We start from the raw sequence: 56269 nt of genomic DNA, 5'->3' as shown, positions 1-56269 counted from the left end.
AATTCGCGCGTCTTGGCGGGATCCACCGCAACACCTTCTTGAATTCTCCGACGTTGCTGGACGATCAGATGCGCCTGCGCTCAAAACCGCACCTGCGCTTTGCAGGCCAGATCACGGGCGTTGAGGGCTATGTCGAAAGTGCCGCAATGGGTCTTTTGGCCGGGCGCATGGCCGCGGCCGACATCTTGGGCCACCCCATCAAAGACGTGCCACAAGAAACGGCTATGGGGGCGTTGATCAAACATATCACTGGTGGCGCAGAGGCCAAAACCTTCCAACCGATGAACGTCAACTTCGGCTTGTTCCCCCCTGTCGAAGGGCTCAAAGGTGGCCGTCGCGGGCGCAAAGACCGCTACAAAGCATATACTGATCGTGCCAAAGCCCTCTGGACCGACTGGCTTGGGCAATCGCAACTGGACGCCGCCGAATAGTCCGCGCTAGGCTTTCGGCATGACCATCACGGCCACAGCTACCACGGCGCAGGAATGTCGCCACGGCCCGCATTTAGGTGAAATCGCAAAGGGATCGGATATGATCGTCCTGCGTCGTCCATGATAACGCGGTTTGCACCATCGCCCACGGGGCCGCTTCATCTGGGGCATGCCTATTCGGCGATCCTTGCCCATGACATGGCGGTTGCCGCGGGTGGCACATTCCTTTTGCGTATCGAAGATATTGATCAATCCCGTGCGCGTGCGCATTGGGAACAACAGATTTACGATGATCTGGACTGGCTTGGTTTGACATGGGAAACGCCTGTTTTGCGCCAGTCCGACAACTTTCACGTCTATGCACAAGCACTTGATACACTTTGGGAACAGGGGGTTTTGTATCCCTGCACCTGCACGCGCAAAGATATTCAAGACGCGCTATCGGCACCACAAGAAGGTGTGTCGCAAATTGGTCCTGACGGGCCGATCTATCCTGGCACCTGCCGACCCAGTGGCCGCCCGTCAGGACAGCGCCCCAACGCGCAAACCCTGCGCCTGAAGATGGATACGCTGGCTGCACAGGCCCCTAAAAGCGCGGTGTCATTTGAAGAAACAGGGCTTGGACCAAATGGCGAAACGGGTGTGAACGCCACAAACGTGGCTACCCTTGCGGCGACCATCGGGGATATTGTTTTGGCCCGCAAAGACATGGGCACGTCCTATCATCTTTCGGTGGTGCTGGACGACGCTGCACAGGGTGTGACCCACGTTGTGCGCGGTCAGGATCTGTTTGACGCAACCACCATTCATGTGTGTTTGCAGCACCTGCTTGGCCTGCCAAGGCCGATCTATCATCACCACAAACTGATCCGCGATAGCGCAGGTAAACGCCTTGCCAAACGCGACGACGCCCGTGCCATTGCCAAATACCGCACTGACGGCGCAAGCCCTGCCGATATTCGCAAAATGGTGGGGCTTTAGTCCATTGGCGACATAAGCTCGGTCATATCTCCATCGGTCACATCTGTATAAAAACAGCTGCGCCGCCCGGTGTGGCAGGCCGCGCCCACCTGATTGACCAGCACCAAAAGGCAATCGCGGTCACAATCCATGCGCATCGCGACCAGCTCTTGAGTATGACCCGACGTGGCCCCTTTGACCCAAAAAGATGCGCGCGACCGTGACCAATAGGTGACCTGACCACTGTCCAATGTCCGCGCCACAGCCTCGGCATTCATCCACGCCAGCATCAGAACCTCGCGGCTGCTTGCGTCTTGTGCAATGACAGGCAAAAGCCCTGCTTCGTTGAATTTGAGTAGGCTTGGATCGAAAGACATGCTGGAAACCTTTTGCATTTTGGTGCCTTGGTATTATCTAGGATCATAGCCAAAGGAAACCGTGCCGCGCATGTCCAGTGATACTGATCTGATCAAGCTTTATTCCGCCCGCATTCTTGCGCTGGCCGCCGATATGCCTGCGGCAGAGAGGCTGGCGGCACCCGATGTATCGGCCAAGCGGCGGTCGCCGCTGTGCGGCTCTGCGGTGACGGTCGATCTGGCTTTGAATGACGGCGTGGTCAGCGGCTATGGACAGGACGTCAAAGCCTGCGCCCTTGGTCAGGCGGCGGCTTCGGTTGTCGGCTCTGCCATCGTGGGCTGCACAAGCGATCAAATCCGCCGCGCACGGGACGAGTTGAAGGCGATGCTGAAATCAGACGGCCCCATCCCAACCGCCCCTTTTGACGGGCTGGAAGTTCTGATCCCTGCACGCGATTACAAAAACCGCCATGCCTCGATCATGCTGGCGCTTGATGCGGCCTGTGATGCGTTGGATGAAACCCAGGCCAGTCAAAACGCATAAAAAAACCGCCGCATATCCGAATGGATAGCGGCGGCAAGGTAACGATCGGGGACATCCCTGAAAACACAAGAGCGGCGAAAGGCAGAACGCGGCTCAGATAAGACGAGGCAGTCGTCACAGCATCAAAGTGGGGACAGGATGCTGGAAGCTTTCAGGGTGATCGTAGGCAGTAACTCAGAAAAAATTAGGCAAGCAAAGCGCAACCGAAAAGATCACTGTCAGCGCAGCAGCACCTGCCAGATCCGTCAGCAAAGTGCCCGATGACCGTTCGATGATTTGTTTGACGTCTGCGATCATGGCGTGTGTTCCTTTGAGTAGCGTCTTGTTGCCGCTTTGTTCTCATTTTATTAACCATCTGTAAAGAACTTTTTGAGAACATTTGCGAACAAAATGTTCCGAACCCCGCTAACCCACTGAAATCAAACGAATTGCCTTGTCCTGCTCCATCAGCCACAGCAGGGTCCGTGCGGCCTGCCCGCGCGCCGTTTCCAACGACGGATCATCGCCCAACAGCTTTCGTGCATCACTTTGGGCCAGTTTCATCAATCCGGCGTCTCGCTCCAGATCGGCGATGCGAAACCGCGGCAGCCCTGATTGTGCGGCACCAATCATGTCACCTGCACCGCGAATGGCCAAATCCTCTTCGGCGATCCGAAAGCCGTCTTCGCTCTCGCGCAGAATTTCAAGGCGGCGGCGGGCCGTATCGGACAACGCCTTGCCAAACATCAGAAGGCAGGTCGATGCAGCGTCCCCCCGCCCCACGCGACCGCGCAGCTGATGCAGCTGTGCCAGCCCGAAACTTTCGGCCCGTTCGATCACCATGATCGTGGCATTTGGCACATTCACCCCCACCTCGATCACGGATGTCGCCACCAGAACCGAGGTTTCACCTGCCACAAACCTTGCCATGGCCGCATCCTTGTCGGCAGGCGGCATCTGCCCGTGGACCAACCCGACACGATCATCGCCCAACTGGGCGCGCAACCGTTTGAACCGTTCTTCGGCCGCAGTCATATCGACCACTTCGCTTTCTTCCACGAGCGGGCAAACCCAATAGGCCTGCGTCCCCTTGGCGATTGTTGCGCGCAGTTTTTCAACCACCTCGTCCAATCGGTCGGTCGAGACCAGAGCCGTCTGGATCGGTTTGCGCCCCGGTGGTTTTTCGTCCAGCACCGACACATCCATATCCCCGTATTGCGCAAGCGACAGGGTCCGCGGGATGGGGGTTGCGGTCATCACCAACATGTCGACCGCGCGTCCCTTTGCCCCCAATTCCATCCGTTGTATGACGCCAAAGCGATGCTGCTCGTCCACAACGGCAAGTCGCAAATCGTCAAATTGCACATCCGCCTGAAACACCGCATGCGTGCCCACAAGGATCTGGATGTCACCGCGTGCCAAAGCCTCAAGCTTGCGAGCCCTTTCACGGCCCTTGTCACGGCCCGTCAAAAGCTCAAGCACAACGCCCGCGCTTTCTGCCAAAGGTTGCAGCCCTTCCAGATGCTGCCGTGCCAGGATTTCGGTGGGGGCCATCATCACACCCTGCCCGCCTGCTTCTACGGCGACCAACAGGGCTTGCATCGCAACCAGCGTTTTGCCCGATCCCACATCGCCCTGTAGCAATCGGTTCATGCGCACAGGCAACGCCATATCCGCCGTGATGTCGGCAATTGCGCGCGATTGTGCGCCTGTCGGCGTGTAGGGCAAAGCGTTCAAAACCTTGCGCTGCAAGACACCGCTTGCATTTGAAATGACCCCTTTGGTTTTACGGGCCACCGTGCGGGCCAAGGCAAGCGTCACCTGATGCGCCATCACCTCGTCATAGGCCAAACGCTGGCGCGCAGCGGGCTGTTGATGCAGGTTTTCTTCGGACGGACGATGCACCAATTGGACGGCGTGGTGCCAATCTGGCCACCTCTCGCGCTGCTTGAGGGCAGGATCAATCCATTCGGCCAGCTCTGGCATCCGCACCAAGGCAGATCCGCTGGCTTTAAGCATCGTCTTTTGGGTCACGCCTGCCGTCAACGGATAGATTGGCTCGAAAAGCGGAATGGTATGGGCCTGCTCAACCGGCAAAATATGGTCGGGGTGAACCATCTGGGCCACCCCGTCAAAATGTTCCAGCTTGCCCGAAACCACCCGCTTTTGACCTGTCGGCAATTGGGCCGTCAGGTATTTTTCATTAGCATGAAAGAACACCAGATCAAAGGCCGTTTGCGCATCTGTGACACTTACGCGGTAGGGCCCGCCTTTTCGGGCGGCGGGTCTATGGGCCCCCACCGTGACCTCAACCGTCACGGTATCTGGGACAGGCACACCCAAAACACTGGCCTTGCGGCGGCGGTCAACGGTCCCACTGGGCAGCGTGAACAACACGTCTTTTGGCGTGGCAATCCCAACACCATCCAGCAGCTTGGCCGATTTCGGACCGATGCCTTCCAGCGTTTCAGTGCTGGCAAAAAGCGGAAACAGAATTTCAGGGCGGCTGCTCATACGCGCAACTTAGCCCTGCCCGATCAAAGAAAGCCAGCCATCCTCATCAATCGTTTCAATTCCGAGGTCCGCAGCCTTTTTCGCTTTTGATCCTGCACCTGGTCCCGCCACCAGCAGATCCGTCTTTGCAGAGACCGAACCCGAGACTTTCGCCCCAAGGGTTTCGGCCTGCGCTTTGGCCTCTGCGCGTGTCAGTTTTTCCAGCGTTCCGGTAAAAACTACTGTCTTTCCCGCCACGGGGCTGTCGGTTGCGCGTTTCTCTGCGTCCAGCACCGTCAGCTGCGCGACCAGCCGATCAATACTTGCGCGCTCCTGCGGGTTGGCAAAAGCGGCAATCAGAGAGCTGGCCATCACCGCACCGATCCCGTCGATGTTGAGCAGGTCTGTATATGCATCACTGGTTTCGTCCTGCGCAGCAGTGGCCGCCGCTTCGAATTGCGCCCAAGAGCCATAGGTCTGGGCAAGCAATCCAGCCGCCGCTTCGCCCACATGGCGAATGCCCAGGCCAAAGATCAGGCGGCGCAGCGCCATTTCGCGCTTGTCTTCGATGGCCTGAAACAGGGCGCTTGCGGATTTTTCGCCCCATCCTTCGCGGTTTTTGAGTTGCTGAAGCCCGCGGCCATAGCGGTCTTGTAGTTGGTAAATATCAGCGGGTTCTTTGATCCAGCCGTCTTGGTAGAATTGCTCGACCTGCTTTGCGCCAAGTCCATCAATGTCAAAGGCGGCACGACTGACCAAATGCTTGAGCTTTTCAACCGCCTGCGCGGGACAGATCATCCCGCCTGTGCAACGACGCACCGCATCGCCCTCTTCGCGCACGGCAGATGACGCACACTCGGGGCATGTGGTCGGAAACCTGAACGTTTCCGAATCCTTGGGCCGTTTGCTGAGATCAACATCCTTAATCTTTGGAATAACATCGCCCGCGCGGTACACCTGAACAAAATCGCCCACACGGATATCGCGGCCTTCACGGATGGGCGCACCTTTGCTGTCGCGCCCTGCGATATAATCCTCGTTGTGCAAGGTCGCGTTTGACACCACGACCCCGCCAACAGTGACAGGCGTCAGACGCGCGACAGGTGACAGCGCCCCTGTTCGCCCCACTTGGATGTCGATCGCTTCCAGATGGGTCCATGCAAGTTCTGCAGGAAACTTATGGGCAATTGCCCACCGCGGCGTGGTCGAGCGAAACCCAAGGCGCCGCTGATAGTCCAGATTATCGACCTTATAAACCACACCGTCGATATCATATCCCAGATCGGCACGCTGCGTTTCGATACTGTGGTAATGGGCGATCATCTCTTGTGCTGTTTCAAACCTGAGCGTGAGCGGATTGGTCTGAAACCCAAGCTGCGCAAGCCGGTCGATCGCGCCTGATTGCGTATCACTCAAAGGGGCGCTGATCGCCCCCCAGGCATAGGCGAAAAAGCGCAAAGGACGGGCGCGGGTGATCTCGGCATCCAGTTGACGCAAAGACCCGGCGGCCGCATTGCGTGGATTGGCAAAGGTTTTTCCACCTGCCGCCGTTTGTCTTTGATTAAGCGCCTCGAAATCCGCATGGCTCATGTAGACCTCGCCGCGGACTTCCAAAATATCGGGCGCCCCTTCAATGGTGGCGGGAATGTCGGAAATGGTGCGTGCATTGACGGTGACATTTTCGCCGGTTTCGCCGTCGCCGCGCGTGGCGGCCTGGACCAAAACGCCGTTTTCATACCGCAAGGACAACGAAAGCCCGTCAATTTTAGGCTCGGCTGTCAGGGCAAGTGGGGCATCATCACCTAACCCAAGATACTTACGAATGCCTTTTACGAAATCCTCTACATCCCTGTCTTCAAACGCGTTGGAGAGTGACAGCATCCGCACCTCGTGACGCACTTTGCCAAACCCATCCGCGACAGGCGCACCCACCTGATGGGTTGGGCTGTCAGCGCGCATAAGGTTGGGGAACGCCGCCTCGATATCCGCGTTGCGGCGCTTGAGGGTGTCATAATCTGCATCCGACAAATCGGGCGCATCTTTGGTATGATAGTCTGCATTGGCCTGCGCCAGAACATCCGCGAGGTAAGCCAACTCTTGCTGCGCCTGGGCCTGCGAAAGGGCATCGACCGCAATGTGATGATGGGGAGACTGTTTGACCATGACGCGCCTCGCTCGGGGTAAGTGTGCAGACCACCGTTATAGGCGTGGCGCGTGTGGCGTCTAGTATGACTTGTCAAAGGCCAGCCGCAAAAAGGGGCCTGATCCTAGCCCCTTTTCGAATTCACAGACCTATGGTTTAGGCACCCAGAGCCAGGCGCTCCATTTCATTGCCGACAGGTTCGGGATCCCGCAGGACATAGCCGCGTCCCCAGACCGTTTCGATATAATTCGCGCCATCTGTGGCATTGGCCAGTTTTTTGCGCAATTTGCAGATGAATACATCGATGATCTTAAGCTCTGGTTCATCCATGCCGCCATAAAGATGGTTCAGGAACATCTCCTTTGTCAGGGTCGTCCCTTTCCGCAGGCTGAGAAGTTCAAGCATTTGATATTCCTTGCCGGTCAAATGCACCGTTTTTCCGCCAACTGAAACGGTCTTGGCATCAAGATTTACCGAGATGCGGCCCGTATCGATAACCGATTGTGAGTGCCCCTTTGATCGACGGATGATGGCATGAATGCGTGCAATCAGTTCCTCGCGCATAAACGGTTTGGTCATGTAGTCGTCGGCGCCAAAACCGAAGCCCTTGATCTTGTCATCCACTTCCGCAGAGCCCGACAGAATAAGGATCGGCGTTTCAATCTTGGACAGGCGAAGCTGGCGTAGCACCTCATGCCCATTCATATCGGGCAGGCCCAGATCAAGCAGGATCAGATCGTAATCATAAAGCTTTGCCAGATCGATGCCTTCTTCCCCCAGATCGGTGGAATAGACATTCAAATTGGCATGCGAGAGCATCATTTCGATGCTTTTTGATGTGGTCGGGTCATCTTCGACAAGTAGTATGCGCATAAGCGATCTCCAAAGTGGCAGTTCGTTGGGCGTTTCTGGTGACCACCATTGCCAAAAATCGTTAACAACCCCTGAACGTCTCGTAAAAAACGTCTTAGGGATACACGCACAACCTACGGTTGTCGATAGTCTTGAAGTTTGGTCGCCTTTAGAGCGGCAGTGCCATGATCAACGATCGCGGCACACCACCCATCAAACTCTTCTTCCGACAGGGCATACTTCTTCAACGCCTCATCCTTGGCAATCAATCCATACAACACGCCCATAACCACTGCGGCCTTGCGCGATGCCACCCACCGCCGCGTATCGGCCGCTGGCAAATCTGCGTGGGTCAGAATTGTCCCATCAGGAAGTGTGACCGAGCGCGGCCCATCCACCTTTTTCAAAAACATATTACAACCTTTCTTCGTTCAACCTTTGGGCCATATTGCCCAAACAGTCTTAAGGAGCGGTGAAACTGCGCCTTGTTAGTCTGTCGAATTTTATTATATGTCTGCCAATCCCGTTCCGTTTTGCTTTGGAAAGCTGCTGACATGGCCCTTGATAAGACGTCAGATCTGAATTCGCTTGGCTTTGCCAAACCGCCATCTGAAACCCGCGTTGTCGTTGCAATGTCAGGCGGTGTGGATAGTTCGGTTGTGGCGGCGCAACTGGCCGAAGAAGGCTATGATGTGGTTGGTGTTACGCTACAGCTTTATGATCATGGTGCCGCGTTGGCCAAAAAGGGCGCGTGCTGCGCAGGCCGCGACATTCATGATGCGCGTCGCGTGGCAGAAGACATGAACTTCCCCCATTATGTGCTTGATTATGAAAACATTTTCAAAGACGCCGTGATGGATGAATTTGCCGAAAGCTATCTTGGTGGCGCGACGCCGGTGCCGTGTATCAGGTGCAATGAACGGGTGAAATTCAAGGATCTGCTGGAAACGGCCAAGGACCTTGATGCTGATTGCATGGCAACAGGGCATTATATTCAGCGCAAGATGGGCGCGCATGGCCCCGAGCTTCATTGCGCCGAAGATGCCACAAAAGACCAGTCATATTTCCTGTTCTCGACCACGCCCGAGCAACTGGATTATCTGCGCTTTCCGTTGGGCCATCTGCCCAACAAAGACGCAACCCGCGCCTTGGCCGAAAAATACGGGCTGGCCGTCGCAGACAAACCCGACAGTCAGGATATTTGTTTTGTGCCCGATGGGGACTACGCAAAAGTGATCGAAAAACTGCGGCCGGGTGCTGCAGAACCGGGTGACATTGTGGATACCGACGGCACAGTGCTTGGCCGTCATCACGGGGTGATTCACTACACGATTGGTCAGCGCCGCGGGCTTGGCATTGGCGGTTTGGCAGAACCTCTCTATGTGGTGAAGCTGGACGTTGATGCAAAACAGGTCGTAGTTGGCCCCAAGGATATGCTGGCCACGCGCACTATTCCCGTCAAAGAAGTGAATTGGCTTGGCGATGGGCCGTTCGAGGGCACAGCAGAACGCGAGATTCTGGTAAAGGTGCGTTCAACACGTCCGCCGCGCCCTGCGATTTTGCGCAGCAAACCAGATGGATTTGCCGAGGTAGAGCTTTTGACCGCGGAAGAAGGTGTATCACCGGGGCAAGCCTGTGTGTTTTACGAAGACGACAGCAGCCGCATCTTGGGCGGTGGCTGGATCTGGCGCGGCGCCTAAACCGCGTTCAACAACGCTTGTGCCGCACGCACGCCAGGTGCTTGCCCGCCCCGCCCCAACGCTTTCATCGTTTTGGCCATCGCATCATGTTGCGCTGTAGGATCTGCCAGAACCCGAAGAGCCGCCGCCGAAATTTGCGCGGGTTGGCAATCGGGGCCGATGTATTCGGGAACAGCGCGGGTTTCGGACACCAGATTGACCAGCGTCACCGTATCGACCAGCAACATTCGCCCAATGATCTGACGGCTGATCCAATTCATGTCATATGCAATAACCATAGGTGTATCTGCCGCCGCCAATTCAAGCGACACCGTGCCAGATGCGGCAAGGGCCACATCCGCTGCACCGAAGGCGGCTCTTTTCATCGCTGCATCGGCGCTATCCACGACACAAACGGGCGCGGACCATGTTTGGGTCACCTCTTGAACAAGTGCCGCAACAGACGGCGCGGCAGGCACGATGACCTGTGCGTTTGGGTGGGCGTCCAGAATATCGCGGCAGGCTTGCCCGAAAATCGGCGCAAGGCGGCTGACCTCGGACCGCCGTGACCCCGGCAGCGCCAGAACCAAAGGCGCATCGGGGGAAAGGTTCAGCGATGCGCGAAACGACTGCACCTGCTCAGGGGTTGCTACGGGTTGGGCCACAACGGGATGCCCGACGAAATCACACCCCATCCCTTCGGCCTGCATCAACGGCGGCTCAAAGGGAAAAAGCGCCAGAACATGATCTATGACGCCTGCCATTTTCGCCGCCCGTTTGGGCCGCCACGCCCACACGGTTGGCGCAACGTAATGCACTGTGCGAATAGTGCTTTGGGCTTTGACGGCCTTGGCAACGCGCAAGCAAAAATCAGGGCTGTCGATTGTCAGCAAGACGTCAGGTTGCGCTGCCAGCACCGCATCAACAGTCTCGCGAATACGGCGTTTAAGGTGCATATATTTGGGCAGTATTTCAGCGATCCCCATCAAGGAAAGCTCTGACATGGGGAACTGACTGGTAAGACCTTGCGCCTGCATCAACGGACCACCAATGCCTTGGTAGTCCACCTGCTGCCCAAGCGTTGCAAGCCCGTCCATCAACGCAGCACCAAGCGCATCGCCAGAGGGTTCGCCCGCGATGACAAATACCTTCATGGGATAACCGTAACAAACAACCCTGTTTCATCGGCTGCGGCGATCACGCGGTCCAGCTCGATCACTTGGGTGTTTGCCCCAAGGGCGATGCCGTTCAGGCCCAGATGTGCAGCCCGATCAATCGTTGCCGGACCGATCGTGGGCAGATCAATCCGCATGTCCTGGGCGGGTTTTGGAGCCTTGAACAGCACGCCACCCGTAGGAAGGCTTGGGTCACGTTGGGCGGCGGCAACAGGTGCGACCACAGGCCCGCCCATGACGTCCGCCGCAAAGCCAAGCGGATCGGAAAACAGATCGCCCGTGCTGGCTGCATTTGTTGGCGCGGGCTGGACCATCAGCGATTGCATCATCCAGTCGGTGCCTTTGATCGCTTCGACGGCCAGCACTTGACCATGGGCCACGATACAGGCCTGACCCACATCTGCTGCAGCCAGTGCCGCATGCACATCCTGTGCGCGTGTGATGTCCTTTAGATCACGTTCGGACGGACGAACGGCCCCAAGCACACCTGCGCTTGGTAACAGATCGGGCAAAATAGCAGGTGCGCCAATCACGTCAAAACCGGCGTCTTCAAAAAGGCCAATGGCCACACGCAGCGTGCCATCATCCCCCCCCGCCATGGCCGCGGCGATCTTGGGAACAAGCGGCAAGGTCGCGCCATCAATCGCGGACATATCGATCTGGGGCCGCGTGACAGCACCCGCAAAACAGACCTGAGTGACCCCTTGCGCACCAAGCTCGGCCAGCAGCGTGCCAAGCTGTTCCAAGCGAAAGGTTTTGATCCCGTCCAAATCGGGGGCCTGTCCTTGCAGCGCATAGATCACATGCGCTTGACCCTGCGCCTGCATCGCAACGCTCAGATGTGCAGGCAATGCACCCTGCCCTGCGATCAGGGCAATCATTTTGGCGTCAGGAAGTGGCGGTCGGTCGCGGCCGTTATAAACCGCACCATATCGGCCACATAAGCGCTATCACTGTCTTGGGTCAGCCGTTCGGCCCGTTCTGCAAAACTACCCTCGCCTTGGCGCAGGGTTTGAAAGGCAACGCGCAGAGCGGTGATATCGGCGCGGTCCACGCCTTTGCGTTTCAGGCCCACAAGGTTCAGCCCATCAAGCTCGCCACGCGGGCCTTGCACCAGACCATGCGGGATTACATCATTCGTCACCATCGACAAAGCGCCGATGATGGCACCCCGACCGATACGCACGAATTGGTGGATGCCGCACAGCCCACCGATGATCACATCGTCTTCGACAATGCAGTGCCCTGCAATGGCGGTCTGGTTAACGATCACAACGCGGTCACCAATCTGGGCATCATGTGCCACGTGGCACCCTGCCATAAAGAGCCCGTCATCGCCGACCTTTGTCAGACCACCCCCACCATGGGTGCCCGTGTTCATGGTGACATGCTCACGAATGCGGTTGCGTGCACCAATGACAAGTTTGGTTTCTTCGCCTTTGAATTTCAGGTCCTGCGGAATTTCACCGATGCTGGAGAACGGGAAAACGACTGTGTCCTGTCCAATTTGGGTATCGCCTGTGACAACCACATGGGACTTGAGCACGACACCTGCGTGCAGACGCACCTTGGGGCCAACCACGCAGAACGGGCCGATCACGCAGCCGTCGGCAATCTCTGCGCCGTCTTCAATCACGGCTGAGGGATGAATATCGCGGGCCATCTATTTGGGCAGGTCCATCATGGCGGTAAAATCACATTCTGCGGCCATTTCGCCATCGACCGTTGCAACGCCGCGGAACTTCCAGACCTTGCCGCCGGGTTTACCGCGTGTCGTCTCAACCTCCATCCGAAGCACATCGCCTGGCGTGACCATGCGGCGGAATTTACAGTTGTCGATGCCCATAAAGTAGACCAGCAAATCCTTGTCGACCATATCCATCGCCACACCGACCATCACGGCCGATGTCTGCGCCATAGCTTCGATAATCGTGACCCCTGGCATAATCGGCTTTGAGGGGAAATGCCCCTGAAAATGCGGCTCGTTCATCGTCACATTCTTGATGCCAACGGCGGATGCGTAGCCATCAATGTCGACCACCTTATCGACAAGAAGAAAGGGATAACGGTGCGGGATGATCCGTTGGATCAGGCCAATATCTGCAGATTTCAGATCGTCGCTCATTAGGTTTTGAATCCCTTATCATTCTGGATCGTGAGTGTTTACAATCTGACTAACAAGATGTGCCCTTTGGGGCAAGGAAGCCAAGGGCTATTGCGTGGGGCTATTGCGTGCCATCGCCAAAAGCTGCGTCAACCGCTTCGATGGCGGCGTCGGTGATATCGATATTGTCAGCCGATAGAAAAACTGTTGAGCGTTCAAGAATGGCAAGCGCGCCGCTGTCGGCAACCAACTGCGCCAAAACCGGCAGGGAGCGTTGGAAAAATTGCTGACGGGCCGTTTCTTCCTGGCGGCTTAATGCGCGGGACGTGAGGGTTTGGGCGCGGCGTGCTTCTTGCACGCGGGCATCAAAAGCGTCGGCCATTTTGGCGAAGTCTTCTGGTGCGGTGGTGTCACGCAGGGTTACCAAACGGGCTTCTTCGGCCTCCAGCTCGGCTTCCACCTGCTCTTTGGCGGCTAGAAGTCTGGTGCGTTCCGCCTCCAGTTCCGCCGCGATCCTGCGGCCAAATGCGCTTTGCAGATAGAACCGGTCGCTGTCCAGAATAAGCAGCGTATTCTGCGGCACCACGGTGAACGGGATTTGGGGCGCAAGTTCTCTGGATGCAGGCGGTTGGCTTGCCTCTTGGGCCGTGACGGGCGTGCAGACCGCGGCTATCACCGCGGCCCAGATTGCCAGCGTTTTGCCAGCGCCGCGCATCAGAAAGAGGTCGAAACCGTCAGATCAAAGGTTTGCGTTTTATCATAGTCCTCAAACTCGAGCGGCTTTGAGAAGTTAAAACGCAAAGGCCCAAGTGCTGTGTCCCAAAACAGTGAGACCCCCACCGAGGACCGCCAGATCAGGCTGTCATCAATCGCGCCGTTCAGATCATTATCCAGCCCCCAGACCGAGCCGATATCAAAATAGACACCACCGTTGATGCCGTATTCTTCTGGCAACCCAAGCGGGAAGTCGGCTTCAAACCGCGCCAGCGCAAAGTAATTCCCGCGCAAAGCGTCTTCGTTCGGGGCATTCAAATCACGAGGACCGATACCATTGGGTTCAAACCCGCGCATCGTGCCATTGACCGAAAAGCGGTCAATGATCGAACTGTCGGTGTCGCCAAGTGAATTCAGCACCCCACCTTCGAAAATCGCACGCAAGGTGACTTCTTCATTCAGAACTTGTGTTTCAGCGCCCAAGAACAGCGATGTCTTGATATATTCCTTGTCACCCGCCAGCGCGAAGTCCTGTCCAAACCGGAACAGCACGCCCGCATTGGGGTTCAGCCCCGATGTGCGGTTGTCGAAGGAATAGGTATAGCCGACAGAAAGATAATCGCGGCGCCCCAAGTCCTGTTCGGCCACCAGCAAATCCGACGAGGCTGGAATAACCGTGATGCCGTCATTTTCAAAATTCGAGCCATCCTGCACTTCCAACACTTCGTCAAATCCAAGCGTGGTGCGCACAGACAGGCGACCGTTTTCGCTGACCGGGAAGGTCAAAGACGGGGAAAGGCTGGCACGTTCGGTATTATAGGCCGCAAATTCGCTGTCAGTTGTGCCGTAAAATCCGCGCAGGCCAAACGAGAGATCCCGATCCAGAACGGCGGGTTCAACGAAGTTAAAGTCTACAGACTCGCTTCCATCGGCGGTATTGAAACCGAATGAGAACAGCTGCCCGCGGCCCAGAAAGTTACGTTCCTGAAACTGGATGGCAACGCCAAAGCCGTCGTTCGTGCCATAGCTTGCGCCAAAGGTCAGCGACCCCGTTGGCTGTTCTTCGACGTCCACATCGACGATCACCTGTTCGGGCGACGAGCCTTCGCGCGCCGACACATCCGCGTTCGAGAAGAACCCAAGCGCACGGATACGTTCGGCGGACTGACGGATTTCGCGTGGGTTGAACGGATCCCCTTCGACAATCTTGAACTGGCGACGGATCACACGGTCAAGCGTTGTGTTGTTGCCTTCGATATCGATCCGTTCGACAAACACGCGCGGGCCGCGGCTCAGCTCATAGGTGATATCAAGGGTCAGATCGCGGTCATTGCGGGTGACGCGGGGTTCGACCCGAATGAAATTCAGGCCCAGTTGCAAAGCGCGGCGTTCCAGACGCGCAATGTTGTTTTCAATCACGCTTGGCGCATAAACCGATCCAACGCGGTGCTTCAGCGCGTCTTGGAAATCGAATTCGTCCACATCATCGATCAGGCTGACGACCGTGGTTTCACCAAAGGTGAATTGTTGGCCTTCGCGCACACTGAAGGTAAGCAAAAAGCCGTCACGGTTACGGGTCAGCTCTGACGTGACATTCTGGACCTCAAAATCAACAAACCCGCGCGAGCGGTAGAAGTCAGTCAGCACCTGTTTGTCAAATTCGATACGGTCCTCAATAAAGGTATCGTTCGAGATCACCTGACGGAACACACCCGCCTGTTTGGTTTGCAAAACGCGACGCAAGCGGCGGTCCGAATAAGCGCGGTTGCCAGCAAAAGACAGGCGTTCCACCTCGACCACGCGGCCTTCGGTCACTTCGAACACAAGGTCCACCCGGTTTTCGCTACGCCGAATGATGCTTGGCTTCACCGTGGCGGCCAAACGGCCTTGCTGTGCGTAGGCTTCGGTGATCAGTTGCGCGTCTTGTTCGGCAATGGTGGGGCTATACACACGGCGTGGTTGCGAACTGAGGATCCCAATCAGCGGTTCATCATCAATGCGGCGGTTGCCTTCGATATTGATGCGGTTGATCGTCGGAAATTCCTGTACCTTGATCACCAGCGTGCTGCCACGCGGTTCAAGTTCAACGCTTTCAAACAGTCCCGATTCCAAAAGCGATTGTGTTGCTGCGTTCAGACGGCCGGCCGAAACTGTTTCACCCCGCGAGATGCCCGCAAACGTCAGAATGGTGCCTGCTTCTACACGGCGGTTGCCTTCGATTTCGACGGTGGAGAATTGAAACGCCTGCGCCGCGGCCATGCCAGTGAACGCAAGTGCGAGGCCGAGCCCTAAACACGCTTGGCGCAATGTGCCCAGTTTATTCGTAAAAACGCCCATGTTCATGGTCTCCGCAGCAGATATCCAGTGTGGGTGGACTACCCCCTTCTCTGCAGCTTGTCAAAAGCAACCCGACGAAGCCGAACAATGAAAAAACGCCGCTCCAAACCAGGGCGGCGCAAGTGTTGCCACGTGCAGGCGGATGCACGCAGAAATTCCTTGGAAGGATGTTAGAAAAGAGTGCCGATGAAGGATCCAACCCAGAGCGCGCCAGCAATCGTCGCCACATACAAGGCACGGTCCCAATTCAGGTCCATAATCAAGCTTAGGCCACGGTATCCAGCGTTCAACGTTTGCATCAGATCAACTCCATTTGCGTTCATCTGACGGTCGCCCGCAAATGTGGCGGGAATGGGGCAAAAGCCGATTGCTTTTGGGGCAAAGCCGATTTTGCCTTATGGGCAGAAAATATCGTTTCCAAGCGCAAAGATCATGAGCGACAACAGTAAAGTAAGCCCTGCCGCCATCAATATCTGAAGCGCACGGTCAGAGGGTTTGCGCCCTGTCACGGCCTCATAGGCGTGAAACACAAGGTGCCCGCCGTCCAATACAGGGATCGGGAAGAGGTTGAGCAAACCAACGGCCGTGGAAAGCACAGCGATAAACCAGATAAAACTTTGCGTCCCCTGGCTGGCCATAGCCGCCGATGTTTGGGCAATGCCAACCGGACCATTGAGATTACAGGTGCTGATGGCGCCTGTGATGATTTGCTTTAACCCGTCCAGAGAACTGGTGATCACCCCCCAGGTCTGGCTGACCCCCGCCCCCATCGCGGCAAATGCGCCCAAAGGTTCGGTTGCGGGCTCAAAGAACAGGCCCGATCCGATGCCAATCATCCAGCGGCGTTCAAAGGTGCCGTCGGCCAACGGCTGGTCACGCGGTCTGGGCACCAGCGTAAACTGCATTTCCTCACCGTCGCGCCAGACGTCCAACAACAGCGCAGAGCCTTCGGAATTTACGACCGCTTCCTGTAACTGGCTAAAAGCGTAAATGGGCGCACCATCAATCGCTGTGATGACGTCACCGACACGCAGATTGACCGAGATGGCGGCAGACCGCGGGGCAATGCTGCTGATAAGCGGCACATAGGGGAATGGCCCCTCCACAGTCACCTCTTGGCCGTCGCGCAGCACCGTGTAATCCAGCCGCGGTTCGACAGGAAGGGCGTCAATGATCTGACCAAACGCTTCCGCCGTGCTGACCTCTAGACCTTCGATTTGCAGAAGTTGGTCGCCCTCTTGCAGCTCCAGTTGAACCTGCGGTGGCAAAGGTGGGAAACTGTCGACTTTCAAAGGATTGGCCGTTTGGCCATTGAAAAACACCACGGCCGAAAAGATCAAAAACGTCAGGATAAAGTTAAAAATCGGACCGGCTGCAACGGTGGCCGCCCGCGCCCAAAGGGGCGCGCCTGTCATGGTGTTGCGCCCGGTGGGGCCGCCCTCTTCTCCGCCGACGGATGCCGCATTCGCGTCGCCCAAAAACTTCACATACCCCCCGAAAGGAAGCGCTGCGATTTGCCAAACAGTGCCACGTTTGTCGGTCCGGCTATACAGGACAGGGCCGAAGCCAAGGCTGAAAACCTCGGCGTGAATGCCAGACCAACGCCCGACAATGTAATGTCCGTATTCATGGATCGCCACGATGATCGAAAGCGCCACAACAAAGGCCAGAAGTGTATAAGCCACGCCGCCAAAGCCGCTGATCAATGTGGTAAGATCCATAGGTATCGCCCCTTAGACGGTTGCGCTGAGTTCTTGTGCTATCTTGCGTGCCATGTGGTCCGCGGCCTGCACCGTATCAAGGTCTGTTGCGGCATTTCTAAGGCAATTTTGCTGATCCATGCGGTTCAACACACCTTCAACCACCTGTGCCATCTCAAGAAAACCGATCTTTTCGCCGATAAACAGATCAAGCGCTTTTTCCTTGGCACCGTTAAAGGCAGCCCCTGCCATTCCGCCGATTTCCATGACATCGCGCGCAAGGCGCAAGGCGGGATACCGTGCATCATCGGGCGCACGAAACGTAAGCTGCGCGATGGCAGCCAGATCAAGACGATCAACAGGCAGATGTTTGCGCTCAGGCCAATGAAGCGCAAAGCCAATCGCATGGCGCATATCGGGCGGCCCTACATGCGCCATCAGCGCACCATCATTGAATCCGACCAAGGCGTGAATAAGGGACTCCGGGTGAACGACCGTTTCAATTTGGTCAGGCTTTACACCGAAAAACTCTTTTGTTTCAATAAGCTCGAGGGACTTGTTAAACATGGATGCGCTATCGATCGTGATGCGCTGGCCCATGTCCCAATTTGGATGGCTGGACGCATCAGCGACCGTGGCCGAAGCGATGGCCTCCAACGGCCAATCCCGAAAAGCGCCGCCGCTGGCGGTGATAATGATCCGTTCAACCGCCGCGATGTCTTCGCCGATCAACCCCTGAAAGACGGCCGAATGTTCACTATCGACAGGCAGCACCGTTGCGCCATGCGTCCGTGCGGTGCCCATCAAAAGCGGGCCAGCCGTGACCAGCGACTCCTTGTTTGCCAAAGCCAGCGTTGTGCCCTGTTTCAACGCCTCAAGCCCCGGCACCAGACCCGCCGCGCCGACAATGGCTGACATAACCCAATCCGCAGGGCGCGCTGCGGCCTCGGCAATTGCCGCGTCACCTGCCGCGACCTCAATCCCGGTTCCCGCCAGTGCCGCGCGCAATTGCGGCAGTTTTTCCGGGTAACAGGTGACAGCGACTTCAGCGCGTAAATCTTTGGCGTCCCGTGCCAATTGGGCGATATTTCCACCACCAGTCAGGGCGACCACATCATAGTCGTCAGGCGCACGTTTGATCAGATCAACGGTGTTTTGACCGATGCTGCCTGTCGCCCCGAAAATACTGACCCGTCTCAAAAGGCGACCCCTGACACATCAAGCACAAAGGCCACGAAAAGCATCACAAGCGAAGCGCCAAGCAATCCGTCAAACCGGTCAAACAAACCGCCGTGCCCCGGAATAAGGGTTGAGCTGTCTTTGACACCCACGCGCCGCTTGAGCGCACTTTCCGCGATATCCCCCATCTGGCTGGCAAAACTGAGCGCGACCGAGACCAATATGATCGCAGCACCTGCATCCGTCACGCGGGCCACGATTGCACCAACCAGGGCTGAGGCCAGCCAGCCAGCAGCCGTGCCAGACCACGTCTTTTTGGGGCTGACTTTTGGCCAAAACTTAGGTCCGCCGATGAACCGCCCCGCAAAATACCCTGCAACATCCGTGACAACGACCACACCGACCAACCAGAACAGCCATTGCGCCCCAAAGTCCGCGCGAAAAATCACGAGGCCCCACCCTGCCAACAGAATGCCCAAGGTAAACAACAAACCTGTCAGGCGTTCTTGTTTCAGGCTGGCAAAAACGGCGAGTGCGGGTATCAAAAGAAGCGGTAGAAAGATGTGATAGTCATTGGCCAAGAGCCCCGACAAGACAGAGGCTGTCAGTGCCGCGCCAAGCATAGCAGGTGTGGGGCGTTCAGGCTGGATCATCATGGCGACTTCCCAGACCATCACAGCCGTTACAAAGACGGTCAGCATCTGGAACCAAACGCCGCCGGCCCAAATGCCCGCCAGACCGACAAGCGCCATAACGATGCCAGACCCGACCCGCGTGCGCAGGTCATCCCATTTCTTGGCCTCGGACTTTGGTGGGATCATGCCAGAACGGCACCAAACCGACGCTCGCGCGTGCCAAACCGCCCGACCACTTCACCAAAGATATCCTTGGTAAAATCAGGCCATAGCGTGTCGATAAACTCATATTCCGCATAGGCCGACTGCCAGAGCAGGAAATTGGAAATACGCGCTTCGCCGCTGGTACGAATGACCAGATCGGGATCGGGCAAAAAATGCGTATCCAGATAGCGCGGCAGCGTTTCTTCATCCACGTTTTCGGGCTTCAATTTGCCTGCCTGCACATCATAGGCCAAACGCTGGGTGGCGCGGGCCACCTCGTCACGCCCCCCGTAATTCAGGGCGATGGTCAGATGCACTTTGTCGTTTTGGCTGGTGAGCAGTTCCAACTGATCCATTAAAGCCACCAGTTTTTCGTCCAGACGCACGCGATCGCCGATAAAACGCACGCGCACCCCTTCGGCCAGAAGATCATTGGCTTCACGGATAATATAGCGGCGAAACAGCTTCATAAGACCTGCAACTTCGGTCTGGGTGCGCTTCCAGTTTTCGGTCGAAAAGGCGAAGATCGTCAGATATTTGACGCCAACATCCGGACAGGCGCGCACAATTTCCTTGACGCGACGCGCGCCCGCATGGTGCCCAAACAGCCGTGGCTTTTTGCGATTGGTCGCCCAACGTCCGTTGCCATCCATAATGACGGCAACGTGTTTTGGGCCGTTGTGTTCACTGTCCTTGGGCATACCATCGCCCTCCGTCATTTGCGGGGCGCAAGCGCCCCTTTGCAAGGTCACACTTGCATGATCTCTGCTTGCTTTGTTTCCAGCAAGTCATCGATTGATTTGATATATTTGTCGGTCATCTCCTGAACCTCAGCTTCCCAAAGCTTTTGGTCATCTTCGGACATCCCGTCGTTTTTGGCCTTTTTGATCTGGTCCATCCCGTCGCGGCGTACATTGCGAATGCTGACGCGCGCGTTTTCGGCGTAACTGCCAGCAACCTTGCCCAACTCGCGACGACGCTCTTCGTTCAATTCGGGGATCGGCAGCATGATGATTGTGCCGTTCAGCTGCGGGTTGATGCCAAGACCGCTTTCGCGAATGGCCTTTTCGACCTTGTTGACCAGCCCTTTGTCCCAAACATTGATTGTCACCATCCGCGGTTCTGGCACGTTCACGGTGCCTACCTGATTGATCGGCGTCATAGAGCCATAGGCATCCACCATCACAGGTTCCAGCATCGACGCAGAGGCGCGGCCTGTGCGAAGCGATGCAAATTCCGTGCGCAGGTTTGAAATCGCGCCATCCATGCGGCGCTCAAGATCGTCGGTATCAAGTAGAAAATCGTCAGACATGTTTGGCCCGTATATTTTTATGTGTCCGTTGCTTGGGGCTTATAACCAGCTTCGCCCCTGCTTTCCAGCGTGTTATATGGCTAGCCGTGGACGCGTGTATAGGTGCCCTGCCCTGCAAGGATTCCGCGGAAGCCACCGGGCTCGTCCAGACTAAACACAATAATCGGCAAATCATTGTCACGCGCCAAGGCGATGGCGCTTGCGTCCATCACATTCAGGCGTTTTGCCAGGCACTCATCATAGCTGACGTCCTCGTAACGCACGGCGTCCTCAAATTTGGCGGGGTCTTTGTCGTAGACGCCATCGACTTTGGTGCCCTTAAAGATCGCTTCACATGCCATTTCATTGGCGCGCAGCGTGGCGGCCGTATCCGTTGTGAAATACGGGTTGCCCGTGCCCGCCGCAAAAATGCAGACGCGTTTCTTTTCCAGGTGACGCACGGCGCGGCGGCGAATGTAGGGCTCTGCGACCTCGTTCATCGTGATCGCGCTGATCACACGGGTATGAATGCCCAGACCTTCGAGTGCCGATTGCATGGCAAGCGCATTCATCACCGTTGCAAGCATGCCCATATAGTCTGCTGTGGTGCGTTCCATACCTTGGGCGCTGCCTTGCAATCCGCGGAAGATATTGCCGCCGCCGATCACCATGCAGATCTCAACGCCAAGTTCCTGAACCGACAGAACTTCTTTTGCAATGCGCTCTACCGTCGGTGGGTGCAACCCATAGCCCTGATCCCCCATCAACGCCTCACCCGATATCTTTAACATGACGCGTTTGAATGTGGTTTGCGGCTCAGACATGGAATCCCCCGAACGATCTGACTTACACTGCCTGCCAAAATGTCTTAATCCCAAAGCAGGTTCAATGCACAAAGCAACAGGTGCGGCGATCCAGCGGAATTCAATGCAAAGGCAAAGCACAAGGGCCATCAGGTGTTTCATATCATTGATAAAATTCCGCATGGTGCCCCTGTTTTGATCGCCGGCCCCACCGCATCGGGCAAATCAGCCCTCGCGCTGGAAATCGCACAGCGTCAGGGCGGCACGATCGTAAATGCCGATGCGTTGCAGGTGTTTGAAAACTGGCGCGTGCTGACAGCCCGACCCTCGGTAGAGGAACACGCCCTCGCGCCCCACATGCTTTATGGCCATATCCCTTTTGATGGCCAGTATTCCGTGGGGCATTGGCTGCGCGAGGTGACGCCTTTTATCGGCACGACGCGGCCAATCATCGTCGGCGGCACGGGGCTTAACTTTCGGGCGCTCACAGAAGGGCTTGCCGATATTCCACCAACACCAGACGCAATACGCAACGCCGCTAATGCACGGATCGCGGATAAAGGAGTGGCGTCGCTGCTGGCAGAACTGGACTGCGAAACCGCATCACGGATTGACCAAAACAACCCCATGCGCATCCAACGCGCTTGGGAGGTCTTGCAAAACACAGGCCGTCCCCTTGCGGCCTGGCAAGATGAAACGCCGCCTGCGGTCCTGCCGCTCGATCAGTGTTTTCCGATTGTCATGGACGCCCCAAAAGACTGGCTTAACGCCCGCATCGAACAGCGCTTTGACCTGATGTTGCAAAACGGCGCACTTGAAGAAGCACAAGCAAATCTTGCGCGTTGGGACGCAGACCATCTGTCGTCCCGTGCGATTGGCGCACCTGAGCTGATCGCCCATCTGCGCGGTGATATCACACTGCAGGCAGCACGCGCGGCGGCCATCACAGCCTCTCGGCAATACGCCAAACGCCAACGCACATGGTTTCGGGCCCGGATGAAAGACTGGCATGGCCTTGACCCAAGCAACTAGTGGCAATCCGCTTTTTTCTCGACAAACCCGCCGATATGCGCATGAATAATTGCACAAACGCAATAATTTCCAAGGCGATCTCCGCATGACCGACCTTTCTGTGCCGCAGGTATCCGAAGCCGTTCAGCCATTGGCGCAAGTCGCAGCTGGCGGTAAGTGGCGCTTGGAATTGCCCCATGACGTGCCGTGGCATCGGTTTGTCTGGATCACACGTGGCACAGGGTCTGTCATGATCGGCGGACGTGTAAGGGCCATGTCTGGCAGCGTTGCGATGTTTGTGCCAGCCGAGACGTTGCACGCGATCCAACTGCCAACAGGCACATTTGGCACCATCATTTCCCTTCCGTCTGACTCCACGTTTTCTTTACCAGAAGGCCCCCGGTTTATCAGGGTGACGGACGTCAAAATGCAACAGGTGGTCAACAACCTTTGGGACAACCTGACCCAAGAGGTAAGCGAAACAGCCCCGCGCAGTGATGTCGCCTGCGCTGCCCATGCGGCTTTGTTGGGCGTCTGGATGGATCGTAATCGTATGACGCAAGACCTGCGTAAGACCACGGCTGCGGAACGGTTGATGCAAAAGTTCTGCGCGGATTTGGTCGCACGCTTCCCAACAGGCGAAACATCGGGGCATTATGCAGACCGTTTGCGCGTGACCGCCACTCATCTTTCGCGCGTGTGCAATGCGGCCGTGGGACTGCCCGCATCGACGCTCATCCAATATCGCATCCAACACGAAGCACGCCGTCTTTTGATAGACACAGATGAGCCCATCAAACTGATCGCGGAAAGCCTTGGCTTTTCATCGCCCGCTTATTTTACCAGAAGTTTCCAGCAACATGCTCAGATGCCACCGCGCCAATTTCGTGAAATGCGGGGCCTGCCTGCACCGGCAAGCCCGACCAACCCCGCCAAACCCGGTCCCCGGTTAACAGTGCGTTTTGGCCGAAATGCGTGATTCTGGGGAACCTTTACCCAAAGTAAACCACGCCCGCACCTCTGCCGCCATGTCGCACCGAGCAAAAATAAATGTCGTTTTTGTTACATTAAAAGCGGGAACGGACCGTTGACGTTACCTTCAAACTAAGGCTCACTGCACAGTGAGTTGGGATGAAGAGCAATCGCGTTCGAATGAATGCGTGAATAAAACGCCATTAATCCTTACCAAAAATGAACGTGTCACAGGGAGATAAAGATGACGCTCAAGACCCAAAAGGTCCACTCAGCCGCGGAAATGTTTGCCAAGGAACACCTTGAAGGCAAAATGGACCGCCGTGAATTCATGACGCGTGTCAGCGCGTTGGGTGTTGCCACTGCAACCGCCTACAGCCTGATCGGGGCAAACCCCGCAGAAGCCGCTGGTCATTCGGTTAAGCCATCGATGGGTGGCACCTTGCGTATCCAGCAAGAAGTGCGCGCGCTGAAAGATCCACGCGCTTTTGACTGGTCGCAAATGGCCAACATCACGCGCGGTATCTGTGAATACCTGATCGAATATCAACGCGATGGTTCGTTCAAAGGTATCTTGCTTGAATCGTGGGAAGCCAATGAAGATGCAACGCAATATACACTGAATGTGCGCCAAGGCGTGAAATTCAACAACGGCGACGACCTTACGGCAGAACACGTTGCTGCGAACTTCGTTGCATGGGCTGATAAAAACGTCGAAGGCAACTCGATGGCGTCGCGCGTTGCAGCGCTGGTTGACGAAGAAACAGGCATGGCACGCGAAGGTGCGATCGAAGTGGTAGACGACTACACAGTCCGCCTGAACCTGACTGCGCCAGACATCACAATCGTTCCGGGCATTGCGGATTATCCATCGGCTGTGCAGCACAAAGACATGATCGGCCAAGACATTGCCGAACACGGTATCGGCACCGGTGCCTACAAAATCGAAAGCTACGATGTGGGCGTCAAAGCTGTTCTGGTCAAAAACGAAGACCATGACTACTGGGGCGAAACATATCTGGACCGCGTTGAGTTTATTGACCTTGGCACAGATCCTGCGGCTTGGGTGGCAGGTGCAGAAGCTGACGAATTCGACATGGTCTACGAATCCGTGGGTGATTTCGTTTCGATCTTCGACAGCATCGGCTGGAACAAATCCGAAGTTGTCACGGCTGCGACAGTTGTGATCCGTCCCAACCAGAAAGCCGAAGTTGACGGCATGATGCCTTACGCAGACAAGCGCGTCCGCCAGGCGATCATGCTGGCCGTCGACAACAACGTGCCGCTTGAACTGGGCATTGCTGGCCAAGGCATCGTGGCTGAAAACCACCACGTCGCACCCGTGCACCCTGAATATGCAGAGCTTCCACCGCTGCAGCGCGATGTCGAAAAGGCGCGCGCTTTGATGGAAGAAGCTGGCATGATGGACTTTGAACACGAGATCATCTCGATCGACGATGACTATCGCCGTAACACGACCGATGCGGTTGCCGCACAGCTGCGCGACGCTGGCTTCAAGGTCAAGCGGACCGTCATCCCTGGTGCGACCTTCTGGAACGACTGGACGAAATATCCGTTCAGCTCGACCAACTGGAACCACCGCGAGCTTGGTGTGCAAATTCTGGCGCTCGCCTACAAGTCAGGTGAAGCGTGGAACGAAGCTGGCTTTGAAAACGCCGAGTTTGATGCCCTTCTGGCCGAAGCCGTTGCAATCGCGGACGCTGATGCGCGCCGCGAAGTGATGGCCAAGCTGCAGGCGATCATGCAAGATGAAGGTGTGACCATCCAGCCCTATTGGCGCTCGCTCTTCCGTCACTACAAAGACGGTATCGTGAATGCAGAAATGCATCCAAAGTTCGAGATCAACGTGCACAACTTGGGTTTTGCATAGGATCTGATCCCAGGGGCGGCGGGGCTTTCCTGCCGCCCTTCTCTTTTCACATATCCCGCGAAAAGCCACTGCGCCGCAGACGACAAGATTTGCGCGCTCGCCACCAACAGGGGACCTTATGGGACTGTTCATACTCAAGCGGTTGGGGCTGATGCTTCTGACCATGCTCTGCCTGACGTTTATCGTATTCTGGCTGACCAACCTCGACGCAAAGCTCGAAACACTTGCCAAAACACAAGGGTCGGCCCGAATGACCGACACCGAAGTGCAGCAATGGATCGCCAACAACGGCTACGACGGCTCGATGATTGGCCGCTATGGTCAATGGTTGGGGATTGTGCCCGGTTGGACAAAAGAAGTGCGCGGCGAAGAGCGTGGGCGCTGTCTTGAGCAAGGCATGACCTTCGCGGACGCTCCGACATATTGCGGCATCCTGCAAGGTGACTTTGGCTATTCCACCGTTCTGCGCGATGATGTCTCGACGATCATCAAGACGCGGCTGACGTTGACAGGCAAACTGATGTTCTGGGTCATGATCGTCATGGTGCCTATGGCGCTGATTGTCGGTGTTCTTGCTGGTATGCGCGAAGGATCACGCACAGATCGTTCGCTTTCAGTGTTCTCCATCGTGACAACCGCAACGCCCGAATATGTATCGGGTGTCTTGTTTATCTTCGCCGTGTCCGCCTTCGGAATAAAGTGGCTTAAAGGCTCCGCCGCATCGGCGATGGACGGGCTGACCTTTGCCAACTTTACCCTGCCTGTGCTGACGATGGCGCTTTACGGTATGGGCTATATCGCCCGTATGACCCGCGCCTCGATGACCGAGGTGATGACCGCACAGTATATCCGCACCGCGCGCCTCAAAGGGGTCAGCTTCGGCAACATTGTAATGAAACACGCCTTGCGCAACGCGCTTATCGCGCCCTTTACCGTGATCATGCTGCAATTCCCGTGGCTGCTGACAGGCGTTGTGATCGTCGAGACGCTGTTCAACTACAAAGGCTTCGGCTGGACGCTGGTCCAAGGGGCTTCGAACAACGATATCGAATTGCTGCTGTCGTGCTCGATTGTTGCCGTGCTGGTCGTGCTGGTCACACAGCTGATCAGCGACATCGGCTACGTTTTCCTCAACCCGCGCATCCGCGTATCTTAATCGGAGGGTTGATCAATGGAACCTCTTAGCACCGCTCAGATCATCTGGAGCATGTTCATCCAGTTCATGCCCGTTTGGGTCGCCCTGATCATCACCTTTGCGGTGTCGATCACATTCAAACGCAAGCTTGGCCTTTACGGGAAACTCTTTGACAGCCCTGTGGGTATGGTCGGCCTCTTTCTTGTCCTCTTTTGGGTCTTTACCGCATTCCTGGCCGATATGATCGCGACCTTCCATCCCATCGAAGACGTTATATCGTCGATGCGCCGCAAGGCCCCCGGCACGGCGATCCCCAATCCGGATGATTTTGGGTATAGCTACTTCCTGCTTGGCGGCGATATCTTGGGCCGCGATGTGTTCAGCCGTATGGTCATGGGCTCTCGCGAGGTGCTAAAAATTGCACCTGCAGCCACGCTGTTCGCATTCATGGCGGGGATCATCCTTGGCCTGCCTGCAGGCTACTTCGCAGGCAAGCTCGACACGATCCTCAGCTTTATCGCGAACCTCGTATTGTCCTTCCCCGTGATCTTGCTGTTCTTTCTTCTGGTCACGCCGGAAATTGTGAACTCAGGTATCCCACGTTACATGGCGGGGCTGCTGTTCCTCTTCCCCATCATCTTCCTCGTGATCTTGCTCAACAGCCGCTATTATACCCAACCACCCCTGCGAAACATGCTGGTTGGCACCGTCGTGGTTCTGGGCGGATGGGTGTATCTGGGCCTTGCGTGGGACGCAGATCCCTTGGGCATGATCACAATGCAAGGCAACCAACTGATCGTGTTTATCTCGGTTGTGTTTGTAAACTCGCCCACCGTTTTTCGCATCGTGCGCGGCATGGTGCTGGACATCCAGACGCGCGACTATGTGGCCGCAGCCCAAACACGCGGTGAGGGCCCGTGGTACATCATGCTGTGGGAAATTCTGCCCAACGCACGTGGCCCCTTGCTGGTCGATTTCTGCCTGCGTATCGGCTACACCACCATCCTTTTGGGCACATTGGGCTTCTTCGGGTTGGGCGTAAGTCCCGAAAGCTCCGACTGGGGCAGCACCATCAATGCAGGCAAGGGCCAAATCAGCTTTGCAGCACATATTGCCGTGCCCCCTGCCATCGCTCTGATGACGCTCGTTTTGGGCCTGAACCTGCTGGCCGATGGCTTGCGTGAAGAAAGTCTCAAAGACTGATCTTCATTGTTGAACAAATACCTCGGGGTCTGGGGCAGCGCCCCAGTCCGCAACCGATAAAGGAGGCAGACCATGCCACAACGTGAACCCTATGACGGACCGATCCTCGAGATCGAAGATCTATCGATTTCTTTCTTCACGCGCTTGCGCGAAATCCCGGCCGTGATGGACTTCTCGTGCCGCGTCATGCCAGGCGAAGCGATGGGATTGGTCGGTGAATCAGGATGCGGCAAATCCACGGTGGCCCTTGGTGTGATGCAGGATCTGGGCGTGAACGGTCGCATCGTCGGCGGCTCGATCAAGTTTAAAGGCCAAGATCTGGGCCAAATGACGCTTGAACAGCTCAGTAAAATCCGCGGCTCCGAGATCGCAATGATCTATCAAGAACCGATGGCTTCGCTGAACCCTGCTATGAAAATCGGCAAACAGTTGATGGAAGTCCCGATGATCCACGAAGGGGTCTCCGAGGACGAAGCCTACAGACGCGCGCTTGAGGTGGTTGAGGACGTCAAACTGCCAGACCCCGCCCGCATGCTCAACAGCTATCCCCACCAGCTGTCTGGCGGCCAACAACAACGCATCGTGATTGCGATGGCACTGATGGCGAACCCCTCGCTTTTGATCCTCGATGAGCCGACGACGGCGTTGGACGTCACTGTCGAAGCCGCCGTGGTCGAGTTGGTCAAAGACCTTGGCAAAAAATACGGCACGTCCATGCTCTTTATCAGCCATAACCTCGGGCTGGTGCTGGAAACCTGTGACCGCATTTGTGTGATGTATTCCGGCGAAGCGGTCGAAACGGGCAGTATCGAAGACGTCTTTGACCAGATGCAGCATCCCTATACCCAAGCGCTTTTCCGGTCGATCCCGCTGCCCGGAGCCGATAAAAACGCGCGTCCCCTAATCGCGATCCCGGGCAACTTCCCCCTGCCCCATGAACGCCCAAACGGATGTAATTTCGGTCCACGCTGCGATTATTTTGAGGCTGGCCGCTGCGACGCTGGCGACATCAAGATGCATGAGGTTCAAGGCGTCGAACGCCACAAAACCCGCTGCCTTCGGTTTGAAGAAATCGATTGGGACGCGCCTTTGGAACTGGCCGAAACCAAGACCAAAGGCGAGATTGGTGACGTTGTCCTGAAGATGGATAACCTCAAGAAATACTACGAAGTGGCGGCGTCTGCACTGTTTGGCGGCGGCAACAAAAAAGTGGTGAAAGCCAACGAGACCCTCAGTTTTGAAGCCCGAGAATCGGAAACACTCGCCATCGTCGGGGAATCTGGATGTGGCAAGTCTACATTTGCGAAGGTTCTCATGGGGCTGGAAACCGCAACCGAAGGCAGCATCACTCTCGACAACAAATCTATCGGAAACACGCCGATCGAAAACCGCGACACGAAAACAGTAGCAGACGTTCAGATGGTTTTCCAAAACCCGTTTGACACGTTGAACCCTTCTATGACCGTCGGGTCACAAATCATCCGTGCGCTAGAGATCTTCAAGGTCGGCAAAAACACCGACGAACGGCGTCAACGCATGCTGGAACTGCTGGATCTGGTCAAACTGCCCCGCGCCTTTGCGGACCGCATGCCCCGTCAGCTATCTGGCGGGCAAAAGCAAAGGGTGGGCATCGCGCGCGCCTTTGCAGGTGATGCGCGCATCGTTGTGGCCGACGAACCTGTCTCTGCGCTTGACGTGTCGGTTCAGGCGGCTGTTACCGATCTGTTGATGGAAATCCAGCGCAAGAACAAAACCACTCTTCTGTTTATCAGCCACGACCTGAGCATCGTGCGCTATCTATCTGATCGCGTTATGGTTATGTATCTGGGCCATGTTGTCGAATTGGGAACGACCGAACAGGTGTTCCAGCCGCCCTACCACCCATACACCGAAGCGCTTTTGTCGGCTGTGCCAATCGCCGACACGTCTGTGGAAAAGAAGCATGTGGTGTTAGAAGGCGATATCCCCTCTGCGATGAACCCGCCGTCGGGGTGCCCCTTCCAAACGCGCTGCGGCTGGAAAGACAAAGTGGCGGGCGGTCTGTGTGAAAAAGAAGTGCCCCCCGTTCGCATTCTGGCCGAAGGACATCAGGTAAAATGCCACCTGTCAGATGCAGAACTGGCCGCGATGGAACCTGTCATCAAAATCGCTGCTGAATAAAAAAACCCCGCCTGAAAAGGCGGGGGTCTCATAGGTGTAAGCCATTATTTCAAACAGCCTCAGCTTCCGTAGATTTTGCGGACGTAGTTGCGTGTCTCGCGAAAGGGCGGCACCCCACCGTGTTTTTGAACAGCACCAGGGCCCGCGTTATAGGCCGCAAGCGCAAGGCGCCATGACCCAAAGGTTTCATATTGCTCGCGCAAATAGCGGGCGCCCCCTTCAAGGTTCTGTCTGGGGTCGCGTGGATTCACACCCAAATACCGTGCCGTCCCAGGCATAAGCTGCGCCAAACCAATCGCCCCTTTATGCGAGCGGGCGTTATGCTTCCAAGCGGATTCTTGCTGAACCAGTCGCAAAAACAGCTCTTCTGGCACGTCGTGTTTGCGCGCAGCATTGCGCGCCATCGTCAAATATGGACCGCGATATTTACCCGTGTAACGGTGTGATGTCGTGGTCGTCTTGGGAACAACTGCTGCTTTCGGCTGCAACCGCACCGAATTGGCATATTGCTTGGACGCCCTGTTATCCAGAACATCCAGCTGTGATTTAAACAGTGATGCCCGCGACTTAGAGGACACTCTTAAAGTATCAGCAAGCGTCGGAACGCTTGTCGCTGTCAGGGCAACGATCGATGCAATCGCGACGACTGCACGTCCGTCCCATCCCCAGTTTTTATCCGCCATTATACCCAACTTTACTATTGGTTTGCGCAAAATATAGCGAATTTTCGGCGGGGGGCTACCCTTTGTGGTTCATAAACCCGCCGTTAACTCTTAGGGTGCTACAAAGCACGGAATCAAAAGGAACAGGCCGATGGCTGGATCAGTAAACAAAGTCATTATTATCGGGAATCTGGGACGTGATCCCGAAGTGCGCACGTTCCAAAATGGTGGCAAAGTGTGCAACCTGCGCATCGCCACATCCGAAAACTGGAAAGATAAGAACACAGGCGAACGCCGTGAACGCACGGAATGGCACAGCGTCGCAATCTTCAGCGAACCACTTGCACGCGTCGCAGAACAATACCTGCGCAAAGGGTCGAAGGTGTATATCGAAGGTCAGCTGGAAACCCGCAAATGGCAGGACCAATCTGGTCAGGACCGCTATAGCACAGAGGTTGTGCTGCGCCCCTACACATCAACTCTGACCATGCTGGATGGTCGCGGTGAAGGTGGTGGCGGCCAAATGGGCGGCGGCGGCGGTGGTGGCTATATGGCCGATCAAAGCGGCGGATATGACAGCGGCCCAAGCTACGGCGGTGGTGGAGGCGGCGGCGGCGGTGCGCCTGCTCCGGCAAGTGATCTGGACGACGAAATCCCGTTCTAGGAAAAACCGTTTCCAAAGCCTAACAAACAGCCCTCTAGAAAGCCGCAGTTTGAAACCTGCGGCTTTTCCTTTTCTACACTTCAAAAAAAGAAAAGCCTATTGGATCTCGGCCCTCGGTGGGCGGCGCACCTCAACATATGTGCCAAGGGTTTGAAGGCCGCCGCGATCTCTCATTTTCAGGATCAAATCGACAACCTCTTTCGAGCCCGCAACTGGGAAATGATTAAGCGGTTCATTGCTGTCAATCGCACTCATGTCGACCAAAGTGATATCAAGGCCGCGCAACTGCTCAATACTGTCCAAAGTGCCCAAACGCGGCTGCCCCCCCACAAAAAGGGACGACAAACGCAACGCCCTGTCCTGTTGGGATGTGAACACGACAAAGGGGTTCGGCAAGTCTCCAATAGCGCTGGCCTGCCTGCGAAAGACCTGTGGATCCACATCCGGCGCAATCAAAACAACGCCGCCCACAACCGCCCGCACGGATGCCCGCGTTTCTTGTCGCAAGTCACGCAATGTTTCCATTACCAGAACCGCACCAAGGGAATGGGCGACCAGAATAACGCGGTCGACGTCCCGTCGCGCGCTTAAATCGCGGACCAAATTGCGCAGCTCGTCGCGTGCAAACAAAATGCTGTCACGGTCATACAGATAGCCCGCCGCCGCCGCCGCCGATGGCCATGCAAACACAACCGATGGTTGGCTTTGTTCAAAATCATGCTTCATTTGCACGGCACGAAACGCAGCCTCTGACACGGTTGTGTTAAAGCCATGCACATAAACCACCACGTCACCGCCCGCGGCCGCTTTTGCAATGTCGCCAATAAACGATGCGCGGTTTTGGTATCTATTATCCGCCGCAACAATGAATGAATTGTTTGCTGTGGCCCGCTGACTTGGCAGCCATTCAATCTGACCGCGCTCATGTGTCGGCGGAATCGAAACGGTCCATTGCGACCACTCCCGCTTATCGGGTCGTTGCGCACCGGCGATGGTGGATTGTGCCAAAGGATCGGGCGGCGAAGAAATGAAAACGTCTTGCCGCGCGGCGCCTTGTGGCAGGGTGGCCGCTGCATCGAGGGTTGCATAACGGACCGTATCACAGCCCACCAAAACCAGCAGACACAGGCCAATAAGAACCCGGCTAGCGTGCGGCATCGTCTAGCACCGATTGCACCACATCAAGCGCGACATCAGAGGTTACAAAAGCCTGACCAATGCCACGTGCCATGATGAAACGGATCTGACCATCGACAACCTTTTTGTCCTGGCCCATCAGGCCTAACAGTGCAGCCGATGACGGCAAAGTGCCGTCGATATCGCGCAAATCCACTTTCATGCCCATCTGCGAAAGATGCGCACGCACGCGGCTTGGATCTTCCTGACTGCAAAGGCCAAGGCGCGCGGATGTCTCGAAGGCCAGCGCACAGCCGATTGCAACACCTTCGCCGTGCAAAAGCCTGTCGGAATATCCTGTCGCAGCCTCTAGCGCATGGCAGAACGTATGCCCGAGATTGAGAAGCGCGCGGTCCCCCTGCTCGGTCTCGTCGCGCACAACGATGTCCGCTTTCATCTGAACCGAATGTTTCACCGCTTGCTGGCGCAGCGCCGTATCGCCTGCGGCCAACGCCGGGCCGTTTTCTTCCAGCCAATCGAAAAACGTGGCATCGCCAAGCAATCCGTATTTCACGACCTCGCCGTAGCCCGCCAGAAAATCACGTGGCTGCAAGGTTCCCAGAATATCGACATCTGCCAAAACCAAAGCAGGTTGATGAAACGCACCGATCAGGTTTTTACCCTGCGCCGAATTAATCCCCGTCTTACCACCAACCGAGCTGTCGACCTGCGCCAGAAGCGACGTTGGGATTTGGACAAAGCGCACACCACGGCGCAACACAGCGGCCGCAAACCCAACCAAATCACCAATCACACCGCCGCCAAAGGCGACAATTACATCGGATCTTTCTACCTTTTGTTCCAGCAGCCATTCCACGGTTTGCGTGAGATAGGGCCAGCTTTTGGTCCCCTCTCCGACGGGAAGGATCAGGACCTCTACCTCGATGCCCTGACGCGCCAGACCGTCGCGTAATGCGCCAAGATGCAAAGCCGCCACATTTTCTTCGCTCACCACACACACCTTCGGGCGGCGCAACAGCGGCGCAATCTGCGCACCTGCCTCTGTTACCAATCCAGCCCCGATGCGCACGTTATAGGCGCGATCGCCCAAAGGAACGTGGACCGTTTCAATCGTCATGCCGAGACCTCCAGAATACCGCCTGCCGCGATCAACGCCGCCTCAACTTTTTCAGCCATTTCGGTGATACTGGCCTGTGGGTCGCAGTCGACCACCACATCCGCCATGGCATAAAGCGGTGCGCGTTGGTCGAACAAATCCGAAAGCGTTTGTTTGGGGTTTTCGGTTTGAAGCAATGGGCGTGTGTCTTTGTGGGCCACACGTGACCAGAGCAATTCAAGGTCCGCATTTAGGCAAACCGACACCCCTTTGCTCGAAATCAGCGCACGGTTTTCCGCAGCCAAAAAAGCGCCGCCCCCCGTTGAGAGAATACAGGCATCACCGCCAAGCAAGCGGTCGATCACTTCGCGTTCACGCATTCGGAAAAAGGCCTCGCCGTCTCTGTCAAAGATTTCCTTGATCGACATATGCGCAGCCGCCTCGATTTCCGCGTCACTATCCAAAAAACCGACACCCAGACGCGCCGCAAGCGCGCGCCCCACAGCCGTTTTGCCCGCACCCATCATGCCAACCAAAACAACTGTCTTTTTCAATCCAACACTCATCGTTTGTCCACTCATGCCTGCGTTGTCTTGCATTTGGGCGCAGCACGCAATAGGCGCCCACCCGCTCAAACCGCAGCTTGAACCGTTCAATGACGTGAAGCCGCGCAAAAGGCCATATATAACGCTCAGAAATTCACCAATCGGTGGTGGGTATCTTTTTATATTGCGGGTATTGGGTATTGTAGCAAACGCAGGGCAGCATAAATGATGCCAAAGGCTGAGGTCGCCGCAAAAAAGAGCGACCCGCCATAGCAAACGAACTGGGGCAAACACGAAATGATCGGGCGACTTTTCAAATATATCGGATATCTGGCAGTTCTTGCCTTGTTGGCGCTGGTCGCTTTTGCCTATGTCGGTCCGCTTGTGATGGAAGATGCATTCAAACCGTCGCAGGTCGATGTATCCAAACCAGTGCAATTGCAGGTGCAATAACGATGCCAGCGCACCGCATAGGCGCCCGGTTTTGTGCGGTTGTCTTGGCCGGCAGCCTTGGGACTTTTGCGTCGGCCCAAGACACCGGAGACACCCAAGGCCCCATTGCGTCTATCGATTGGCTCAGCGATTCATTGCAACTGCCGACACCTGACCAAACTGCCCTGCCCGCCGCCGAACCACCGAAAATAGACGAACCCGATGTCGCCGATAGCGCCACAGCGCCTGCCGTCACCGTGCAACCGCTTGGGGCGCAAACAATTACAGCCGTTGGTCTGGCCCCCAGTGCCACAACGGGGCTTCCGGTATCACTTTGGCGCGACAGCCAAGCCGATACGGTGACAGCCTTGATCGGCGCAACGGGCGTTCCGCGCCTGCCTGCTTTGCAAGAGCTTTTCACTACACTGATGGTTGCCGAGGCCGAAACACCGATCACCACCTCCCCTGCGCAGGATGTGGTCTTGGCGCGTGTCGATGCGCTTTTGCGTATGGGCAACGTCGAAGCGGCAAACGCGCTGCTGATTCAGGTCGGCCCCGATACGCCAGCTTTATTCATGCGGTGGTTTGATCTGGCCTTGCTGACAGGCACAGAAGATACGGCTTGTGCGGCATTAGGCCAGAAACCGGGGCTAAAACCGACCGTGCCAACGCGGGTGTTTTGTTTGGCGCGCACTGGCGATTGGTCGGCTGCGGCATTGACCCTGCGCACCGCAGAGGCGCTGGATCAGGTGACCACCGCCCAAGCTGCGTTGTTGACCGCTTTTCTGGATCCAGAACTGGCCGAAAGCGTGCCAGAGCTTGCGCCCACGGCGCGCTTGACCCCACTTGAATTTGTTTTGCGCGAGGCGACAGGCAGCCCTTTGCCAACACGCAGCTTGCCCTTGGCTTTTGCGACAACCGATCTGACAGACCGCAATGGATGGCGCGCGCAAATTGATGCGGCCCTTCGATTGTCGCGTGCAGGCAGCCTACCCGACAACCAATTGTTGGGTGTGCTGACGGCCAACATCCCCTCGGCATCAGGTGGTGTCTGGGACGATATCGACGCGTGGCAAGCGTTGGATGTCGCGGTCACGACACGCGATCCAACCGCGGTATCGGCAGCACTTGCATCCGCTTGGGACGCCGCTGGCCGTTTGGGGGTCAGCGTTGCCTTTGCGCGGCTCTACGCGGAAAAACTGCAAGGATTGCCGCTTGACGCTGCCGCCATGCAAACGCGGGCAAGGATAACACTTTTGTCCGATCTATACGAAACCGCACAAACCACAGCACTTCCTTTCGCGGTATCGGTTGCCAACGGCACACCGGACGCCGCACTGGCAAAGACGCAAGCCGAACGCGCCATTGTTCAGGCATTTTCAAACGCCTCCATGGACAACGCCGAACGCGACTTGCTTGAAAGCAATGGGCTTGGCGAAGGCATTTTACGGGCAATCACGATCGTCGAACAAGGCACGCAAGGCGATATCCGCGACATCAGCTTGGGTCTTGCACACCTCAGACGCGTTGGCCTTGAAGATGTGGCACGACGCGCGGCGCTGCAAATCCTGCTTCTTGACGATACTGCATGACACAGAGCCAAGACATAATATGGGTGCAATCCTTTCTTGAGGCGCAGGCGGCCGAACTGGATGCCTCAAAGAACACCCAAATGGCCTATGCCCGTGATCTCAAAGACGTCCACGCGTGGTTAGACCGCAAGGGGCTGAGTTTTGCCAATGCCGCACGAAGCGATGTGGAAGACTACCTGATCTTTTGCGAAGCCAACGGACTGGCGCAATCAACCCGCGCCCGCCGCTTGTCTGCTATCAAACAACTCTACCGTTTTGCATTTGAAGAGGGCCTGCGCAGCGATAATCCAGCCATCGAAATTCGTGGCCCCGGGCGTCAGAAATCCCTGCCTAAAACCCTGAGTGTCGAAGAGGTTGACCGTCTGTTGGCGGCTGCGCGTGAACTGGGGCGAAGCCCTGCTGATCGCATCCGTAACACCTGTTTGATGGAACTTCTCTATGCCACCGGGATGCGCGTGACCGAGCTGGTTTCTTTGCCCGTGTCAGCAGCACGGGGTGATCCCAGAATGTTGCTTGTGCGCGGCAAAGGCGACAAAGAACGCATGGTGCCGCTTTCGCCGCCCGCACGCGAGGCACTGGCGGCCTATTTGAAAGACTGGGATGACGCACAAGACACCGCGCGCACCGCAGGCAAACCGACGTCACGCTTTCTGTTCCCCTCCCCGTCCAAAGACGGATATCTGACCCGCCATCGGTTTTATCTATTGATTAAGGAACTGGCCGTTCACGCTGGTGTCAGCCCCGACAAAGTGACGCCGCACACCCTGCGCCATGCCTTTGCAACCCATCTTTTGGCGGGTGGTGCAGACCTTCGTGCCATTCAAACGCTGTTGGGTCACGCCGATGTAGCCACCACGGAAATATACACCCACGTTCTGGATGAACGGCTAAAAGAGCTGGTGTTAGAGCATCACCCATTGGCAAAGCAGCCCAAATCGCGCGACTGAGGCTTGATTTCCCCCACCGACGCCCTTCATAGCTAGACAGACGTAACAAAGGATTTTCAAGTGGATACGGCCTTTTGGTTGACGGCGGGCGGCATTGGCCTGCTTTTGGTATTGTCAGGGTTCTTCTCTGGGTCAGAAACGGCTTTGACAGCCGCATCGCGCGGCAAGTTACGCGCACAGGCTGACAAAGGATCAAAAGGCGCAGAACGTGCGTTGCGGATCACCGAAGACAACGAACGTCTGATTGGCTCGGTCCTTCTGGGCAACAACCTTGTCAACATCCTTGCAACATCGCTTGCCACGGCCCTTCTGACACGGGCCTTCGGCGAAAGCGGCGTTGCATTGGCGACGCTTGTCATGACGCTTTTGGTTTTGATCTTCGCAGAGGTGCTGCCAAAAACCTACGCCATCACCAACGCCGAAACCGCCGCCAGCATGGTGTCGGGGCCTATTTCGGTTGTGGTCCGCGTTTTCGCCCCCATCGTGTCCTTGGTGCGCATTCTGGTGCGCGGCGTGCTGCGTGTGGTTGGCATCCAGACAGACCCCGATAGCAATATTCTGGCCGTGCGCGAAGAAATTGCAGGCGCTTTGCAACTAGGCCACTCTGAAGGCGTTGTTGAAAAAGAAGACCGCGACCGTATCCTTGGCGCTCTGGACCTTGGTGACCGCACAGTTGAAGAAATCATGCTTCACCGCTCGGGCATCGAGATGATCAACGCCGATGATCCCCCCGAAACCATCCTGAGCCAATGCCTGGCCAGCAACCACACCCGCTTGCCCGTGTTTCGTGATGAACCAGAAAACATCATCGGGGTCATCCATGCCAAGGACCTGCTGCGTGCCATCGACAAATTGATGCGCGGCCCTGACGCAAATCCCAAAGACCTTGCGAAATTCAGTGTGACGGACGTGGCGATGCGCCCCTACTTTGTGCCCGAAACGACGACGCTTGATGACCAAATGCGCGAGTTTTTGCGCCGTCGGACCCATTTTGCGTTGGTAGTGGATGAGTACGGCTCGCTTGAGGGATTGATCACGCTCGAAGACATTCTGGAAGAAATCGTCGGTGAAATCGCTGACGAGTTTGATCCCGAAGAAGTCGCCACGATTGTGCCAGACAGTGACGGAAATTACCTGTTGGAAGGCGGTATGACCATCCGTGATGTGAACCGCGCCCTGGATTGGAACCTGCCCGACGAAGAAGCCGTGACCGTTGCGGGCCTTGTCATCCATGAAGCGCAGTCCATCCCGATGGAGGGACAGGTTTTCAGCTTTCACGGATTTCGGTTCGAGGTTGTTCAGCGGGACGCCAATCGCATCGCGATCTTGAAAGTGCGCCCCGCCTGAACGGCCAGACCTTAGCGCCCCTTGAAAAGCCCGCCCAGAATACCGCGCACGATGCGACGACCGGTTGTGCCTTTCAATTCCTTGATCACCAGCTTCCCAATCTCGGCCCCGATCGTGTTGGTGGCTTTGCGGGTGGTGCGGCTGGTGGAGCGGGTGACTTTGGTGCCTGTATATTTGCGCCCCGACTGATATTCGCGTTCGGCCACGCTCATTTCTTCTTCACGGGCCTCGGCCTCCTCGGCAGCTTTTGCAGCCTCTTCGGCGCGTTTTGTCAGCGTTTCAAATGCCGAAGCCCGATCAATGATATGCTCGTATTTGCCCGCGATGGGCGATCCATCAATCACCCCCTGACGCTCGGATTTGGTGATCGGCCCCAACTGGGATGATGGCGGACGGATCAAGGTGCGTTCGGCAATGCCCGGAATACCCTTGTTTTCCAAAAATGAGGTTACAGCCTCGCCCACGCCCACTTGCATGATGGCGTCTTCGATATCGAAAGCGGGGTTTTCACGGTATGTCTCGGCCGCCAGTTTGAGCGCCTTTTTGTCCTTGGCCGTGAATGCGCGCAACGCGTGCTGGATACGGTTGCCCAATTGGCCCAAGATGTCTTCGGGCACATCGGCGGGGTTTTGCGTGATGAAATAAACGCCCACCCCTTTGGAGCGGATCAAACGTGCAACCTGTTCAACCTTGTCGACCAGCACCTTGGGCGCACCATCAAACAGCAAATGCGCTTCGTCGAAGAAAAAGACCAATTTCGGTTTATCGGGATCCCCGACCTCGGGCAGCTCTTCAAAGAGTTCAGACAAAAGCCATAGCAGGAACGTGGCGTAGAGTTTGGGCGAGTTCATCAACTTGTCGGCGGCCAGAACATTGATCCGCCCCCTACCCGCATCGGTGGCCATAATATCGGACAATGCCAAAGCAGGCTCACCAAACAGTTTTGCGCCACCTTGGTTTTCCAACACCAACAGACGCCGTTGGATGGTGCCAAGCGATTGTTTTGAAACATAGCCGTACCGCAGACCAATCTGATCTGTGCTTTCGCCAACCCACACCAAAAGCGATTGCAGATCCTTGAGGTCCAGCAAAGGCAGGCCCTGTTCGTCAGCAACACGGAAAGCAATGTTCAACACCCCTTCTTGCGCCTCGGTCAGTTCCAACATGCGTGAAATCAAAAGCGGGCCCATTTCGGCAACTGTCGTGCGTACGGGATGGCCTTGATCGCCGTACAGGTCCCAAAAACAGACGGGGAAGGTTTCATAGGCGAAATCATCCAGTCCGATCGTGCCGACCCGCTTCATGAAGGCATCATGCAGCTTGTGCGTTTCGGTCCCCGCTTTGGCCAGTCCCGACAAGTCACCCTTCACATCAGACAGGAACACCGGCACGCCTGCGCGGCTGAACCCCTCAGCCAAGATCTGTAGCGTCACGGTTTTGCCCGTGCCTGTTGCACCAGCGATCAGGCCATGCCGGTTTGCATAGTCCAGCCGCAAATGCTGCTGTGTTTCGTAGTTTTCGCCGCCGCCGCCAACGATAAGTGTCTGGGTGTCCATAGGCGTTGCCTTGTTTTGATTTCACTGTCCTGAATGAAAATACATTTTTAACCTTTGTGAGCCATACCTAAAGCGTCAGATCGGGCCAAAGCTTCGATCTTTTGACACCTCCCTGTCAGACTGGCCGTAGCGCACCGTCGCTACGGCTTTTTTTGCAGTCGGCCCTCTTTGCAAAAATGTGAAAAAATCACTGGAAATCCCTGTTGACGGCATGTCGCATGCGTCATAGCGTTGCATTAATAAGTCGGCTGGTCCGACAGGGAGCAAGACAAAGAGGGTAAATCCAAAAGGGTTGCCCTCTTTTTTTATGGCGCGTCATCAGGCTTATCGTTTTAGCATATTTTTGCCGATGGCTGACTGCCGTTGCGTGAATTTGACCTGACATCCTTCCACCACCATGATAGCAGCGCGGCATAATTAACGTTGTTGGGGCTTACATGTCTGATCTATTGAAAACGCTTACACTTGTTACCGCTTTGGGTATGGCTTCTCCGCTTTTGGCACAGACCACGGAAGCAACCGAAACACCTGCGCCCGAAACCACCGAGCAAGAGGCAGCACCTGCCGAAGGGTCTGTGGATGACGGCACAGGGATCGAGCTTCAGATGGGCGAGCCAGAGCAGAGCGAACCACAACCAGGCCAGACCTATGTCATGGAAGAATCCGGTGATTGGGAAATCCGCTGCGTAAAACTGCCCGCTGACGCCGAACAGAAAGATCCGTGCCAGCTTTATCAACTGCTGTCAGATCAGCAAGGCAACGCCGTGGCAGAGATCAACATCCTCTCGTTGCCCGCAGGTGCGCAGGCCGCGGCTGGTGCGAACATCATTGTTCCACTTGAAACACTTTTGACAGAACGTCTGAGCATGTCGATTGATGGTGGCCAGGCCCGCAAATATCAGTTCGCCTTCTGCAGCCAAGTCGGTTGTTTGGCGCGCCTTGGGTTTTCGGCTGCTGATGTCACGGCGTTCAAGCGCGGAAATGCGGCCAACCTGACGATTGTACCAGCCGTTGCACCTGACCAGAAAGTCGAATTGACCGTGTCTTTGTCAGGCTTCACCGCCGGGTTTGACCGTCTGGCAGAAATCGCCGCACAATAAGCGCAAATCAAGATGCACCAGAAACGCCCGCCCTTCGGTGGGCGTTTTTTTGTTAGGGAAACTTGCGCAGGGCGATGACGGCATTCAAACCGCCAAAGGCAAATGCGTTGGACAAAACAACCTCAACCTGACATTCACGCGCCTCGTTTGGCACCACATCCAGCGCGCATTCAGGATCGGGTTCTTCATAGCCGATCGTGGGCGCGATGATCCCGTCACGCAGAGCCATCAAACACGCCAACAACTCGACCGCACCTGTGCCGCCAATCAAATGACCATGCATCGATTTGGTGGATGAGATCATCAATTTGTCCGCATGGGCACCAAAAACCTGCGCCACAGCAGCGCATTCGGTTTTGTCATTGGCGGCCGTGCCAGTCCCGTGGGCGTTGATATAGCCCACCTCTGTTGGATCGATGCGCGCATCGCGCAAAGCACCCGCAATGGTCCGCGCGGCCCCCGCTTTGGACGGCATCACAATGTCACTGGCATCGGATGTCATCGAATAGCCGACAACTTCGGCCAGAATCTCTGCCCCGCGGGCCTTGGCGTGTTCATATTCCTCAAAAACGAAAACGCCCGCGCCCTCGCCCTGCACCATTCCGTTGCGATTGGCAGAAAACGGACGACACGCGTCTTTCGACATCACACGCAGCCCCTCCCATGCCTTGAAGCCACCAAAGCACAACATCGCCTCTGAACCACCTGTGATCATGGTTTTGGCCATGCCAGAACGGATCATCGCAAAGGCCTGCCCCATCGCATGATTGCTGGAAGCACAGGCCGTGGCCACCGTAAACGAGGGTCCACGCAGGTTGTATTCCATAGACACATGACTGGCCGCTGCGTTGTTCATCAACTTTGGCACGATAAACGGATGAACCCTGTTTTTGCCTTCTTCGTAAACCGCGCGGTAATTATCATCTTGGGTGTTCAAACCACCCCCAGAGGTTCCCAGAACAACCCCTGCGCTATCGGACTCATCGCCCGAAAACTTCAATCCAGCCTGCGAAATGGCCTCGCGCGCAGCGAGCAAGGTGAATTGCGTAAATCGATCATAAAGGGCGATTTCCTGACGGTTGAAGTGATCGGCTTCCTCATACCCGTGGATTTGCCCCCCGATCTTGACCGACAAGCGATCAATATCGCGGATATCAAGCTGTGTGATCCCGCAACGCCCCTCTGCCATCGCAGATTGTGTGCTGGCAACATCATTGCCCAACGCATTGATCGTGCCTGCACCCGTGATGACCACGCGGTGCATCAGGCTTGCTCGGCTTTCAATTTGTCCACCGCCGCCACAATGCTTGCCACACTTGAGATATCAAAGTCGCTGTCGGAAGGATCGTTTGCGTTGAACGGCACAGAGATATCAAAGGCCTCTTCAATCGCGAAAATACTTTCCACAACGCCCATGCTGTCAATCCCAAGGCTTTCCAACGTGCTATCCAGTGTCACATCAGACACATCAATCATCGCTTGTTCGGCAATGATTTCAGTCACTTTTGCTGCGGTGTTCATGTAAATTCGCCTTCGTGATCCTGCTATGACCTTGATTTAGGGTCTGGGGTCGTCTTTGGGAAGTGCCTTCTTGAGGGCCGCAACGTCACGGGCCAAACGCGGCAAACGTCGCAAGGCTTTGTATTGCTCGACCCCTGCGGTCATTGGAATGGCCGGATCCCCCATAAGGACGCGTCCAGCAGGTTGGTTTGTGCGAATTTTGCCGCCGCCCCCCAAGATCACGTCATCGCCCACTTTGACATTGTCGACGACACCCGATTGGCCACCAAGCACAACACGGTCGCCCAACACGCCGCTGCCCGCCACGCCAGAGGCACCACACAGCAGACAATCGCGTCCGACGACAGCGTTGTGGGCCACCTGCACCATATTGTCGATCTTTGTGCGGTCCCCCACCACCGTGTCGCGCACAGTGCCGCGATCAATGCAGGTATTCGCGCCAACTTCGACATCGTCGCCGATCGTCACACCGCCCAGACTGTGAATGCGGGTCCAATGCTGTTGCTTGACCGTGCCGCGTTCGCCAAGAGTTTCCTTGATTTCTTCGGTGCCTGCTTTTTCAGGGGTGACAAAGCTAAACCCGTCACTGCCGATCACAGCGCCCGATTGGCAGATGAACCGCGCGCCAATGCGCACATTGTGACCGATGTGCACACCTGCATGGATCAAAGCCTGCGCCCCAATTTCACTGTCATAGCCGATCGTAGAATTCGGGCCGATGCGGGCGTTCTCGCCAATCTGAACGCCCGCGCCAATCACCACAAACGGGGCGATGGCCGCCCCCTTGCCGATCTGCGCAGATGGATCAATCACGGCCGTTGGGTGAATACCCGCAGCAATCGCTGGCCCGCGGTCCAGCCGTGCTGACAAAGGGGCCAAAGCATAGCGCGGTCGTTCGACACATATGGCCGCTTCAAGCCCATAGCTTTGCCAATCAGCCCCTTGCCAAAGCAGGGCCACCTTCGCGGCCCCCTGACCAATCGCCTCCGCGTAGTCTGGCGTGAAAGCCAATGCCATCTGATCCGACTGCGCTGTTGCGGGCTCTGACAAGCCCGTTACCAAAAGATCAACGGCGCCAAGGGCTTCTGCCCCAAGCGCCGTTGCAATGTCTTTTACCGTGTAGGCCATATGGCGTTTCCCGAAGATGGTTTCGGGAGCAGGTTTACCCGCCTACAGAGCGCAGGGCCACCCCTTCACGCGACAAGGCGCGCCAAATTCGGGCGTCACGGCCGTAGATATCGTTGCGGAAGTTCAATGTGCCCTTCGCGTCCGTATAGGCCGTACGGTACATGATATGCACAGGCACAGGTTCCTTGAGATTGACGTAGCTTTCCTGGCCAGACTTCAGCTTGGCTTGGAAGAACCCCTGCGGGTCGCTCGTTTGCTTGGCCAGAAGGGCATAGGCAAAATCAAACGGGTCGTTCAGGCGGATACAGCCGTGGCTGAAGGCGCGCACCTGGCGACTGAACAGGTTTTTTGCAGGCGTGTCATGCAGGTAGATGTTGTATTTGTTGGGGAACATAAACTTCACAAGGCCCAACGCGTTACCGCGGCTTGGCGGCTGGCGCATGTTATAGGGGAACGATTTTTCGTCGTATTTCGCGAAGTTAATGGATGAGCGGCTTACCTTGCGACCTTTGCTATCTGTGATCTCAAGGTAGCTGTTGGCGTTACGGTTACGCTTCATCGCCGGCAGGTATTCTTTGACCACGATGGAACGGGGCACATACCAACTCGGGTTGATTACCATGAATTCCATCACATCCGAGAATTCCGGGCTGCGACGGTCATCTTGGTTTTTCCCAATTACACTGCGGGTGCTGAACGTGACCGAGTTACCATCAACGATCTTTGCGGTGAAATCTGTCAGGTTGACCATCACGTGGCGCTTGCCGCGTGGACGGTTCATCCAGCGCTCGCGCTCCATCGCGACGATGACCTGTTGCAAACGCGATTCCATAGGCACGTTGATCGCCGCGATTGTGCTTGCACCGGCCACACCATCGGGGCTCAGACCATTGGCCTGTTGAAAAAGCTGAACCGCCTTTTGCAGGTTTGCGTCATAGCTGGCGGATGATGATTTGCGCATGAAGCCCATCGCGACCAAACGATCACGCAGCTGCACGACATTCGCGCCTGATTGACCAGGCTTGAGCGACTTGGCCCCGACCTTCGCGCCCCAACCACCGCGGGCCAGCTGGCGTTCCATATCCAGTTTTGCTTTCATCAAGCGGGTGTATTCGGGGTTTTTAGGCGGAAGTGATTTGATAAATCCGTTCGCGTTCGACTTCGAAAATGCGTCAAGTGTCGCAAGGCGGTCGCGGTAGGGGATTTTGCGGACGATATCGCCATCCACCGACGACGGCTTTAGAATGCCGGTTTGGATGTCGCGCGCGTATTGCAGGAAGCGGCGGCTCATTTCGACTTCCAAAGCGCCCCGCGCCTTGGGTCCTTTGGCCGACGAGATCAGCGCTTTCAATTCATTTGCGTCATAGCGTTGCGATGGAAGACCGTGATCGGCCGCCGCATCAACTGCGTTCAAAAATGCATTGCGCCGTGCACGATCTTTACCCGTGATGCCCACCCACAAAGGTTTGTAACCTGTGGCTTTGTAAAAAGCGGCGATATCTTTGTCTTTCGCCGCCGCTTCGGCAATGGCTTGTTTAAGCTGTGTGACCTGGGCAGACCCAGGTGTTGCGGGAACAATCCAGAGGGCCAGCCCCATCAAAATTGCTAGAAAAAAGCTAGAAAAGCGAGTTTGGAGCAGAACCATCTCATCCCTCATCATGTGTTGCGCGTTATTAGTGTCGGTTGTCTAGAAACGATTGCTGCCTGTCCATTCACATTTTAGCCATATTTCTAGGTTATCCAAAGATGTGGCACCCTTGCCGCGCCCGTTAAGGACAAAACGGGTCATTTCGCATCAGATGGCAGATTTCAGCGATAATTTGCCGAAAAGCATTTGAATTTTGGTCTTTTGCGAAACGGGGCTTGGATGCTGATTCTGGCTATGCCATACACACGGCATATCTGGGGAGATAGGCAGATGAACACGCAAAGATGCGGTTCACACAGGTAATGAAAGCTTAAGGGTTCGGGGACCGATGACCAACAGCTCACTTCTGACACGCCGCGGATTGCTTGGCGCTTTTGCAGCGACAGCGATCACAGCAGCACCGACTTATTCCAACGCAGCAGGATTTCTGCGCGGCGCGGGCGATGTCCGCCGCATCCGGATGTATTCGGGGCGCACAGGTGAAAACATCGACATGATCTATTGGATCGAAGGTGACTACCTGAAAGAAGCCCTGAAAGAAGTAAACTGGTTCATGCGCGACTGGCGTCAGGACAAAGATACACGCATCGACACACGCACAATCGATGTGATGTCTGCCGCCCATAACCTGATGGATGCAAACGATCCTTACATGTTGTTGTCGGGCTACCGCACGCCGCAAACCAATGCGATGCTACGGTCACGCTCTGGCGGCGTTGCCAAGAAATCGTTGCACATGAAAGGGCAAGCCGCTGATCTTCGGCTTAAATCACGCTCGGTCAGTCAAATGGCGCGCGCCGCTGCCGCCTGTGCCGGTGGTGGTGTGGGACGCTATTCGAAATCCAATTTTGTTCACATGGATTGCGGCCCCGTGCGCACATGGGGCCGTTAGGCGCCCCTACCCCCAATATTTGGAAACAGCTTTAAAAACGCGCCGTCATCGACGCGTTTTGTCTTTTCAGGCCCGTTGCAAAAACACAACATTAGTTCCGCATCGGACCTTTCACGGGCAAAGCGCACAGCCATGCCGCATTTTTGCCCCAATTCCTGCGTCTGATTAAACTCACGACAGAAACAATCGGCCCTTGCGTCGGTTCAGGCAGAAAGGAAAGATCGATGCCAAGCAGCACTCCTCCCGCGACCGATCCCAAGACCGATCGCCAGACAAGCTCTCCCAAACCAATCTCGGCCCGTGGCACAGCGCCCGCGCCCAAGACACCAACGGACTACCAGTTTACCGATTTCGCCAGCATCTAGCACTGGCCTGCAGGTCGCCCCCATGGCACCCTCCCAACCATGAGCGACCTGCAAACAATCAAAAATATTGGGCCCGCTTTTGCCAAAAGCCTGGGCGATGCAGGTATTTCGACGGCCGAAGAGTTGCGCACATTGGGCTCAGATACCGCTTACGCAATGATGCTTCGTGCGGGCACCCCACCCCATTTCATCGGCTATTACGTTCTGGTCATGGCACTACAGGGGCGTCCGTGGAATGACTGCAAAGGCGAAGAAAAAATTGCACTGCGCAAACGCTTTGACGCGATCAAAGAAGCCAACGTCTATAATGACACGGGCGTTGAAGCGATCCTGAACACCATAGGCACTGGCATACGCCGCCACCGCCCATAAAAAAGCGCCGCCCCCAGGGGGACGACGCCAAACACACGTAAACCTTTGCAGGTTTTAGCCAACCATTTCGAGGCCCGAGAAGAAATATGCAATTTCTTCCGCAGCCGTTTCTGGCGCGTCCGACCCGTGGACCGAGTTCTCACCAACGCTTTCGGCAAATTCGGCGCGGATGGTTCCCGCGGCAGCATCTGCCGGGTTCGTTGCGCCCATAACTTCACGGTTTTTCGCAATCGCGTCTTCGCCCTCAAGAACCTGCGCGACGATCGGTGCCGATGCCATGAATTCACACAGCTCGTCGTAGAACGGGCGTTCTGCGTGCACCTTGTAGAATTCACCAGCTTGGGCTTTGGTCAGGTGGATGCGCTTTTGCGCAACGATGCGCAGACCTGCTTCTTCGAGTTTCGCGTTGATCGCGCCTGTCAGATTGCGGCGTGTTGCGTCGGGTTTGATGATGCTGAAAGTGCGTTGGATCGCCATTGGATGTTCCTCGTCCGAGTGTTGAATTGCGCGCCGCGTAACACGGTTTTTCGCGTGATGGAAGGGGCTGGTCGCATATCATCAACATGCTACCTTTGGCGCATGACCAATCCTGTTCCCGTCCAGCCTGTTGGCGTTGATCACCTTGTTTTTTGGGTAGACGATCTGGCCAAGGCCAAAGAGTTTTACTGTGGTGTCCTGGGCTGTCTGCCGGGGTTCGAATACCCCGATATCGCGATGACACATCTTTGGTTCGGCTCTGTTCTGATCGGTCTTTGGGATGCAAGCGATCCGCGTGCTGCCTATGCAGCACAGCAGCGGACCCGCGGCACAAACATGGACCATGTGGGCCTGGCGGTCGGACCGTTTGACCCAGATGAAATGCGCGCGCATCTTCTTGCCAATAACGTGCATATTGAAAAGGAACTGACCCAAGGGGGCGCACGCGGCATTGGTCATTCCATTTATATCCATGACCCTTTTGGCAACCGCATCGAACTGAAAGGACCACCGCAGTATTGAGCGGCTTGACCTGCCCTGCGCCCCCTGACACACCGCGCATATGTTACGCATTCAAGATATCAGCTTCGCCATGGAAGGCCGCCCCTTGTTTGAAGGCGCGTCCGCGTCCATCCCGACAGGCCATAAAGTGGGTCTTGTCGGACCAAACGGTGCAGGCAAGACAACGCTTTTTCGTATTATCAAAGGCGAATTGGCACTAGAGGGCGGCAGCATATCGCTGCCAGATCGGGCCAAGATTGGTGGTGTCGCGCAAGAGGTGCCTTCGTCCGACACATCGCTCCTTGAGACCGTGCTGCAGGCCGATACGGAACGCAGCAGTCTGATGGCCGAGGCCGAAACCGCCACCGATCCTGCGCGCATTGCAGATATCCAGACGCGACTGGCCGATATTGATGCATGGTCTGCAGAAGGACGCGCCAGTGCCATCCTTAAGGGGTTGGGGTTTGATGCGCCCGAACAACTGATGCCTTGCTCTGCCTTTTCGGGCGGCTGGCGGATGCGTGTTGCCCTTGCTGGTGTGCTCTTTGCGCAGCCTGATTTGTTGCTGCTGGATGAGCCGACCAACTATCTGGATCTTGAAGGCGCTTTGTGGCTTGAAACGTATCTGGCGAAATATCCGCACACTGTTGTCATCATCAGCCACGACCGCGGCCTGCTGAACCGCGCTGTTGACCATATCTTGCACCTCGAAGGGCGCAAGCTGACGCTTTGGGCGGGCGGCTATGACCAATTCGCCAAGGCACGTGCCGAACAACGTGCAATTCAGGCGGCTGCGGCGAAAAAGCAAGATGCCCGCCGCGCGCATCTTCAAAGCTTTGTTGACCGTTTCAAGGCCAAGGCCTCGAAAGCCAAGCAAGCGCAATCGCGTGTCAAAATGCTTGAGAAAATGGAAACGATCACAGCACCCGAAGACGCCGCCAAACGCGTGTTCAGCTTCCCTGAACCAGAGGAGTTATCCCCGCCCATTATTCGCGTTGAAAACGGCGCGGTGGGCTATGGCGACACGACTGTGTTGAAAAAGCTGGATCTGCGGATTGATCAGGACGACCGCATCGCGCTTTTGGGCAAAAACGGTCAGGGCAAATCGACCTTGTCCAAACTGCTGTCTGCCCGGCTTGAGCCGATGGGCGGGCGCATGGTGCAATCGTCCAAACTGCGCATCGGGTATTTTGCGCAGCATCAGGTCGATGAACTCTTTATCGATGAAACCCCCTTGGATCATATCAAACGCCTGCGTCCAAACGAGATGCAAAGCAAACTGCGCGCGCGCCTTGCAGGATTTGGTCTTGGCGCCGATCAGGCCGATACAGTGGTCGGCAAACTGTCCGGCGGACAAAAAGCGCGGCTATCGCTTCTTCTGGCGACCATTGATGCACCCCATCTGTTGATCCTCGATGAGCCGACAAACCACCTTGATATCGAAAGCCGCGAGGCGTTGGTCGAAGCGCTCACGGCTTATTCCGGTGCGGTCGTGCTGGTCAGCCATGACATGCATCTTCTGTCGTTGGTCGCGGACAGGCTGTGGCTGGTAAAAGACGGCAATGTCGCGCCCTACCCCGATGATCTGGAAGCCTATCGCAAGCTGTTGTTGCAAAATGACGCCCCTGCGAAATCCAAACCAAAACCTGCCAAGCCAAAAGCCAGCCGCGATCAGATTTTGGCGATGAAGGCCGAGGTGCGCAAATGCGAAGAGCGCATGACCAAGATTGCGGATATGGCAAACAAACTGGCCAAGAAGCTGGCAGACCCCGCGCTGTATGAAGACGGAAAAGCAGATGAAGCCGCTGTCTGGCAAAAGAAATACGCCGAAGTTATGGATGCCCAGGACCGCGCCGAAGCGCTGTGGATGGCTGCATCTGAAAAGCTCGAAAAGGCACAAAAGTAATGGATGCGGCGCTTCTGATCACGGCTTTTGCCACCTTGTTTGTGATCATTGATCCTATCGGTCTTACCCCTTTGTTCGTTGCTTTGACCCAAGGGATGACGCCCAAACAACGACGCGCCGTAGCGGCAAGGGCTTGTATCATCGGCATCGCGGTATTGCTTCTTTTTGGCCTCTTTGGCGAGGCAGTGATCGGATTTGTCGGCATCACCCTGCCCGCGTTTCGCATTGCGGGCGGCATACTTTTGTTCCTCACCGCGCTGGATATGCTGTTCGAGCGGCGCCAGTCGCGGCGCGAAGATCAAGCCGAAGGCGCACAAAACGATACAGCTGTCGACGACGATCCATCCGTCTTTCCCATCGCAATCCCGTTGATAGCGGGGCCCGGTGCCATTGCCTCAATGATCCTTTTGACAGGGGATCAAGACTGGTTCGGGTTTATGGCAGTATCGGCGGTGATGATCGCGGTGGTCGGGCTTGCCTTTGTCCTTTTCCTTTTGGCAGGGCCCATTGAACGCGCCCTTGGCAAAACCGGTGTCACCATCGTCAGTCGTTTGTTTGGTATGCTGTTGGCTGCGTTGTCGGTGCAATTTGTCATGGATGGCCTGAAGGCCTTTGGCATTGGCGTTTAAGACCCTACATAAGCATCATGGATAATATGGATACCGCACAGCTGATTTATCTAACGCTCTTGGTGGGGGCGATTGCAGGCAGCTATTTGATAAGCCAACGCAAAAACATCGGCAAAACCCTTCAGATGGCCGCGATCTGGGCGCTGATTATCGTGGGCGCCATTGCGGGCGTTGGCCTTTGGGAAGATGTGCGCCAAACCGTTGCCCCCTTCCAAACGGTATCCGAGGGCGGACAAATCATCGTGCCGCGTCAAGGGGACGGGCATTATCATCTTATGCTGGAAGTGAATGGCACCCCCATCGAATTTGTCGTCGACACAGGGGCAAGCGAGGTCGTTTTGACCAAACAAGACGCCGAACGCATCGGGCTCGATCCTGCAACACTGGATTATTTTGGTCGTGCTCTAACGGCCAACGGGCCTGTACAGACGGCTGCGGTCACGCTGGATGAGGTGCGTCTTGGCCCTGTCGTGGACACCAACCTACGCGCCACCGTCAACGGCGGCGAGATGTTTCAAAGCCTTCTCGGGATGACCTACCTGAACCAGTTTTCCGAGATTTCCATCAGAGGCGGAGAACTGGTCTTAACCCGCTAACGACGGGTTGCGCGCACCCAGATTCCGCTTTTTGATCTGACGGTCAGATGCGCCACTGGCACAGGCGGACGGTCGGCATCCACCTCAAAGCGGAAATGGCGCATTACATCCGCCAGCAGCAGCACTCCTTCAATCATCGCAAAGCCTGCCCCCGTGCAAACACGCGGGCCTGCGCTGAACGGGATATACGCGTCCCGCAAGCAGGTTTTGCCGTTGTCTGTTTCAAATCGGGTCGGGTCAAAGCTGTCCGGGTCATCCCAAAGCCGTTCGTGACGATGCACGTGCCACGGACTTAGAACCACTTGGCTTCCAACTGGAACATCGCGATTGCGAAAGGTTACAGGACAGGTTGTTTCGCGCACCATCATGGGCACGGGTGGATAGAGCCGCAACGCTTCGCGAAACACATCGCGCGTCACGCGTAACTTCGCCACATCTGAAAACCCAAGATCCCCCGCCGCCTGCGCCTCAGCGGCAACCTTGTCTTGCCAGTCAGGATAAAGCGCCAGCAGATAGAGCGTCCACGCCAATGCGCTTGCGCTTGTTTCATGGCCCGCAAGAAAGAAAATCGCCACCTGATCGACCATTTCTTCTGTGCTGAACGTCTCGCCGGTATGCGGGTCAGGGGTGGTCATGATCTTGGTTGCCAGATCATCAGGCGCGGTCCCCGCTTTGATTTGGACCATGCGATCACTGGTCAGCTTTTCGATCAAACGTCTGATCTTGGCGGCGGTGCGTTTGCTTTCCGACCGAAAAAACCGCGGCATCCACTTTGGGCCACGGACAAAGGCGGCAAGGTTCAGGATCGGTTGACTGCGTTGATGTGCATTGAATTCGCGAAACACATCGCGCGCCACCTCGTGATCAATCGGAATTGAAAACAGCGTGCGAAAGATAACATCGGCCGCGGCATGGCTCGTTTCGGCTTCCACTTCAAAAGGCTGGCCATTCGCCAGCGCCCCTATGCGCGCGACCATCCCCGCGCTTGCCGCTTGCATTGCAGGAAAGGTATCGCGCAGCCGCCCCCCTTCGAACGCGGGATCAATGATGCGGCGCTGACGCTTCCATGTTTCCCCATTTGTCAGAAAAACGCTCTCGCCCAATAAGGGGCGCAAACCTGCGCCAATCCGGTCGGACTTGGGGAAATCCTCTGGCTGTTGCTTAAGCACCCGTTTGATCAACGCGGGTTCGTTGGCCAGATAGCTGCGAAAGAACGGCGTGCGAAATTCGGCCATCCAGGCGCGGTAAAGCTTGGCAGGCTGCGCCGATAGGATATCGGCGCGAAAAAGTTTCAGGTAGCGCCAAAGCGACACGCGCTCTGGGCGCGCCGCTGGTTTGGGGGGCTTGGGCGGCTGCGTCATGCCGCAAGGCTTGTGTATTTACTCGCTGCGATGTCAATACGGGATTTCGATGGGGCGCGTTCGGCATAGCGTTCACCCAATGTGCGTGGCCCGCCAATAATTTGGAAATAGTCGTAATCTGCAGGGTTATCAAAGGCACAAAGATACTGGAAATGCAGTCGGAAAAAGCGCCAGCGCAGCGCCTTCCACCGCTCTGGTGACAGCGTTTGCGTAAAGGCCGCCGAGATCACAAGCGGCCATTGCTGGCCCTCAGGTGCAACCCCTGACACCGCCACAGGATCGCACAGCGCAAAGGCGCAGCCATCGCCGGGTGCGGTGACGTCGATCCACGCAAGCTCATCACGGGTCGACAGGAAATTCAGATCGGCGCGCAGACGGTGCGCCTGAGGCAAGAAGCTGACCATCGGCACAACTTGCCCGAGCGACAGAAACGAAAGTGCGGGACCGTTTTGGGGCACACGGCCATCGCGGATCAGATCGGACAGAATCGATACGGCCAGATGCGCGCCCGACGAATGGCCCACCACCAAAACCTCATCCACAGGCTCTTGCAGCCCTTGGGCAATTTGCGCGGCAAATTCTGCCATTCTGGCCTCAAGTTCGGGGGGATTGGCGCCCTTGGTCCGCGCCGAATAGCTGTAGTCATGCATCAGATAATAGGCGAAAAACTTGTTGTCGCGCTTTTTAAACCAACTGAGCAGTGCCCACCCCGCGGCCAGTCCTGCAATCCCGAAAAGCGGTCCTGCAAAACTCCCCAAGAGAGGACCGGTTAGCCAAACCCCAAGCCGTAGCACGACCGAAAACACCCATATGGCCAAAAGTGCCTGAAGGATAAGAAACAGCACCGGATAGAGTGCGGCAATCACCGGCCCTTTGCGCAACCACATCAACCGGCGCAACGCGCCGCTTGAGATGTAGGTCCATGCGGTGCGCACAAGTGCGGCGTAGGTTGCAGGGATCGAGTTATCCATGCTGTCGCGCACGATGTCGGACCACACCAAAACCTCAACGTCCGAATGAACTGTCTGACCCTCGACATTACCAACCACATGCCAGCCATAGGGGCCTTCGGTCGTTTTGGGGGCCAGCGCCATCGCGTAGCCGCTGATTTCAGCCTGCGCCTTTGACTCTTTGCGGAACAGCTCGCGGTAGCGCCGCGGATGAATCGGATCATATCCCGGGATATAAAAGACCTTCCGCTTGGTCACGACATTGGTTTGATTGGGTCGCATCACCTGCCCTCACACTGGATTGTCGCAACCCTACCGCGCATTTTGGGCAAAATTAAGAAAACAATCGGAACAGTCGCAAGGATCAGCCCAAGACGGCCAATGCAGGAAAGCGTTCCAACAGCCACCAGCTGAAATCGGTAAACTTACCCGTCAGCATCATCAGCCCTACCGTCCAAAGAAGCAGGCCCATGACCCGTTCAATCCGATCCATATTGCGCTTCATCCACGTCATCACCCCTGTGAGTGACGGAAAGAACGCCGCGACAAGCAAAAACGGTATACCCAACCCTATGGCATAAACGGCCAACAGCGCGGTGCCGCGTGTGGCATTTGCCTCTGATGCGGCCAGTGACAGGATCGCGCCCAGTTGAGGCCCGATGCAAGGCGTCCACCCAAAGGCGAAGGCAAGTCCCAGAACATAGGCACCAAACGCCGATCCGCCCTGATCGCCTGCATCCATACGCATTTCACGGTCCAGAAACCCGATGCGATATATCCCAAGAAAATGGGCCCCGAACACCATAATCACGATGCCTGATACGCTGACAAACCAATTCTGGTTTTGCAGAAAAAACGACCCTATCAGGGATGTGGTGAACCCCAATAGAATGAAAACGGTGGACAGGCCCATAACAAAAAACAATGCCGTGCCAAGCGCCTTGGCGCGCGCACCGCGCTTTTCTTCCATCTCGCCCACACTGACACCGCCCATATAGGCCAGATACGGCGGCACGATAGGCAGAACACAGGGGCTTAGAAACGAGATGATTCCCGCAACCAGCGCAATGCCCATCGCAGGCAAAAGTGTGACGTCCAAAACAGAAATATCCAACATAGCGCCCATGAATATGCACTTTGGCCCGGAAGGCAAAGGGGCAAACCACTCTTTGGAGTCACAATGGCGTGGACAGAATGAAACATCACACCTATGTCGCTGGTATGAGTTTTGATGCCGATCTAGATGCCTTGGGGCTTTTGTGCCCCTTGCCCGTGTTGAAAGCGCGCAAACGCCTGATGGCGTTGACCGCGGGTCAGATTTTGCGGGTGCAGGCCGATGACCCCGCAGCCATCGTGGATATTCCTCACTTTTGTGCAGAAAGCGGGAATGTGTTGCTTGAAATGCAAGATCAAGGCGCCGCTCAGATCTACTTCATTCAAAAAGCCTGAATAAAAAAGTCGCGCACTGCTTGGCAGGCGCGGCTTTTAAGATCAGATCACCGGTGGCTATTTGCCAAGGTTCCACCATCCGCGGCGCTTGGGCTTATCCGCTTTCGGCGTGTCAGCCGCAGGCGTCTCGGCCACGGGCTCGGGCTGCGCGGGTGCGACCGTTTCAAGGACGGGTTCTTGCGCAGGCGCGTCAGCTGCTTGGGCCTCTTCTTCCGCCCGTTTTTGCGCTGCGGTTTTGCGCGGTGCGCGTTTGCGCTTGGGCTTCTCCTCGGCCTGGGCAGGTTCTGCTGGCGCGGCTGGCGTATCGGGCGTTGCATCCTCTGCCGCTTTTGCCTCTTCTTCTGCCCGTTTTTGCGCCGCAGTCTTACGCGGTGCGCGTTTGCGCTTGGGCTTTTCGGCAGGCGCGTCTTCTGTGTCTGCTTTCGGCTCTGCCTCCGCTTCTACCTCTGCGTCTGGTGCAACATCGGCTTTTTTGCGGCTGCGTGACCGGCGCTTTGGTTTTTCCTCAGCGGCCTCTTCAGACGGTGTGTCGGCGTCTGCATCTGCTTGCGCAGGTGTTTCATCCGCCGACGCGTCTTTGGCGTCGTCTTGGCTTGCAGCGTCATCGCGGTTGTCATTGCCGCCCCGACGACGACGACGGCGACGACGGCGTTTTTTGGGCTGCTGTTCGTCCTCGGTCGCGGCTGGCTTGGCGGCCTCAGCTTCTGCCTCTTCCACATCATCATCGATGCCCGCCATGATCGAAGCATCCACCGAAACCACAGGTGCAGCGGCTTTGACAACGCGGCTGGCTGTCTTGAATTTCTCCATCGAGAAATCAGGGCTTACCAAAGCAGGATCACCTTCGATCCGCACAGACATGCCATAACGTTCTTCGATCTGGGCGATGTGTTCGCGCTTCATGTTCATCAAGAAATTGGCAATACCAACGGGGCATTTGACCAATACCTCTTTGGTGCGACCGCGCACGCCTTCTTCTTCCAGCTGGCGCAAGATCGACAGGCCCGTGCTGTCATCGGACCGGATAAGCCCCGTGCCGTGACAGGCGTGACAGGGCTGTGTTGTGGCCTCCAACATACCTGGACGCAGGCGTTGGCGCGACATTTCCATCAGGCCAAAGCCCGAGATGCGACCCACCTGAATACGGGCGCGGTCGGTCTTGAGCTTGTCTTTCATCCGCTTTTCAACGGCTGAATTATTCTTGCGCTCGTCCATATCGATGAAGTCGATTACGATCAAACCGGCAAGGTCGCGCAGACGCAGCTGTCGCGCCACCTCATCGGCGGCTTCAAGATTGGTCTTGAGAGCGGTTTGTTCGATGCTGCCCTCTTTCGTGGCGCGACCCGAGTTCACATCAACAGCCACAAGCGCTTCGGTTACGCCAATTACGATATAGCCGCCCGATGGCAGTTGCACCGTTGGATTGAACATGCCCGCCAGATAGG

57 protein-coding genes (2 of these 57 only partly in view) are annotated in these 56269 nt (G+C 56.3%); 24 read left to right on the top strand and 33 right to left on the bottom strand.

The window, feature by feature from the left end; translation table 11 throughout:
• Both trmFO and gluQRS read left to right on the top strand, forming a co-directional pair.
• A protein-coding gene (gene trmFO / locus L1065_RS00580) for a methylenetetrahydrofolate--tRNA-(uracil(54)-C(5))-methyltransferase (FADH(2)-oxidizing) TrmFO (protein WP_237093502.1) crosses the window boundary here: on the top strand, positions 1-431 show its 3' end. It extends 928 nt beyond the left edge of the window; 431 of the gene's 1359 nt are visible here — the last part of the coding sequence; the start codon falls outside the window, past its left edge; the stop codon is at positions 429-431.
• Positions 432-551: 120 nt separating this feature from the next.
• Positions 552-1412 carry a tRNA glutamyl-Q(34) synthetase GluQRS gene (gene gluQRS, locus L1065_RS00575; RefSeq protein WP_237093501.1) on the top strand — a complete coding sequence of 287 codons (861 nt, stop codon included), beginning with the start codon at positions 552-554 and terminating at the stop codon, positions 1410-1412.
• Here gluQRS and hisI read toward each other — a convergent pair.
• Positions 1409-1768, bottom strand: coding sequence for a phosphoribosyl-AMP cyclohydrolase (gene hisI, locus L1065_RS00570; RefSeq protein ID WP_237093500.1), 360 nt, complete (start codon positions 1766-1768; stop codon positions 1409-1411). The two genes, gluQRS and hisI, sit on opposite strands and share 4 nt — an antisense overlap.
• A 70-nt stretch (positions 1769-1838) precedes the next feature.
• Between hisI and L1065_RS00565 the strand changes: the two genes are divergently transcribed.
• The gene (locus tag L1065_RS00565) at positions 1839-2291 is read left to right on the top strand and encodes an iron-sulfur cluster assembly scaffold protein (protein ID WP_237093499.1); all 453 of its coding nucleotides are present in this window, start codon (positions 1839-1841) and stop codon (positions 2289-2291) included.
• A gap of 174 nt (positions 2292-2465) precedes the next feature.
• Here L1065_RS00565 and L1065_RS15790 read toward each other — a convergent pair whose 3' ends face one another.
• The 5 genes from L1065_RS15790 to L1065_RS00545 all read right to left on the bottom strand — a co-directional run bounded on the left by L1065_RS15790 (position 2466) and on the right by L1065_RS00545 (position 8171).
• Positions 2466-2588 carry a hypothetical protein gene (locus L1065_RS15790; protein WP_255765939.1) on the bottom strand — a complete coding sequence of 41 codons (123 nt, stop codon included), beginning with the start codon at positions 2586-2588 and terminating at the stop codon, positions 2466-2468.
• A 108-nt stretch (positions 2589-2696) separates the two neighbouring features.
• Positions 2697-4784: an ATP-dependent DNA helicase RecG gene (gene recG, locus L1065_RS00560; RefSeq protein WP_237093497.1), complete on the bottom strand. Its 2088-nt coding sequence runs from the start codon at positions 4782-4784 to the stop codon at positions 2697-2699.
• Positions 4785-4793: 9 nt separating this feature from the next.
• A complete protein-coding gene (gene ligA, locus L1065_RS00555; RefSeq protein WP_237093496.1) occupies positions 4794-6926 on the bottom strand; it encodes an NAD-dependent DNA ligase LigA in 2133 nt (710 codons plus the stop codon).
• A gap of 136 nt (positions 6927-7062) precedes the next feature.
• Positions 7063-7779, bottom strand: a complete 717-nt coding sequence (gene ctrA, locus L1065_RS00550) for a response regulator transcription factor CtrA (protein WP_237093495.1) — start codon at positions 7777-7779, stop codon at positions 7063-7065.
• A 113-nt stretch (positions 7780-7892) separates the two neighbouring features.
• Complete coding sequence (locus tag L1065_RS00545; RefSeq protein WP_237093494.1) at positions 7893-8171, bottom strand: DUF1153 domain-containing protein; 279 nt, start codon at positions 8169-8171, stop codon at positions 7893-7895.
• A gap of 141 nt (positions 8172-8312) precedes the next feature.
• Between L1065_RS00545 and mnmA the strand changes: the two genes are divergently transcribed.
• Positions 8313-9458: a tRNA 2-thiouridine(34) synthase MnmA gene (gene mnmA / locus L1065_RS00540; protein ID WP_237093493.1), complete on the top strand. Its 1146-nt coding sequence runs from the start codon at positions 8313-8315 to the stop codon at positions 9456-9458.
• Here the strand turns inward: mnmA and lpxB are convergent.
• The 13 genes from lpxB to pyrH all read right to left on the bottom strand — a co-directional run bounded on the left by lpxB (position 9455) and on the right by pyrH (position 21600).
• Complete coding sequence (lpxB, locus tag L1065_RS00535) at positions 9455-10591, bottom strand: lipid-A-disaccharide synthase (protein WP_237093492.1); 1137 nt, start codon at positions 10589-10591, stop codon at positions 9455-9457. The genes mnmA and lpxB overlap by 4 nt on opposite strands.
• A complete protein-coding gene (locus L1065_RS00530; RefSeq protein WP_237093491.1) occupies positions 10588-11493 on the bottom strand; it encodes an LpxI family protein in 906 nt (301 codons plus the stop codon). Before L1065_RS00530 ends, lpxB begins: the two co-directional genes overlap by 4 nt.
• The gene (gene lpxA / locus L1065_RS00525) at positions 11490-12275 is read right to left on the bottom strand and encodes an acyl-ACP--UDP-N-acetylglucosamine O-acyltransferase (RefSeq protein WP_237093490.1); all 786 of its coding nucleotides are present in this window, start codon (positions 12273-12275) and stop codon (positions 11490-11492) included. Before lpxA ends, L1065_RS00530 begins: the two co-directional genes overlap by 4 nt.
• Entirely contained in the window at positions 12276-12737 is a 462-nt protein-coding gene (fabZ, locus tag L1065_RS00520) for a 3-hydroxyacyl-ACP dehydratase FabZ (protein WP_237093489.1), read from the bottom strand.
• A 100-nt stretch (positions 12738-12837) separates the two neighbouring features.
• On the bottom strand, positions 12838-13431 hold the full coding sequence (locus L1065_RS00515) for an OmpH family outer membrane protein (RefSeq protein WP_237093488.1): 594 nt from the start codon (positions 13429-13431) through the stop codon (positions 12838-12840).
• Positions 13431-15767, bottom strand: coding sequence for an outer membrane protein assembly factor BamA (bamA, locus tag L1065_RS00510; protein WP_370641105.1), 2337 nt, complete (start codon positions 15765-15767; stop codon positions 13431-13433). The genes L1065_RS00515 and bamA overlap by 1 nt, the downstream gene beginning before the upstream one ends.
• A gap of 170 nt (positions 15768-15937) precedes the next feature.
• A complete protein-coding gene (locus L1065_RS15785; protein ID WP_255765935.1) occupies positions 15938-16066 on the bottom strand; it encodes a hypothetical protein in 129 nt (42 codons plus the stop codon).
• 96 nt (positions 16067-16162) lie between these two features.
• Positions 16163-17488, bottom strand: a complete 1326-nt coding sequence (gene rseP / locus L1065_RS00505; protein ID WP_237093487.1) for an RIP metalloprotease RseP — start codon at positions 17486-17488, stop codon at positions 16163-16165.
• Between the two features lie 12 nt (positions 17489-17500).
• Positions 17501-18667 (bottom strand): 1-deoxy-D-xylulose-5-phosphate reductoisomerase, encoded by a 1167-nt coding sequence (gene dxr, locus L1065_RS00500; RefSeq protein WP_237093486.1) that lies wholly within the window; start codon positions 18665-18667, stop codon positions 17501-17503.
• Positions 18664-19467, bottom strand: coding sequence for a phosphatidate cytidylyltransferase (locus L1065_RS00495; protein ID WP_237093485.1), 804 nt, complete (start codon positions 19465-19467; stop codon positions 18664-18666). The genes dxr and L1065_RS00495 overlap by 4 nt, the downstream gene beginning before the upstream one ends.
• Positions 19464-20186 carry a polyprenyl diphosphate synthase gene (gene uppS / locus L1065_RS00490; RefSeq protein WP_237093484.1) on the bottom strand — a complete coding sequence of 241 codons (723 nt, stop codon included), beginning with the start codon at positions 20184-20186 and terminating at the stop codon, positions 19464-19466. The genes L1065_RS00495 and uppS overlap by 4 nt, the downstream gene beginning before the upstream one ends.
• Before the next feature lie 47 nt (positions 20187-20233).
• Positions 20234-20797 carry a ribosome recycling factor gene (frr, locus tag L1065_RS00485; protein ID WP_237093483.1) on the bottom strand — a complete coding sequence of 188 codons (564 nt, stop codon included), beginning with the start codon at positions 20795-20797 and terminating at the stop codon, positions 20234-20236.
• An 80-nt stretch (positions 20798-20877) separates the two neighbouring features.
• The gene (gene pyrH, locus L1065_RS00480) at positions 20878-21600 is read right to left on the bottom strand and encodes a UMP kinase (RefSeq protein ID WP_237093482.1); all 723 of its coding nucleotides are present in this window, start codon (positions 21598-21600) and stop codon (positions 20878-20880) included.
• Positions 21601-21732: 132 nt separating this feature from the next.
• Between pyrH and miaA the strand changes: the two genes are divergently transcribed.
• The 6 genes from miaA (at position 21733) to L1065_RS00450 (ending at position 29951) form a co-directional block, all read left to right on the top strand.
• Positions 21733-22611 (top strand): tRNA (adenosine(37)-N6)-dimethylallyltransferase MiaA, encoded by an 879-nt coding sequence (miaA, locus tag L1065_RS00475; RefSeq protein WP_237093481.1) that lies wholly within the window; start codon positions 21733-21735, stop codon positions 22609-22611.
• Between the two features lie 85 nt (positions 22612-22696).
• Positions 22697-23569, top strand: coding sequence for a helix-turn-helix domain-containing protein (locus L1065_RS00470; RefSeq protein ID WP_237093480.1), 873 nt, complete (start codon positions 22697-22699; stop codon positions 23567-23569).
• Between the two features lie 237 nt (positions 23570-23806).
• Positions 23807-25453, top strand: coding sequence for an ABC transporter substrate-binding protein (locus L1065_RS00465; protein ID WP_237093479.1), 1647 nt, complete (start codon positions 23807-23809; stop codon positions 25451-25453).
• 118 nt (positions 25454-25571) lie between these two features.
• Positions 25572-26609, top strand: a complete 1038-nt coding sequence (locus L1065_RS00460) for an ABC transporter permease (RefSeq protein ID WP_237093478.1) — start codon at positions 25572-25574, stop codon at positions 26607-26609.
• A gap of 15 nt (positions 26610-26624) precedes the next feature.
• Complete coding sequence (locus tag L1065_RS00455) at positions 26625-27791, top strand: ABC transporter permease (protein WP_237093477.1); 1167 nt, start codon at positions 26625-26627, stop codon at positions 27789-27791.
• A 72-nt stretch (positions 27792-27863) separates the two neighbouring features.
• A complete protein-coding gene (locus L1065_RS00450) occupies positions 27864-29951 on the top strand; it encodes an ABC transporter ATP-binding protein (protein WP_237093476.1) in 2088 nt (695 codons plus the stop codon).
• 59 nt (positions 29952-30010) lie between these two features.
• Here the strand turns inward: L1065_RS00450 and L1065_RS00445 are convergent, their stop codons facing one another.
• Positions 30011-30634 carry a lytic transglycosylase domain-containing protein gene (locus L1065_RS00445; RefSeq protein WP_237093475.1) on the bottom strand — a complete coding sequence of 208 codons (624 nt, stop codon included), beginning with the start codon at positions 30632-30634 and terminating at the stop codon, positions 30011-30013.
• 130 nt (positions 30635-30764) lie between these two features.
• On the opposite strand from L1065_RS00445, the gene ssb reads away from it, so the two are divergent.
• Positions 30765-31277 (top strand): single-stranded DNA-binding protein, encoded by a 513-nt coding sequence (gene ssb, locus L1065_RS00440; RefSeq protein WP_237093474.1) that lies wholly within the window; start codon positions 30765-30767, stop codon positions 31275-31277.
• A 96-nt stretch (positions 31278-31373) separates the two neighbouring features.
• Here the strand turns inward: ssb and L1065_RS00435 are convergent, their stop codons facing one another.
• Genes L1065_RS00435 through L1065_RS00425 form a run of 3 tightly spaced genes read right to left on the bottom strand, consistent with a single transcriptional unit; the run spans position 31374 to position 34091 of the window.
• On the bottom strand, positions 31374-32435 hold the full coding sequence (locus tag L1065_RS00435; protein WP_237093473.1) for an alpha/beta hydrolase: 1062 nt from the start codon (positions 32433-32435) through the stop codon (positions 31374-31376).
• Complete coding sequence (gene aroB / locus L1065_RS00430; protein WP_237093472.1) at positions 32422-33531, bottom strand: 3-dehydroquinate synthase; 1110 nt, start codon at positions 33529-33531, stop codon at positions 32422-32424. Before aroB ends, L1065_RS00435 begins: the two co-directional genes overlap by 14 nt.
• Positions 33528-34091, bottom strand: a complete 564-nt coding sequence (locus L1065_RS00425) for a shikimate kinase (RefSeq protein WP_237093471.1) — start codon at positions 34089-34091, stop codon at positions 33528-33530. The genes aroB and L1065_RS00425 overlap by 4 nt, the downstream gene beginning before the upstream one ends.
• Positions 34092-34352: 261 nt before the next feature.
• On the opposite strand from L1065_RS00425, the gene L1065_RS00420 reads away from it, so the two are divergent.
• Genes L1065_RS00420 through L1065_RS00405 form a run of 4 tightly spaced genes read left to right on the top strand, consistent with a single transcriptional unit; the run spans position 34353 to position 38373 of the window.
• The gene (locus tag L1065_RS00420; protein ID WP_237093470.1) at positions 34353-34508 is read left to right on the top strand and encodes a hypothetical protein; all 156 of its coding nucleotides are present in this window, start codon (positions 34353-34355) and stop codon (positions 34506-34508) included.
• A 2-nt stretch (positions 34509-34510) separates the two neighbouring features.
• Positions 34511-36079, top strand: coding sequence for a hypothetical protein (locus L1065_RS00415; protein ID WP_237093469.1), 1569 nt, complete (start codon positions 34511-34513; stop codon positions 36077-36079).
• Positions 36076-37026 carry a site-specific tyrosine recombinase XerD gene (locus L1065_RS00410; RefSeq protein WP_237093468.1) on the top strand — a complete coding sequence of 317 codons (951 nt, stop codon included), beginning with the start codon at positions 36076-36078 and terminating at the stop codon, positions 37024-37026. The genes L1065_RS00415 and L1065_RS00410 overlap by 4 nt, the downstream gene beginning before the upstream one ends.
• A gap of 60 nt (positions 37027-37086) precedes the next feature.
• A complete protein-coding gene (locus L1065_RS00405; protein ID WP_237093467.1) occupies positions 37087-38373 on the top strand; it encodes a CNNM domain-containing protein in 1287 nt (428 codons plus the stop codon).
• Between the two features lie 11 nt (positions 38374-38384).
• Here the strand turns inward: L1065_RS00405 and L1065_RS00400 are convergent, their stop codons facing one another.
• On the bottom strand, positions 38385-39929 hold the full coding sequence (locus L1065_RS00400) for a helicase HerA-like domain-containing protein (RefSeq protein WP_237093466.1): 1545 nt from the start codon (positions 39927-39929) through the stop codon (positions 38385-38387).
• Positions 39930-40366: 437 nt separating this feature from the next.
• On the opposite strand from L1065_RS00400, the gene L1065_RS00395 reads away from it, so the two are divergent.
• Positions 40367-41029: an invasion associated locus B family protein gene (locus tag L1065_RS00395; protein ID WP_237093465.1), complete on the top strand. Its 663-nt coding sequence runs from the start codon at positions 40367-40369 to the stop codon at positions 41027-41029.
• A 52-nt stretch (positions 41030-41081) separates the two neighbouring features.
• Here L1065_RS00395 and L1065_RS00390 read toward each other — a convergent pair whose 3' ends face one another.
• Genes L1065_RS00390 through L1065_RS00375 form a run of 4 tightly spaced genes read right to left on the bottom strand, consistent with a single transcriptional unit; the run spans position 41082 to position 45275 of the window.
• Positions 41082-42293 carry a beta-ketoacyl synthase gene (locus tag L1065_RS00390; RefSeq protein ID WP_237093464.1) on the bottom strand — a complete coding sequence of 404 codons (1212 nt, stop codon included), beginning with the start codon at positions 42291-42293 and terminating at the stop codon, positions 41082-41084.
• Positions 42293-42550 (bottom strand): acyl carrier protein, encoded by a 258-nt coding sequence (locus L1065_RS00385; RefSeq protein WP_237093463.1) that lies wholly within the window; start codon positions 42548-42550, stop codon positions 42293-42295. The genes L1065_RS00390 and L1065_RS00385 overlap by 1 nt, the downstream gene beginning before the upstream one ends.
• Before the next feature lie 36 nt (positions 42551-42586).
• Complete coding sequence (gene lpxD, locus L1065_RS00380) at positions 42587-43678, bottom strand: UDP-3-O-(3-hydroxymyristoyl)glucosamine N-acyltransferase (RefSeq protein WP_237093462.1); 1092 nt, start codon at positions 43676-43678, stop codon at positions 42587-42589.
• Positions 43679-43712: 34 nt separating this feature from the next.
• Entirely contained in the window at positions 43713-45275 is a 1563-nt protein-coding gene (locus tag L1065_RS00375) for a murein L,D-transpeptidase (RefSeq protein WP_237093461.1), read from the bottom strand.
• Positions 45276-45654: 379 nt separating this feature from the next.
• Here L1065_RS00375 and L1065_RS00370 point away from each other — a divergent pair, with 379 nt between their 5' ends.
• From L1065_RS00370 to L1065_RS00360, 3 genes are all read left to right on the top strand, one after another.
• Complete coding sequence (locus L1065_RS00370) at positions 45655-46218, top strand: DUF882 domain-containing protein (RefSeq protein ID WP_237093460.1); 564 nt, start codon at positions 45655-45657, stop codon at positions 46216-46218.
• 224 nt (positions 46219-46442) lie between these two features.
• Positions 46443-46583, top strand: coding sequence for a hypothetical protein (locus L1065_RS00365; protein WP_237093459.1), 141 nt, complete (start codon positions 46443-46445; stop codon positions 46581-46583).
• Positions 46584-46622: 39 nt separating this feature from the next.
• A complete protein-coding gene (locus tag L1065_RS00360; protein WP_237093458.1) occupies positions 46623-46955 on the top strand; it encodes a TfoX/Sxy family DNA transformation protein in 333 nt (110 codons plus the stop codon).
• 54 nt (positions 46956-47009) lie between these two features.
• Here L1065_RS00360 and ndk read toward each other — a convergent pair whose 3' ends face one another.
• Positions 47010-47432: a nucleoside-diphosphate kinase gene (ndk, locus tag L1065_RS00355; RefSeq protein WP_237093457.1), complete on the bottom strand. Its 423-nt coding sequence runs from the start codon at positions 47430-47432 to the stop codon at positions 47010-47012.
• 102 nt (positions 47433-47534) lie between these two features.
• Here ndk and L1065_RS00350 point away from each other — a divergent pair, with 102 nt between their 5' ends.
• The 4 genes from L1065_RS00350 to L1065_RS00335 are packed head-to-tail and all read left to right on the top strand — an operon-like array spanning position 47535 to position 51064.
• On the top strand, positions 47535-47954 hold the full coding sequence (locus L1065_RS00350; RefSeq protein WP_237093456.1) for a VOC family protein: 420 nt from the start codon (positions 47535-47537) through the stop codon (positions 47952-47954).
• A 40-nt stretch (positions 47955-47994) separates the two neighbouring features.
• Positions 47995-49839 carry an ABC-F family ATP-binding cassette domain-containing protein gene (locus L1065_RS00345; protein WP_237093455.1) on the top strand — a complete coding sequence of 615 codons (1845 nt, stop codon included), beginning with the start codon at positions 47995-47997 and terminating at the stop codon, positions 49837-49839.
• Complete coding sequence (locus L1065_RS00340) at positions 49839-50468, top strand: MarC family protein (RefSeq protein ID WP_237093454.1); 630 nt, start codon at positions 49839-49841, stop codon at positions 50466-50468. The genes L1065_RS00345 and L1065_RS00340 overlap by 1 nt, the downstream gene beginning before the upstream one ends.
• Positions 50469-50485: 17 nt before the next feature.
• A complete protein-coding gene (locus L1065_RS00335; RefSeq protein WP_237093453.1) occupies positions 50486-51064 on the top strand; it encodes a TIGR02281 family clan AA aspartic protease in 579 nt (192 codons plus the stop codon).
• On the opposite strand, the gene L1065_RS00330 is transcribed toward L1065_RS00335, so the two are convergent.
• From L1065_RS00330 to L1065_RS00320, 3 genes are all read right to left on the bottom strand, one after another.
• Entirely contained in the window at positions 51061-52425 is a 1365-nt protein-coding gene (locus L1065_RS00330; RefSeq protein WP_237093452.1) for a cytochrome P450, read from the bottom strand. The genes L1065_RS00335 and L1065_RS00330 overlap by 4 nt on opposite strands.
• Positions 52422-53657: a hypothetical protein gene (locus tag L1065_RS00325; RefSeq protein WP_237093451.1), complete on the bottom strand. Its 1236-nt coding sequence runs from the start codon at positions 53655-53657 to the stop codon at positions 52422-52424. The genes L1065_RS00330 and L1065_RS00325 overlap by 4 nt, the downstream gene beginning before the upstream one ends.
• A gap of 82 nt (positions 53658-53739) precedes the next feature.
• On the bottom strand, positions 53740-54492 hold the full coding sequence (locus tag L1065_RS00320; RefSeq protein WP_237094510.1) for a cytochrome c biogenesis CcdA family protein: 753 nt from the start codon (positions 54490-54492) through the stop codon (positions 53740-53742).
• 104 nt (positions 54493-54596) lie between these two features.
• Here L1065_RS00320 and L1065_RS00315 point away from each other — a divergent pair, with 104 nt between their 5' ends.
• A complete protein-coding gene (locus tag L1065_RS00315; protein ID WP_237094509.1) occupies positions 54597-54824 on the top strand; it encodes a sulfurtransferase TusA family protein in 228 nt (75 codons plus the stop codon).
• A gap of 57 nt (positions 54825-54881) precedes the next feature.
• Here L1065_RS00315 and L1065_RS00310 read toward each other — a convergent pair whose 3' ends face one another.
• Positions 54882-56269 carry the 3' portion of a ribonuclease E/G gene (locus L1065_RS00310; RefSeq protein WP_237094508.1) on the bottom strand. It continues 1297 nt past the right edge of the window, so 1388 of the gene's 2685 nt are visible here — the last part of the coding sequence; its start codon lies off the right edge, out of view; its stop codon occupies positions 54882-54884.

Origin of the sequence: Nereida sp. MMG025, assembly GCF_021654165.1 — a bacterium.
Taxonomy (GTDB): Bacteria; Pseudomonadota; Alphaproteobacteria; order Rhodobacterales; family Rhodobacteraceae; genus Nereida.
The sequence above is the reverse complement of the archived record's forward strand: the minus strand, read 5'-3'. Positions and strand labels throughout refer to the sequence as shown.

What these genes read in the sequence shown, in the direction of transcription:
- bamA (WP_370641105.1), bottom strand. Translation starts at nt 15,767, where the DNA reads ATGGGCGTTTTTACGAATAAACTGGGCACATTGCGCCAAGCGTGTTTA.
- L1065_RS15790 (WP_255765939.1), bottom strand. Translation starts at nt 2,588, where the DNA reads ATGATCGCAGACGTCAAACAAATCATCGAACGGTCATCGGGCACTTTG.
- L1065_RS00415 (WP_237093469.1), top strand. Translation starts at nt 34,511, where the DNA reads ATGCCAGCGCACCGCATAGGCGCCCGGTTTTGTGCGGTTGTCTTGGCC.
- L1065_RS00420 (WP_237093470.1), top strand. Translation starts at nt 34,353, where the DNA reads ATGATCGGGCGACTTTTCAAATATATCGGATATCTGGCAGTTCTTGCC.
- L1065_RS00455 (WP_237093477.1), top strand. Translation starts at nt 26,625, where the DNA reads ATGGAACCTCTTAGCACCGCTCAGATCATCTGGAGCATGTTCATCCAG.
- L1065_RS00465 (WP_237093479.1), top strand. Translation starts at nt 23,807, where the DNA reads ATGACGCTCAAGACCCAAAAGGTCCACTCAGCCGCGGAAATGTTTGCC.
- L1065_RS00400 (WP_237093466.1), bottom strand. Translation starts at nt 39,929, where the DNA reads ATGGACACCCAGACACTTATCGTTGGCGGCGGCGGCGAAAACTACGAA.
- L1065_RS00320 (WP_237094510.1), bottom strand. Translation starts at nt 54,492, where the DNA reads ATGTTGGATATTTCTGTTTTGGACGTCACACTTTTGCCTGCGATGGGC.
- rseP (WP_237093487.1), bottom strand. Translation starts at nt 17,488, where the DNA reads ATGGATCTTACCACATTGATCAGCGGCTTTGGCGGCGTGGCTTATACA.
- L1065_RS00335 (WP_237093453.1), top strand. Translation starts at nt 50,486, where the DNA reads ATGGATAATATGGATACCGCACAGCTGATTTATCTAACGCTCTTGGTG.
- L1065_RS00315 (WP_237094509.1), top strand. Translation starts at nt 54,597, where the DNA reads ATGAGTTTTGATGCCGATCTAGATGCCTTGGGGCTTTTGTGCCCCTTG.
- L1065_RS00450 (WP_237093476.1), top strand. Translation starts at nt 27,864, where the DNA reads ATGCCACAACGTGAACCCTATGACGGACCGATCCTCGAGATCGAAGAT.
- ligA (WP_237093496.1), bottom strand. Translation starts at nt 6,926, where the DNA reads ATGGTCAAACAGTCTCCCCATCATCACATTGCGGTCGATGCCCTTTCG.
- L1065_RS00350 (WP_237093456.1), top strand. Translation starts at nt 47,535, where the DNA reads ATGACCAATCCTGTTCCCGTCCAGCCTGTTGGCGTTGATCACCTTGTT.
- L1065_RS00340 (WP_237093454.1), top strand. Translation starts at nt 49,839, where the DNA reads ATGGATGCGGCGCTTCTGATCACGGCTTTTGCCACCTTGTTTGTGATC.
- frr (WP_237093483.1), bottom strand. Translation starts at nt 20,797, where the DNA reads ATGTCTGACGATTTTCTACTTGATACCGACGATCTTGAGCGCCGCATG.
- recG (WP_237093497.1), bottom strand. Translation starts at nt 4,784, where the DNA reads ATGAGCAGCCGCCCTGAAATTCTGTTTCCGCTTTTTGCCAGCACTGAA.
- lpxD (WP_237093462.1), bottom strand. Translation starts at nt 43,678, where the DNA reads ATGGCCTACACGGTAAAAGACATTGCAACGGCGCTTGGGGCAGAAGCC.
- pyrH (WP_237093482.1), bottom strand. Translation starts at nt 21,600, where the DNA reads ATGTCTGAGCCGCAAACCACATTCAAACGCGTCATGTTAAAGATATCG.
- L1065_RS00460 (WP_237093478.1), top strand. Translation starts at nt 25,572, where the DNA reads ATGGGACTGTTCATACTCAAGCGGTTGGGGCTGATGCTTCTGACCATG.
- L1065_RS00495 (WP_237093485.1), bottom strand. Translation starts at nt 19,467, where the DNA reads ATGATCCCACCAAAGTCCGAGGCCAAGAAATGGGATGACCTGCGCACG.
- L1065_RS00565 (WP_237093499.1), top strand. Translation starts at nt 1,839, where the DNA reads ATGTCCAGTGATACTGATCTGATCAAGCTTTATTCCGCCCGCATTCTT.
- L1065_RS00545 (WP_237093494.1), bottom strand. Translation starts at nt 8,171, where the DNA reads ATGTTTTTGAAAAAGGTGGATGGGCCGCGCTCGGTCACACTTCCTGAT.
- L1065_RS00410 (WP_237093468.1), top strand. Translation starts at nt 36,076, where the DNA reads ATGACACAGAGCCAAGACATAATATGGGTGCAATCCTTTCTTGAGGCG.
- aroB (WP_237093472.1), bottom strand. Translation starts at nt 33,531, where the DNA reads ATGACGATTGAAACGGTCCACGTTCCTTTGGGCGATCGCGCCTATAAC.
- gluQRS (WP_237093501.1), top strand. Translation starts at nt 552, where the DNA reads ATGATAACGCGGTTTGCACCATCGCCCACGGGGCCGCTTCATCTGGGG.
- uppS (WP_237093484.1), bottom strand. Translation starts at nt 20,186, where the DNA reads ATGCCCAAGGACAGTGAACACAACGGCCCAAAACACGTTGCCGTCATT.
- L1065_RS00365 (WP_237093459.1), top strand. Translation starts at nt 46,443, where the DNA reads ATGCCAAGCAGCACTCCTCCCGCGACCGATCCCAAGACCGATCGCCAG.
- L1065_RS00385 (WP_237093463.1), bottom strand. Translation starts at nt 42,550, where the DNA reads ATGAACACCGCAGCAAAAGTGACTGAAATCATTGCCGAACAAGCGATG.
- L1065_RS00530 (WP_237093491.1), bottom strand. Translation starts at nt 11,493, where the DNA reads ATGATTGCCCTGATCGCAGGGCAGGGTGCATTGCCTGCACATCTGAGC.
- L1065_RS00390 (WP_237093464.1), bottom strand. Translation starts at nt 42,293, where the DNA reads ATGCACCGCGTGGTCATCACGGGTGCAGGCACGATCAATGCGTTGGGC.
- L1065_RS00345 (WP_237093455.1), top strand. Translation starts at nt 47,995, where the DNA reads ATGTTACGCATTCAAGATATCAGCTTCGCCATGGAAGGCCGCCCCTTG.
- fabZ (WP_237093489.1), bottom strand. Translation starts at nt 12,737, where the DNA reads ATGAGCGACGATCTGAAATCTGCAGATATTGGCCTGATCCAACGGATC.
- L1065_RS00470 (WP_237093480.1), top strand. Translation starts at nt 22,697, where the DNA reads ATGACCGACCTTTCTGTGCCGCAGGTATCCGAAGCCGTTCAGCCATTG.
- L1065_RS00375 (WP_237093461.1), bottom strand. Translation starts at nt 45,275, where the DNA reads ATGGGGCTGGCCCTCTGGATTGTTCCCGCAACACCTGGGTCTGCCCAG.
- L1065_RS00445 (WP_237093475.1), bottom strand. Translation starts at nt 30,634, where the DNA reads ATGGCGGATAAAAACTGGGGATGGGACGGACGTGCAGTCGTCGCGATT.
- lpxA (WP_237093490.1), bottom strand. Translation starts at nt 12,275, where the DNA reads ATGGCCCGCGATATTCATCCCTCAGCCGTGATTGAAGACGGCGCAGAG.
- L1065_RS00515 (WP_237093488.1), bottom strand. Translation starts at nt 13,431, where the DNA reads ATGCGCGGCGCTGGCAAAACGCTGGCAATCTGGGCCGCGGTGATAGCC.
- L1065_RS15785 (WP_255765935.1), bottom strand. Translation starts at nt 16,066, where the DNA reads ATGCAAACGTTGAACGCTGGATACCGTGGCCTAAGCTTGATTATGGAC.
- ndk (WP_237093457.1), bottom strand. Translation starts at nt 47,432, where the DNA reads ATGGCGATCCAACGCACTTTCAGCATCATCAAACCCGACGCAACACGC.
- mnmA (WP_237093493.1), top strand. Translation starts at nt 8,313, where the DNA reads ATGGCCCTTGATAAGACGTCAGATCTGAATTCGCTTGGCTTTGCCAAA.
- ctrA (WP_237093495.1), bottom strand. Translation starts at nt 7,779, where the DNA reads ATGCGCATACTACTTGTCGAAGATGACCCGACCACATCAAAAAGCATC.
- L1065_RS00360 (WP_237093458.1), top strand. Translation starts at nt 46,623, where the DNA reads ATGAGCGACCTGCAAACAATCAAAAATATTGGGCCCGCTTTTGCCAAA.
- hisI (WP_237093500.1), bottom strand. Translation starts at nt 1,768, where the DNA reads ATGTCTTTCGATCCAAGCCTACTCAAATTCAACGAAGCAGGGCTTTTG.
- L1065_RS00330 (WP_237093452.1), bottom strand. Translation starts at nt 52,425, where the DNA reads ATGACGCAGCCGCCCAAGCCCCCCAAACCAGCGGCGCGCCCAGAGCGC.
- L1065_RS00325 (WP_237093451.1), bottom strand. Translation starts at nt 53,657, where the DNA reads ATGCGACCCAATCAAACCAATGTCGTGACCAAGCGGAAGGTCTTTTAT.
- L1065_RS00435 (WP_237093473.1), bottom strand. Translation starts at nt 32,435, where the DNA reads ATGCCGCACGCTAGCCGGGTTCTTATTGGCCTGTGTCTGCTGGTTTTG.
- L1065_RS00395 (WP_237093465.1), top strand. Translation starts at nt 40,367, where the DNA reads ATGTCTGATCTATTGAAAACGCTTACACTTGTTACCGCTTTGGGTATG.
- lpxB (WP_237093492.1), bottom strand. Translation starts at nt 10,591, where the DNA reads ATGAAGGTATTTGTCATCGCGGGCGAACCCTCTGGCGATGCGCTTGGT.
- L1065_RS00370 (WP_237093460.1), top strand. Translation starts at nt 45,655, where the DNA reads ATGACCAACAGCTCACTTCTGACACGCCGCGGATTGCTTGGCGCTTTT.
- ssb (WP_237093474.1), top strand. Translation starts at nt 30,765, where the DNA reads ATGGCTGGATCAGTAAACAAAGTCATTATTATCGGGAATCTGGGACGT.
- L1065_RS00425 (WP_237093471.1), bottom strand. Translation starts at nt 34,091, where the DNA reads ATGAGTGGACAAACGATGAGTGTTGGATTGAAAAAGACAGTTGTTTTG.